Raw genomic sequence first — 56,817 nt, 5'->3', positions numbered from 1 at the left:
CCCGTCAGCGTTCGGATCCGTGTACTTCTTCCAGCTGGCGAACGTCGTCAGGGACTTCACATTCGCCTCCGAGTCCAGCGCTCCGGACGCTCTGTTGTCCTTGAGCATGGTGCCGCCGCCGGACCAGATGACGGGCCCCGCTGAACAGCAGGTGCCCCATTCGCCGGCGAAGCCGTACTGTTCCGAAAGATCCAGCGGTTTGCCTCCCGGAACGACGGCGGCGAGCTTGTCCAGGACTCCGGTGAACTCATCAGCAGTCCAGGCCTTTTCCGGGGTGGTCGGGTAGGCAACACCCGCAGAGTCCAGGAGCTTTTTGTTACCCCACAACGCGAGCCCGGCATTCATCATGCCCACGCCATACACGGCATCATCAACAGTGTTCTGCGCCTTGATGGAGTCCGTCTGGTTGGACAGCGTCGCGTCGGCAACAGAGCCCTTCAGCGGTGCCATCTTCCCGTTATAGACGAAGCTGGCCAGGGTAGGCCCATCGAAGTCCAGGACATCGGGCAAATCCGCCGGAGCCGCAGAATTCACGGCCTTGGTGTACTGGTCGGAGGGGAAGAGTTTGAGATCAACCTTGATTTTGGCCTGTGAGCTCTCGAAGTTCGAGATGATCTTTTTCAGGGCGTCGTTTTCGGCCGCCTGGCCGTCCACGGCCCAAACGCTGATGGTGCCCTCGCCGGAGCCCGGCTCAACAGCGTCTTCAGTGCCGCCTGTTCCCGGACCGCCACAGCCGGTGAGAGCCAGGGCTGCGATGGAGACGGCGGCTGCTGCAGTGAGGAACCGCGCCCCGCTGCGGAAGTTTAAATTGGTCATCATCTTTGATTCCTTCAGAAATGTGGAACTTCGTGAAAGCGTTTTGATGCCTGGATATCGTCAGGCGGGAACGTGAGGAGGGTCACTGCTCATCTGCTCAAGTTCGAGTCTACGCGGGTAGACTCGAACACGCAAGGGATGATCTTGGGGCTCAAATTTATGGCCTTTTGAGTGCTTGAGATGAATCCACCCGGGTAGACTGTAGCCAACAAGGGAGTGGAGGGTGGTCTTCGTGGCAAGTCCGCAGGCACAAGCAGGATCCGGGAGAGTAACGCGAACGGACGTTGCCCGCTACGCAGGGGTGAGCACCGCAGTGGTCAGTTATGTCATCAACGGTGGCCCCAAGCCGGTCGCCGCAGCCACTGCGGCAAAGGTGCGCGAAGCCATCAAGGCGCTCCAGTACCAGCCAAATGCGACCGCCCGGGCACTGACAATGGGTTCCGCGCGGCTGCTGGGAATGATTGTCCCTGACAGTACGAACCCCTACTTCGCGGAGCTCACGGACGCCATCGCACAGGCGGCCGCCGCACGAGGCTATGCGCTCCTCGCAGCAAACTCGCGCACGGACGCCGAAACCGAGCGACACAACACCCTTAATCTGGTGTCACGGCAGGTCGATGCGATCATCCTCGCCACGGTGCTCACCCCGAGCGAAGTCGCTGCCATGCCGGTTCATGGAATTCCCCGGGTGCTCATAGACCAGTCCAGCGCTGTACACGGGATACCCACCGTCAGTACCGACTTCCAACAGGGGGCCGCCATAGGCGTGGAGCACCTGATCGGCCATGGCCACCAGGACATTGCCATTCTGGTCGGAAAAGACATTGACCCGGTCCGCGTCGACCCGCGCCATAACGGCTGGAGGAAGGCACTCCGGGAGGCAGGCCTGCCCGAGGGCCCCGCAGAATTCACCGACTTCACCAGGCAAGGTGGCTACGAAGCCACGCGCCGGCTGCTTGCGTTGCCGAAGCCGCCCACGGCCATCTTCGCGAGCTCCGACCTGCTGGCAGTTGGCGCCCTTCGCGCCATCCACGAGGCCGACCTCTCCATACCCGAGGACATTGCCGTCGTTTCCTTCGACGGAACCTCCGAATCGGAGTTCAGCTGGCCCCAGCTCACAACCGTCCGGCAGCCCATCACCCAGATTGCCGAAGCTGCCGTCGATGCAGCACTCTCTTCCAACAGCTCAGGCGGCAAGGTCCAGCTCCTCCCCACAGAGCTCATCATTCGCCGGTCCTGCGGCTGCTGACCTCCCGGTCAGTCCTTGCCCAGGTTTTCCCTGAGCAGGGCGCGGTGTTCGACGGCGGCCTGCCGGTGGAGTGCGCGGCCGGCGTCCGTGAGTTCCAGGAACAGTGAGCGCCGGTCATCTTCGCAGGACTGGCGGGAAATGAGGCCGGCTTTGTCGAGCCGGTCCACCACCTTGGACATGGCGCTCTGGGTCATCGGGGTGCGCTCACCGAGTTGCTTCATGCGGCATGCCGCGTCGGCGCTTTCGGCCACGAGGTCCAGGATTTCAAACTCCGTCAGGCCAATGTTGAACTTCGCCTCCAGCGCACGCTCCAGCGCTCCCGCGGTTTGGAAGTACGTGGTCTGCATGCTGCGCCATTGCTCAACCAGCTGGCGGTCCTGCGGTTTTGCCATGCAGCGATTCTAGTCGATGGGCCATCAAAAAGTCCACGTCATAATATTCCTTGTCATTCAATGACGCGTCATATAAGTTGTTGCCATGACTTCAACTCCCACCCTTGAAAGATCAGCCGGAGACCGGCTAACAGCTGTGCGCTGGACCCGGGCACAATGGATGCTCCTCCTGGTCCTGTGCACCGTCCTGGCACTCGACGCGCTGGACGTATCAATGGTCGGCGTGGCCCTGCCCTCGATCGGCACCGAACTTCATCTCGGAACCGAATCCCTCCAGTGGATCGTCTCCGCCTACGTGCTCGGTTACGGAAGCCTGCTCCTGCTGGGCGGACGGATGGCGGACCTGCTGGGCCGGCGGCGCATCTTCCTGATTGCGCTCAGCGTCTTCGCCGCAGCATCCTTGCTTGGCGGACTGGTGGATGACCCGGCCCTGCTGATCGCCACGCGTTTCGTCAAGGGCCTGGCCGCCGCATTCACGGCTCCCACCGCCTTCTCGATCATCACCACCAACTTCGCCGAGGGGCGCGAACGCAACCGCGCCTTGTCCATCTTCACCACGTTCGGCGCCAGCGGATTCTCGCTCGGCCTGGTGGTGGGAGGCCTTATGACGTCACTGAGCTGGCGCTGGACCTTCCTGGTCTCCGTTCCGGTGGCAGTCGCCGTCGTGATCCTTGGCCTGAAGTACATCCCCCGGGACGGCGCCGCAGGGCGGACCGCCGATGGGGAGAAGGAGAGCGGGCATGACGTCTGGGGCGCCGTCACTCTCGCGGCCGGCATGCTGGGATTGGTGTACACGCTGGTAGCGGCACCGGGGAACGGCTGGGGATCTGTGGCAACTATCGCCGGATTCGTGGCTTCCGCCGGCGTGCTGGCAGCGTTCGCAGTGATTGAAAACCGCGTCAAACACCCGCTGATCCGGTTCAGCATCCTCAAGGAAGGCTGGGTTGCCCGGGCCAACCTCAGTGCCGTGGGGCTGTTCGGTTCCTACCTGAGTTTCCAGTTCATCCTGACGCTCTACCTGCAGTCCGTGCTGGGATGGAGCCCCCTTGGCATGGCCCTGGCACTGCTCCCGACCGGCCTGCTGGTTGCCTCGAGCGCACCTTTCGCGGACCGGCTGATCGAGAGGTTCGGCGCCCCGCGGCTGATCCTGACGGGACTGGCCGCGTTGACGCTCGGATACGTGCTGTTCCTCCGCGTGGGCACCTCGCCCAATTACGTGACCGACATTCTGCCGTCCGTCCTGCTGCTGGGCGTCGGTTTCGCCCTGGCCTTCCCGTCCATCAACGTCCAGGCCACGGCGGGCATCCGGGATTCCGAACAGGGCCTGGCCGCAGGCCTGATCCAGACCAGCACGCAGGTCGGTGCCGCTCTGGTACTCGCCGTCACCACGGCAATGGTGAGCGGCCACGGCAATGCGCCCGATTCAGGTGCCGCCGTCGACGCGGCCGCGATGCTGGAACAGTACCGGCCGGGCCTGATCCTCAGCGCCGCGGTGGCCGTGGCTGCCCTCCTGGTCGCCGCGACGCCGAAGTTACCGCAGCACACGCGGCGACAGCCTGTGTGACCTGGCTTCGAATCGTCAGCTGCCGTCGCGAAGGTTCTCCGGTGATTGCTCGGTGAATTGAATGCAGTCGAAGCGTGCCACGCAGCTCTGGCCCGTGGGTGCCTGCGACATGAAGCCAACGTTTACAGGTTTCTCCGTATCCAGACGGAACAGGCGGACAAAGCTCCAGTCCCGTCCGTCCCCCGGAGGAGTGGAACGCCCACGCGGGGCCAACCCGGCTGACGCGCAGATAGGTCCAGGGAGCCGTCACCCCGGGACCGTTCGAATCGTCGGAATGGGTGTTAGTCACCACGCTGACCACCATGGCTTCGCCCTGCGGAGAGTATTCGGCTCTCCTCCGAGTGGATCGTTGGTCCAGTCCACGCCCGCCGCGGCTGTCAGCGTCAGCGTACTGTCAGCCTGGTCGTAGGCGGCCTGGCTGCGGGCAGCCGTCCAGTCCACGGGCGGGAGCCCTGCTATCCGGGGGTGCATGTCCTGCTCCTTGGGGGTCCGCCCGTCAGATGTCCTGTTTCTCGTACGTGTAGCCGTAGGGCACTTCCGGGGATAGTTCCACCGTGACCCGCGCGTGGGCAACCCGGGTGACCAGGATTCCGCGGCGGCCTTCGTGACGGGCACGTTGCTCCGCTGCCCGGACTGCGGTGTTGAGGTTGTGTTCCATGCTGGTTTTGCTGGTAGCCGTGATGGTGGCCAGCAGTTCCGGCGCCTCGATCATGGTGCTCCTTCTGGGGATATGCGGTGTTGGGGTCCGCTAGAGGGTGGATGTTGCCTGGTTGCCGGCAGCCGCCCACGCACTGGAGATCATGTCCCGCAGTGAGTGGCGCGGCTCCCAGTCGATGTCGCGGCGCGCCAGTTCGCCGGAGGCCACGATCCGGGCCGGGTCACCCGGCCGGGCTGCGCAGATTTGCGGGCTGAACTCGATGCCCGTGGCCAAGGCCATTTCGGCCATGATCTCCCGGACGGAAACACCGGAACCGCTGCCCAGGTTGTACACCGACCCCAGTTCCACGCCGTCCTGAAGTTTCCGGGCGGCGGCAACGTGGGCCGCGGCGACGTCCGAGACATGGACGTAGTCCCGGACGCAGCTGCCGTCCGGCGTCGGGTACGTGGTGCCGAAGATCTTCGGAGTCGATCCTTCCGTCAGCGCACGGAAGACCAGCGGGAAGAGATTGTGCGGGCTGGTGTCACTGACGTCCGGCGTGCCGGAGCCAACCACGTTGAAGTACCGCAGGGATGTGTGGCGGAGGCCGGTTGCCCTTGCCTGGTCGGCAATCAGCCATTCCCCGATGAGCTTGGATTCCCCGTAGGGAGATTCAGGATTGGTGGGGGTTGATTCGGTGACCAGCCCGGCGGCCGTGTTTCCGTAGACGGCCGCGCTGGAGGAGAACACAATCGCAGGGACGGAGGCCGCTTCCATGGCTGCCAGCAAGTTAGCAGTCCCGGTCACGTTCTGGGAGTACGTGTGCAGCGGCCATTCAACCGAGACACCGGCGTATTTGAAACCCGCCAGATGGATCACGCCGGCCACGTCATGGTTGGCAAAGGCCTCCTTGAGGAAGGCGGGGTCAAGCAACGATCCTTCCTCGAAGATGGCCCCTGCCGGCACGAATTCGCGGCGGCCACTGGACAGGTCGTCGATGGCAACCACGTCGCGGCCGTCTTGCATCAGTGCCCGGGCCACGTGGGAGCCGATGTATCCGGCTCCTCCTGTTACAAGCCAGGTCATGGCTGGTTGTCTCCTCTGTCGTTGGTGCCCGGCTTGCGGGCAAATCCGTGGGTGATGCCCCAGGATGAGCGCCAGGTCTCCCCGGGGTTGAGCCAGCGGAGGCCTGCCCCCGAGTTGAAGGCATCCGGAAGTGCGGTCATGGGTTCCACCGCGACGGCGGTCCGGTGGCCGCCAGCCGGATAGTGGTTGGTTGTGTAGACCTGCGCGTAGCAGTAGTTTCTGTCGCCCCAGACCTCCACAGCGTCTCCGTTGGGCGCTTCAAGGGTGTGCCGGTAGGTCCCGTCCGGCGACGCGGCGAGGTCAAAATAGGCGGTATCGAGCTTAAGCCGGCCCACCTTGGGCCCTGCCGAAAGATCGAAGGGAGTTCCGGCCACCGGCCCGGACCCGACGGGGTTCAGGCGGTCGTCCACCATCACGCAGGAGGCCGCGGAGACCGTGAGAGCGACGTCCTCCGTGGGTGTTCCACCCACGCGGATGTAGGGATGCGCGCCGATGGCCGCGGGGGCCGGGCGTGCGGACTTGTTGGTCAGGGCGTGGACCACCGTCAGTCCCAGGGCGGACACGGCATACGTTGTCTCTACGCTCAGTGCGAACGGGTAGCCCTCGCTCGGGGCAACCTGGACACCGAGCGTGAGCTCGTCGGCGGCCTGTCGGACCATAGTGTGGGGCTGGTCCTTGACCAGCCCGTGAATGGCGTTGCCCCGCTCAGGCTCGTTGATGGCCAGCTGGAACACGTCCCCATGGTGCTCCCACCGTCCGTCGCGGACCCTGTTGGGCCAGGGGATCAGGATCTCCCCCTCGCAATGCAGGGGCAGCCCGTGTTCCGGGAACTCCTCGATCAGCGGCTGCCCGTCGACGGTGAGGCTGCGGATGGTGCCGCCGACTTCCGTAATGATGGCGGTCACGAGGTGGCCGTCCCCGGCGGACGAAATCCGGAACTGCCAGCCGGTTGGTACTTCGGCTGTGGTGGTCAGTCGCATGTCAGAACTCGGTATGGCCCAGGTGGTGGGCGGCGACGAAGGAAACGGCACGGCTGCTGGCTGCCTGGAGTTCAAGGACCATGATCTCGTTGCCCTGCTTCCGCAAGAGGGGGCCAGGGACATAGAGCGTGGCCTGCGGACCGCGCGACCAGTACCGGCCAAGGCAGAAACCGTTGATCCAGACGACGCCCTTGGTCCAGCCGTCGGTTGAGAGGAAGAGGTCTGCGGATCCGGTGGGGTCAGCAGGTTCGGGGAGGTCAAAGGTCCCGTGCGCAAAGGCCGGTCCTGCCACTGCGTGGTCCTGGCTCGGCGGAGCCTCCGCCAGGACCTCCGTGACGGGAGTGATGTCCTGCAGCCGAAGCGGGAGAAGGTCCCACTGCCGGAGGGTGTCGCCATTGATCCTGACCGCACCAATCAGGCCCTTCGGCTCCCCCAGCCTGGGTCCGTAATCCACGCGTCCCTGGTCCTCCACCAGGATCTCGAGGGTTCCGCTGGCATGGGAAGGCAGTGCCAGCGAGTTCTCGTGGTGGTCACGGGACAGGGTGCCAAGCGCTTGCCTGTTGAGGAAAACCTGGGCGCGGTCGCGCACCTCGCCGATGTCCAGGACTGCGGGACCGGAGACGTCGATTCTGGTGCGGTAGAGGGTGAAACCCGAGTAGTGGCCGACGTCGTCAGTGGTGCGCAGCCCGCCGTGGGATGTCCAGGAGCCCAGCCTGTCGAGGCAGTCCCACAGTGGAAGTGATTGGGTCAGAGGAACAGTCATTGCGGTCCCCGGACGCGGGGGTGCAGGCACGTCGGTATCGTCGAGTTCCGTGTACTTCGAGATGACCTCACGGAAGGCCCAGTACTTGGGTGTCGGGTTGCCGGCCTCATCCAGGGGCGCGTCGTAGTCGTAGCTCGTGACGATGGGCTGGTAGACGCCCTTGTCGTTCGCGCCGTTGGTGAGCCCGAAGTTGGTGCCGCCGTGGAACATGTAGATGTTCACGGATGCGCCGAGGCCCAGCAGCACGTCGAGGTCGCGGGCGGACTGCTCCACGGTGGTGGTGTGGTGGTGCGCGCCCCAGTGGTCGAACCATCCCACCCAGAATTCTGAACACATCAGCGGGCCGGTGGGCTGGTGGCGGCGGAGTGTTTCCAGCCGTTCGGCGGCGCGGGAACCGAAGGACCCGGTTTTGTGCAGCTCCGGAAGGCTGCCGTTGGCCAGCATGTCGTCCTGGGGCTGGTCCACCGTGGTGAAGGGCACGGTCAGGCCGATTTCGCGGTTGATTTTGACGAGCTTCTCCAGGTAGAAGCGGTCAGCGCCGTACGCGCCGTACTCGTTCTCGATCTGGATCAGGATGATCGGGCCTCCTCCGTCCACCTGGCGGGGAACAAGGATCGGTGCGAGCTGGTCAAAGTACTGGGTTACGGCCGCCATGTAGACGGGATCGTCGGCCCGGATCGCCGCAGCCCCGCGGTCGAACAGCCAGGCGGGCAGCCCGCCGTTGTCCCACTCCGCGCAGATGTAGGGCCCCGGACGCACGATCGCGTGCATTCCTTCCGCGGCGACCAGATCGAGGAACCGCCCCAGGTCGAGGCCGCCGGTGGCGTCGAAGGCTTCCGGGGATGGAGCGTGCGCGTTCCAGGGGATGTAGGTTTCGATCGTATTCAGCCCCATCTGCCTGGCCTTCCGGATCCGGTCCGCCCACTGATCCGGATGGACGCGGAAGTAGTGCAGGGCGCCGGAAAGAATACGGTGGGGCTGACCGTCAAGCATGAAGTCCTGCTCGCCGATGGTGAAGGTTGGCATGGGGGGAAATCCAATCTGAAATGGTGGAACGGGAGTCCAGGGCCGTGGGGTGCGGCCCCGGACCCGCGCCACGTACTACTTGGTGGAAACGGTGAAGCCTTGCTGCTGGCCGTACTTCGCGGTGGCGTCCTGCCAGGCCTGGAGCCCGCCGTTCAGGTCGCCCTTGGAGCCGTAAGCCTGGCCGACGGTGTCACTGAAGATGCTGTTGGCGTAGGCCTGGAACGGAAGGTAGCTCCATCCGGGGACAACGTCCTTGGACGCCTGGACCAGGACCTGGTTGATCTTCTGGCCGCCGAAGTAGGCGCTTTCGGCGTTGAGGAATGACTCGCTCTGCAGGTCGGCCGTGGTGGAGGGGAATCCGCCGTTGGCGGCATGGATCTTTGAGCCTTCGGGACCGTTGGCGAACTGCAGGAAGCCGTAGGCCGCCGCCTTGTTCTTGCTCTGCTTCAGCACTGCGTCGCCGCCGCCGCCGTTCTCCGCCGCGGCCGCCTTGCCCTGCTCGTACGTCGGCATCGGGGCCACGCGCCACTGCCCGCTGCCCGCCTCAGCACCCGATTCCAGGCTTGCAGGCATCCAGGCACCGATGATCAGCGTGGCAATGCTTCCGTCCGACAGGCCTTTGTACCATTCATCGCTCCAGCTGGTGACGGGTGCCAGGAGGTCGTCCTTCAGCAGCTGGTTCCAGGTGCCGGTCCACTTCTTGGCGCCTTCGTCCTGGAGATCCACGCTGACGTTGGTGCTTCCGTCCAGCGTGTACGGCTTTCCGCCGGCCTGCCAGATCATGCTGGTGGCAAAGCCCGCATCGCCGGTGTCGCTGGTGATGTAGGCCTTGGGGTCCGCAGCGTGGAGGGTCTTCGCCGCCGCGACGTACTCATCCCAGGTGGCCGGGACGCTGATGCCGTGCTTTTCGAACACATCGGCCCGGTAGAACATGGCCATCGGTCCGGAGTCCTGCGGGAGGGCATAGACGCCGCCGTTGAGGCTCACCGATCCCCACGTGGACTCCGTGTAGTTGTCCTTGAGCTCCTCGGCGCCGAAGTCCTTCAGGTCAACCAGGGCATCGGTCAGGGCGAACTGCGGCAGCGCGTTGTATTCGATCTGGGCCACGTCCGGTGCGCCGGTTCCGGCCTTAACGGCATTCTGCAGCTTGGTGTAGTGCGTGTTGCCTGTTCCGACGTTCTCCAGGTTGACGTGGACCTTGGGGTACTTCGCCTCGAAGGCCTCCACGATCGGCTCGAGCTGCGGGGCCCAACCCCAAACCGTGAGCGTCGTTTCGGTCTGCAGCGCCGTGGCGATGTCATCGGCGCTTGCGGCTTCGGCGCCGGCGTTTGTTCCGGAGCTGCTGCAGGCGGCGAGGCCGCCCACAAGGAGGCTTGCTGCCAAGGCAGCGCTGGCCGCCCGGCGGAAGCGATGGTTGTTCGTCATTGAATTGGTGCCTTTCAAGTCAGCGTCCCGGGGGACGGTTGTTGCGGTGGGAGAACGCCCGACGGCGGCAGGTCGCCGTCGTCGGGTCTGTTACTTCACGCTTCCGGCGGACAGTCCGGACTGCCAGAAGCGCTGGAGGAAGAGGAAGGCGCCCACGATGGGCACGATGGTCAGCAGGGATCCGGTGATAACCAGGTTGTAGATGGCCTCGCCGCCCGCCGTGGTCGCCTGGGCGTTCCAGCTGTTGAGCCCGACCGTGAGCGGGTACCAGGTGGACTGGCTCAGCATGATCAGGGGAAGGAAGTAGTTGTTCCACGTGGCCACCACGGTGAACAGCAGGACGGTGATGAAACCCGGAGCCAGCATCCTCAGCGAGATCGTGAAGAACGTCCGGAACTCCCCCGCCCCGTCCACGCGGGCCGCTTCCAGGACTTCCGTGGGCACAGCCTCGAGTGCGTAGATCCACACCAGGTAGAGCCCGAACGGGCTGATCAGGGACGGGATGATGACCGACCATGGGGTGTTGGTGAGCCCCATCTGGCTGAACATCAGGAATGTGGGGACCGCCAGGGCCGTTCCGGGAACCGCCACCGCACCGAGGACGACGGCAAAGACGCCGCGTTTGCCCGGGAAATCAAACTTGGCCAGCCCATAGCCCGCCAGGGTGGCGAGGAACGTTGCCCCGCCCGCGCCCACCACGACGTAGAGGACGGTGTTGGCCAGCCAGCGAAGGAATCCGCCGTCGTTGTAGGTCAGGGTCCCGGTGATGTTGTCCCACAGGGCGAAGTCGCCGGAGAACCACAGGCCGAAGGAGCTGAAGAGCGATGACTGGGTCTTTGTGGAATTGACCAGGAGCCAGAACAGCGGAAGGAGGGCGTAGACCGCCATGACACCCATCAGGACGGTGAGGAGGATCGACGTGCGCTTCCGGGTGGCGCCGCCGCGCCGCCGGGCGCTGAACTTCGGGGCCGGAAACTTTGGCGGCTTCGGCGCCGGTGAGGGTGCCGGTGCCGGTAACGTGGAGGCCGCTTCGGCCTGGGCGGGGCTCAGATGTACGGACATGGGCTAGGCATCCTTTCGTGAGCCGGAGATCTGGACGATGTAGGCAACGACCACCGTGAGGACGCCCATGATGATGGAGATCGCCGCGGCATAGTTGAACTGCTGGCCCGCAAACGAGAGGTTGAACGCGTACATGTTGGGCGTGAAGTAGGAGCTGATGGAGTTCGGGGCGAGGGCCTTGAGGATGTTCGGTTCGTTGAACAGCTGGAAGCTGCCGATGACCGAGAAGATGCCCGCAATGCCGATGGCTCCGCGGATGGATGGGAGCTTGATGCTCCGGACGACCCGGAACGTGCCCGCTCCGTCAAGGTTGGCAGCCTCGTAGAGTTCTGCGGGAATGACCTTGAGCGCCGAGTAGAAGATCAGCATGTTGTAGCCGGTGAATTCCCAGGTGTTGATGTTCCCGATCGCCGCGAGCACCCAGCTCGCGGAAAGGGGCTCCGGGAGGTCCAGCCCGAAGAAGTCGTTGAGGCTGCCGAACAGCCCGAACCGCGGGCCGTAGATGAATCCCCACATCAGCGTGGCCACAACGGCCGGCACCGCGTACGGGAGGAAGACCGAAATGCGGAAGAACGACGACGCGCGGAGCCGGCCGCTGTCCAGGGCCAGGGCAGCAAACAGCGCGAGGAACAGCATGATGGGAACCTGGACCGCCAGGAACACGGCCACCCTGGTCACGGCGTCCCAAAACTGCGGGTCGGCCAGTGCCTGGAGATAGTTGGCTCCGCCAACGAATTTGTCGCCGCCCACCATCTGGTTCTGGAAAAGACTCAGGTAGAAGGCGTAAAGGACCGGTGCGATGAATACCAGAACGAAGACGACCATGAACGGACCCACAAAGGCCCATCCCATCCATCGGCCGGCACGTTTCCTGGATTTCACCGCGGGTGGGGCGTAAGCCACCGACGACGTCGTTGTCATGATAATTTCGTCTCTTCTCGCTATGTTTACGCAAACATCTTGGAAAGAACAGTAGCATGTTTAGGTGAACATGCAAGAGGACAGTGGAAACAGGACAGCCCAGGCCACCGCGTCAAACGGGGCACGCAAACCGGCGTCGGGAACCAGCCGCGCGTCCCGGGGTCCGTCCATCGGGGACGTAGCCAAAGCCGCCGGTGTCTCGTCGCAAACCGTCTCGCGGGTCTCGAACGGCCTCACGAACGTCGAGGAGACAACTAAAAACCGCGTCCTGGACGCGATGAAACAGCTCGGCTACAGGCCCAACAGGGCAGCGAGGGCCCTGAAAAGCGGGCAGTTCAAATCCATCGGCGTCATCATGTTCACGCTTTCAAGCTTTGGCAACATGCGCACCCTGGACGCGATTGCCACCGCCGCCTCGCAGGCCGGCTACTCCGTCACGCTCATCCCCCTGCACGACCCCACCACCGGCACCGTGTCCGGGGCATACCACCGCCTGCGGGAGCAGGAGGTGGACGGCGTCGTCATCATCTTTGAGGCCCACTTGCTGGACCACGCGGACATCACGCTGCCGGAGGACCTCCCCGCCGTCGTGATCGACTCCAACCCCGGCTCCGGCTATCCGATGGTGGACACGGACCAGGCCGAAGGGGCCCGGTTCGCCACCAAGCATCTTCTTGACCTGGGCCATCAGCAGGTGTGGCACATCGGCGGCCCCCCGTCGTCGTTCTCCGCCCAGCACCGGGAGGAATCCTGGAAACGGACCCTGGAAGACGCAGGCATCGACGCACCCCCGGTTCTGCACGGCGACTGGTCGACCGAATCCGGGTACCAAATCGGCCTGGAGCTTGGCCGCAACCCCGACGTGACCGCCATTTTTGCCGCCAACGACCAAATGGCGCTGGGTGCGATGCGTGCCCTTCATGAGCTCGGCCGCGCCATTCCGGGCGAGGTCAGCATTGTGGGCTTCGACGACCTCGAGGAGTCCACCTCCTTCTGGCCGCCGCTGACCACCGTCCGTCAGGACTTCCATGCGGTAGGGCGCCTGAGCATCGAAAACCTGCTACAGCAGATGGCCGGGAACAGCCCTGTGAACGACGCCACCAAGGTTCCCACCCAACTCGTCGTGCGCAAAAGCACCGCCGCGCCGGCCAAGTAAAGGCCGGCGCGGCGGTGTCCGCGGCTACCCCTTGCTGGAACCCAGCGTGAGTCCGGCAACGAACTGCCGCTGCAGGACCAGGTAGATGATCAGGGTGGGGACCAGCGTGATCATGGCGCCGGCCGCGATCAGGTTGTAGTCGCTGAGGAACTGCCCCTGCAGGTTGTTGATGGCAGTGGTAATCGGCAGCCTGTCGCCGCTTTGAATAAACAGCAGCGGCCAGAAAAAGTCGTTATAGATGAAGATGACTTCCAACGTCCCCAAGGCAGCGAGGGCGGGGCGGCACAGGGGCAGGATGATGCTCCAGTACTGCCTCCAGATGCCGGCACCGTCCACCAGTGCAGCTTCGGTCAGGTCGGACGGGAGTGCCTTCATATAGTTCGACAACACAAACGTGCAGAAGCCGATCTGGAAGGCCGTGTCCGCGATGATGACCGCAATGTAGGTATTGAGCAGGTTTCCGGAATCGCTGAACCAGTACGGCAGCGAGACATGCTTGAACATTTCGAACAGCGGGGCGGCGAGGACCTGCGGGGGCAGCAGGTTGCCTGCGGTGAACATGATCAGCAGGGTGACATTGAATTTCCAGCTGACCCGGGACACAGCGAAGGCCATCATGGAGGCGAAGAGGAGCGTGAACAGGACAGCCGGGACGGTGATCAGGACGGCGTTCAGGAAGTACTTGGAAAATCCGCCCTGCGTCCACGCCTGGACGAAGTTATCGAAACCGAAGCCGCCTCCGAAACTGAAGTAGCCGTACTTGTCCGTGTCGGCTTTGGGCCGGAGCGCCGTGTACATGGACCAGACGAGCGGAATCAGCCACAAGGCTGCCACCGCGATCAGGAAGATGTGCGTGCCGTAGTGGCGTTTGCCGGAAGTGCCGGGTTTGACGGTCTGGACCGGAAGGGTGCGGGCGATGGTGCTCATGCCTCTTTCTCCTTGCCGAAGGTGCGGATGAGGTAAAAGACAATCGGTACCAAAGAGATCACCAGGAGCACGACGGCGAGGGCCGAACCAACGCCGATCACCTGGCCCTCGCCGATCAGGTTCTGGATCACCAGCGCGCTGAGCAATTCAAGCCCGTTGGTGCCACGGTTGATGACGTAGACGATGTCAAAGGCCCGCAGCGATTCGATGATGGTGATGACCACTATGACAATGTTCACCGGGCGCATGGCCGGGAAGACCACCCGGAAGAAGGTCTGGACGGCGTTGGCACCGTCTATCGATGCGGCTTCCTTGAGGGACGGATCCACGCCCTTGAGGCCTGCTAAATACAGGATCATGACGTAGCCCGCATGCCGCCACGTTGCTGCAATCATGGCGGCCCAGATATTGACGTTCGAGTCTCCGAACCAGTCCACTGCCTGGGGCGTTCCGGCGGTGCCGAGCAGGTAGTTCAGCAGTCCGCTGTCGCGGTTGTAGAACAGCTGCCAAATGATGCCGATCAGCGCCAGGGAGAGCATCACGGGCGTGAAGAAGATGCTCTGGTAGATCTTGCTTCCGCGGATCTTCTGGTCAAGCAGGACCGCCAGCAGCAGGCCCAGGGGCGTTGCGATCAACGCCAGGAAGGTAAGCCACAAAACGTTGTGCTGGATCGCCGGCCAGAACGGCGGGTAGTTCTGGCTGATGAACTCATAATTGTCCAGTCCTGCCTGCCTGATATCTGAAAGGTCCAGCCCATTCCAGCGGGTAAAGCTCAGCCCGATCGAGAACAGCGTGGGAAGCCAGACGAACATGAGCTGGATCAGGGTGGGAAGCCCCACCATGACGGCGAGGACGATCTTGTCGCGGCGGCTGAGCCGGCGGACCCGTCCCCGCTTCTTCGGTGCCGTTGCGGTGACGGCAGCCCGGGGGCCGTGCTGCCGTTCCCGGGCTCCCCCGGGTGGATCACTGCTGGGGGAGGCCGGTTTTTCGGCTGTGGCGCTCATGGAAATTCCTTTGGTCAACGCTATTGGGCCGCGTAGAGCGATTTTGCCTGGGCTTCCAGGTTCTTCACGTCGACGCTTCCGTCCTTGATGAAGGACTGCAGTGCGGGGATCATCACGTTGTTTGCCATGGCCGGCAGGGCATCGCGGTCCAGGAACTGGCTGATGTACTTGGCGTTGGCAATGGTGTCAGCGCACTTCTTGTTGAGCGGGGAGTACTTGGACGTGTCAGCGCCCTTGACCGTGGCGATGTTTGATGTGTCCACGGCCGCATAGGCGTTTTGGCCTTCCGCGGAGCCCATAAAGGCCAGGAAGTCGTGTGCCGCCTGGTTCTGGCCACCCTTCTTTGACAGCAGCAGTCCGTCGATGGGAGCTTCCACGGCGTCGGTCCCCTCCATCGCAATTTCCGGGAACGGGAAGAAGTCGATGTCGGCAAGCACTGCAGGATCCGTGAACTGCTGCGTGACGAACGAACCCAGGAGGTACATGCCGGTCTTCTTTGCCTCAAGGGCCTTGGCTGCGTCCTGCCACGTCTGCCCCAGGGCGGCCGGGTCCTGGAATGGCAGGAGCGCCTTCCAGGTGTCGAAGACGTCGCTGACCTTCTTTTGGTCCCAGCTCTCCTTGTGGGCGGTCAGGTCGATGTGGAACTGGTACCCGTTGAGGCGCATGTTGATGTAGTCGAAGGTGCCCATGGCCGGCCAGCCGTCCTTGTCGGCGAAGCCAATCGGAATGATGCCGTCAGCCTTCATCTTGGCCGCCAGGGTTGTCAGCTCGTCGAACGTGGCCGGGACTGCATAGCCCCGTTCAGCCCAGAGGCTCTTCCGGTAGAAGAAGCCCCAGGGGTAGTTGTAATTGGGGACCAGGTACATCTTGCCGTCGGGACCGGTGGAAGCTTTCTTCATGGCGTCGGAGAAGTTGCCGCCGATCTTCTCCCAGACGTCGTCGACGGGAGCCAGCAGGCCCTTCTCGGCGTAGTACTGCATGCGGTAGCCGGCAAACCAGGTGAAGGACTCATCCGGGCTGCCCTGCAGGTAGGAGTTGATTTTGTTCTGGAAGTCGTTGTGGGGCACCACATTGGTCACGACGTCGATGCCGGACTTCTTGGTGAAGGCGTCCGTTACGGCCTTGTAGGCGTTCCGGGGTACTTCATCGGAGGAGCCGGAACCAAACGTCAGGCTCTTCGACGTGGCACCTGGTGCCGGACCGGACCCTCCGGTGCAGGCCGTCAACAGTGGGAAGCCTGCCACGCCGACGGCGCCGATTCCGAGCGTCTTAAGGAAGGTTCGCCGGCCAGGGCCGGCCCCTTCGGCCGCCTGGAACGGGCCAAGATGTGTTGCCATGACTACTCCTTTGTGGATGGTGGTTCTGTGCGCCTCGTCGCGCACCTGCATCGTGTTTTTCGGGGAATTCAGTAGCTTCAGTTTGCGCCTCGGAGAGGCGGAAAGTCGGCCGTTTCTTTTAAGTCTTTTGCGTCCGGAACTTCTCAATGTTCACGTAAACATCAACTTGTAAGAAGTTTACGTAAACATAGGGGCGTTGGCAATAGGCTGCAATGCAAGATGGCCCGCCGGGTGGCGGGCCATCTTGCATTGAGTCAGTGGCAGGTCGCAGCGCTGTACGCGGCTTCCTTGGTCACAGTGACGGGCTGGCCATTTACGGTGCCCTTGGCCTCTACCGACACCACGCCGGCCTGGATGGACACGGCCCGGGTGGAGAAGGCATGCACCGCGTTCTTGCCGGGTTTGACGGCAGTGAAGGCCTTGGTCCCGAAGGCTGACGTGAACTTGACCTGGACCGAAGTCGCTTCATTGTTTGTCGCCTGGACGTTCACCACAGCCTTGCCCGAAACGCACTTGGTGGTTGCCACCGCTGTGACGTTCAGGGCCGGCGCCGGCGGCGGGGTCGACGCCGGAACCGGGTTGGCGATGATCAGCCAGCTGAGCTGCACGTCCGGTCCCCTGGTGGGGCTGAGCGCGAAGGTCAGCTTCCCGTCATTGCCCACGGTGACGTTCTGGTAGGCGGCGGACTGGTACTCGCCGCTGTAGTCGTGGTCGGCTTCGACAACCGCACCGTTGACGGTTACCTTGGCGCCGCGGTCGTCCCACTGGGCCCACGGGTCGTAGTAGCCGGCGTAGACCGTGTACGTCCCGGGGGCGAGGTCACCGAAGCGGTACGTCAGGTCCCGTCCGCCGGCCGCGTACCGGAGCGTCGTGAAGATGTTGCCGTCAGCGGTGCCTGTCACGGCACTGCCTTCACTTTCGTAGCCCCACGCTTTTCCAGTGACCGGGTCTGCCCCGTACGGCTGGTCGGCGACGCTGTTCAGGACGGAACCCTCCTGCGGCTCCGCGGCATTCATCAGCGCTGTCCAGTCTGCCGTTTGTTGCCCGCCGGCGTTCACTGCGTAGCGGACTCCTTCGGGGACCACCGGGATGGTCCGGGTGAAGGTCCGGTTGCCGAAACCTGGGAGCGTGCCGGTGGCGGTGATGATGCCCACGGTACTGGTGCTGCCGGTAACCTGCCAGGTCACGGGCTGGGACGAGCTCTGGCCGTTCTGTGCGACAGTCACGGTGTTGACGTTGAAGGCCGCACCGACAGCAAGGCTGCTGGGAACTCCGGTGACCTGCCACGCAGAGTTGGCATCGAGGTCTTCAAGGCGCCATTCGGACGGAGACTGGACGCTGATGGTCTTTCCGCCTTCGCCCATCTGGATGGGCAGCCAGACCATGGGCGCGGTTGCCAGCGCTTGGTCCGATCCGCCGTTCCAGCGGTCGCCCATGTAGATGAACTTGCCGTTCGCTGCATCGACCGGGATGACCGAAGACGGCTGCGAGTTGTTCGAGTTCCAGGCGACGTCGCTGCTGAACGGGTTCGGCATCTGTGTCCACTGGCCCAGGATGCTGGTTGCTGTGCCGTACTCTGACGGATTCGGCGACCAGCCGGTTGTTCCCGAGGTGATGATGAAGTAGCGGCCCTGGTACTTGAAGATGGCCGGTGATTCGCGGGATACGTTGACGAAGGCGCGCCGGAAGTCGACGCCCTCCACGGCCGTATCCGGCGAGGCGGACAGGTAGGTGTAGTCAGCGTTGAGTTTCGAGATGAACATGGTCTTGTTCTCTTCGCTGGAGTAGATGATGTAGCCGGTGCCGTCGTCATCAACGAAGAGGTTCATGTCCCTGGCCATGCCGGGGTTGTTCGGGGCGAGGTTGGTGGGATCGCCGGCAGCTGCCTTGTGCAGGCGGTAGCTGTCGATGTACCGGAACGGGCCGAACGGTGAATCGGAAACTGCGACACCGGCATTGGCCTTGGCGTACTGCGCGGTGGACCATTCCGAGGGACCATCGGCGTGGACCCACATGACCCATTTGTTGGTTACCGCGTTGTAGATGACCTTGGGCCGTTCCAGGATGGGCGGGGTTTCGCCGTTCGCCGGAACGGTTCCGAGGTCACGGTAGACGGCGTTCTTCTGCTCGGTGGTGTAGCCCGAGTACAGGTTCTGGAAGTAGGGATCATTGGTGAACTGGTCCGGGGAGGACATCGCCTTGAGGGCTACGCCTTCGTCCTTCCAGTTGTAGAGGTCGTAGGAGCTGTAGCCGTGCACGCCCGGCGACGAGTGGTAGCCGTTGGTGCGGTCTTCCCCGTACAGGTAGTAGATCGTCCGGCCTTCCGCGTCCTTGGACGTGACCACCTGGCCGCCGTGGGCCTGGATGAGATTGCCGTTGTTGTCCCGCCACTCCTGGCCGGGCCGGAAGCTCGTGTAGCCGGTGCCGTCACTCGCGGTGCGCAGCGTGAATGCCTGGTTCGCTCCTCCGTTCGAGGTCCACAGACCAATCCAGGAGCCGGAAGCCGTGGATTGGTTTGATACGTCCAGTACCTGTTCCCGTGCGGCGTTGAGGAGGCTGAACGACGTTCCGTCCGTGGTGTTGAAGAGCCACTGGGCCGAGGCGTCCGCAAGAGCTTCCTGGTCGGTGACGGTGCTCAGGACGGTTCCATTGGCATCGGCGGCCAAAGCGCGGCCGTCAGCGAGCCTCAGGACAAAACGGTCACGGGTGGTGCCGTCTTCGTCAGCGATGCGGGTGGCGGTCCACACCTGAGTGGGTGAGGCGACGGAATCGCCAAGAACCGTTGCGGGTGAGCCGTTGGAGGCTGTCACGGCACGGCCGCTCTGGACTCCGACGAAGCTGTAGGACTGTCCGTCCTGGACGGCCGGCGCATCGGCGGCGACGCCGGAAGCCCCGTTGACCACGAAGGTCGTGACTGACTTGGCGGGAACCGTGAGGGTTGCAGAACGCGTTCCGGCGTCGACTGCGACGGCGGTGCCGCTCACCAGCGCGTTGGCCGTGGGGCTGCCCGCGGGAGACTCAGTGGTGGTCACCGGGGTGACGGTGGCACCGGCACCGATCGTGGCGAACCTGGACAGGTCCAGCTTCACGGTCTTGGCCTGGTCGGAATCGTTCGTGTGCACCATAACAAGCCCGGAACCGTCGTTCTTCAGCGCAGACGTGGTTTTGCCGTCGCTGGTGGGGATGATCCGGTCGCCGGGTTCGATGTAGTGGGTGAAGTTGCGGATGGTGTTGTATTTGGAGTTCACCTCGGTGCGGCACGAGGGATCTGCTGCACCGTCAGCGATGCGGCGGACGGAGTCGCCGTCGGCATTGCAGTCGAAGTCGATGAAGACTGATCCCCAGTTCTTCTTCTCGCCCAGTTCCATGTTGTACAGGTCTTCAACCGGCTGCCACAGAACCCAGGATTCGGGGTCGAGCTCGCGCAGGTCGTCGGTGATGCGCGTCGCCATGCCCAAGCCGTTTTCGATGCTGTTGGGGTTCCAGGAGTCACCTCCCCAGTTACCTTCCACTTCGCTCATCGACAACGGCTTACCCGCGGCTTTGGCGATGTCACGGACCCGGATGCGGTCCCCTGTGGAGTAGGTGTGGACGTTGAGCTGGCTCACGGCCTGCTTGGTTTCGGGGGTCCAGCCGTTCCAGTCCTCGACAAAGCGGCCCGGGGACGTCTCATCGGGACCGGAAACCTTTGCTTCGGTGGTGGTCCCCTGTTCGGCGAGTTCGGCAGCCATGGCCGTCAGCACCTGCGACTGCAGGGCAGGGCCTGCGTGGGCGCCTTCCTGTCCGCCGCCGTTCGGCAGGCCATTGCCGCCGATGGTTGTCTTCCAGTAGTTGGTGTTGGGCTCGTTGAGCGGGTTGATGGTGTCGAAGCTGATGCCGCTCGACTGCTCCACCTGCTGGGCGGCTGTCTTGAGGTAGTTGACGAACTTGCCGATTGCTCCGGGTTTGATCTGGTCTGCGTTGGGGTCGAGCCCGCCGCTGACGTAACCGCTCTCCGTCATGAAGTATGGCGGCGAATTGCTGAACGCCTCCCACGTGGTCACTTTGTCCTTGATGGCGTCGATCCAGGCCCGCTGCGATGCGTCGGCTTCAAGGTTGTAGTCGGAGGCGTTGTCGCCGGTCCACGCGGCGAGGAACCGGTCCCGGTCGGCGTAGTTCGTTGTGATGGGTCCGGCCTGGTCCGTCAGCCCGACTGCCGGATTCCACCAGCCGGGAACGGCGCCGCCGGGGCGGAGGTAGTCCGGAATGTCAGTGGCGTTGCCACCACCGATGTTGTAGCGGGCAATGTTCAGGTTCAGGCCATCGTCGCCGAAGACCTTCTCTATCAGGTCGGTGCGGATGGCCTCCGGGTAGTTCCCGGTGGCATTGGCCATCCAGACGAGGCTGGTGCCCCATCCTTTGAAGGCCGGTCCGGCCTGGGCCGGGTTGGGCGTCAGGACGACGTCGGGCTCCGCAGCCGATGCCGTGGACGGTAATAGCGGGAGGCCGGTTAAAGCGAGGGTTGATGCGGCGATTGCCGCTGCGATGCGAAAACGCGACGATGCGTTCGAGGTCGACAACATTGTCTAAATCCAATCCGTTCATGTTTACGTGAACATAGATGAGTTTACGTAAACATAGCGCGGCGCCGAGGGTCCGTCAAGGGATACTTTTGGGCGTCTCCCCGCACATGTCAGGCGCCAAGGGGACGTTACGATGTGTGGGTTCCGTTGTTCTGCCTTGATCGGCGCTGGAGGATGAAGACCAAATGCTGACCTCACGGCTCATCCTGGCCAGCATGGCGTTCCTCGTGCCGGCCGCCGGGCTATCCGGGTTCGCTGTCATCATGGCCCGGAGGATCGTCAAGCGGGGCCCAAAGGACTACCGCCGGGCCGAGGTGACAGAAGACGGAGGACGAATCCGCATCGATTTGGATGACTACACCAAAGTCCCGGGCGACTTCGGCGTGTTCGACCCCGCGACAGGGAAGTACACAGTGGTCGGCGAGGTCACGCTGATCGATGAGGATCGAAAGTACGTAGAGCGCCGGATTGATCCGCCCGGCTCCGCGCCGGGACGTCTGGGGCCAATCGTCGATTGGACCCCGGATGTGTTCTTCGAGCCTGCGGCCGTCGGCGGACGCTACGAAGAGGTGGACGTCCCCACCGCCTACGGTGCGGCGCCTGCATGGCTGTTCGAGGGAACCACGGACGTATGGGTGGTCCACATCCATGGCAGCTGGACGGACCGCTCAATCATGTTCCGAGATGTCCACGCTTTCAGTTCATTGGGATTCACCTCCTTGGTTCCCACCTTTCGCAGCGACCCGGAGGTCAGCCCACCACAGGCCGAATCGAGTCACCTTGGGCAAACTGAATGGCGTGACGTGGAAAGCGCTGTGACCTACGCCGTAGCACATGGAGCCAGGCGCATCATCCTCTCCGGCTGGTCGATGGGTGGCACCATTGCCTTGCTCACAGCGGAGCGCAGCGCCCACCGGGACCGGATCGCAGGGATTGTCCTGGTAGGGCCCGTCACGAGCTGGCGTAAGACCATCACGGCAGGGGCGGCGCGGGCCGGCGTCCCGGCGATTGGTGCCGGCCTTGTTATGCGCCTACTGCAGACTCCCCCATTTGCGAAGATGCTCGGGCTGGAGGAACCAATCGATTTCAATGCACTTGACTGGGTCGATGTACCTAACCGGGTGGAAGTCCCCACCCTGGTCTTGCACTCCAGCGCAGATCAGGAGGTTCCCTGGGAGATTTCGGCCGCGTTCCAACGCGCGAATCCGGCCACCGTCACCCTGATTCCCCTACCCGAGGCGCACCATACCCAGGAGTGGAATGCCTCGCCTTCTACCTTCACCAACGAACTCACGAGTTGGATCAGCAAAACGATCTTGACCGAGCAAGGCTAGGTCCGAGTGTCCAGCTTGGCCCCAATGTGGCTGATCCTGCCCTGAACAGACTCCGGGAAGTCCAACAAGTTCACTCGCCCGTAAAGCATTACCCGGCTCAGTAAGCCTTCACGCGCTGTTCCACGATGAGATGGATGAGGGCGAAGACGCCGTCCTCATCGATGGCGGCCAGGGCGGCGTCCAGGGCGGCGGGAACATCCCTGTCTTCCGTGACGGTGATCCCGAAACCGCCGAAAGCCCGGGCCATCAGGCCGAAGTCCGGATTCTTCAGTTGGGTCCCGGATACCCGTGCGGGATAGTGCCGCTCCTGGTGCGTGCGGATGGTGCCGTATTCCTGGTTGTCCATGACGATCACCAGCGGCGTGGCCCCGTACTGGGCCGCCGTGGCCAGCTCCTGGCCGTTCATGAGGAACTCCCCGTCCCCCGCGATGGTGACCACCCGGCGCCCTGGGTCGGAAAGTGATGCCGCGATGGCCGAAGGCACCGAGTAGCCCATCGAGCCGTTGCGGGCACTGATCATGGAGGCGTAGCGGCGGGTAGGGAAGTAGCGGTGGGCCCAGTTGGTGTGCTCCCCCGCACCAAAGGTCACCATTGAGTCCTCCCTCAGCCTCGGCACCAGGTTGGCCATCAAAGTGTCCATCCTCGCCTGCCCCGCCGACGGCGCAGCCGCAGGCAGCGCGGCGAACCGCTCCTGCTCGCCCCGCATCCGGTCCGTCCACGCTTTCCACTCCTCCTTCACGGGCAGGTCGATACCCACCAGGTCGCGGACAAAGGCCTCGGGCTTGGCCAGGATCTGCCGTGAAACGGCCCCCGACCGGCCACGGAGCGAGGGATCTACGGTGACCAGGAAGTTCTTTTTGTTCCAGTCCTGCCGGCACACGAATCCGTCCGTAATCACGTCGCCCGGCACGGTCCCCACAAATACCAGGAGGTCGGTCTCCTCGAGCAGGTCGTACGTGGGGCGGGGGCGGCCATACCCAATGGGGCCCACATAGGAGGGGGAATCGAAGGAGACCGTTCCCTGCGTCCGCCATTCGGCTGCGGCCGGAATATGGTGCCGTTCCAGCCATCCGGTCAGCTGGTCCGCTGCGGCCTGCGTCCAGTCGTTCCCGCCGGTGACAAAAAGCGGCTTGCTGGCCTCTGCCAGGGCGGCCTGCAGGGCGGCGGCGTCGGTGCTGCTCATGCCGCCGGCCGCCACCGGGATGGCGGGGTGCAGCGTCGGGTCGACCTGCTGCCGGATGATGTCCTCCGGCAGGCCCACCACCACCGGGCCCGGCCGCCCGCTCATGGCCGCAAACATCGCTTCGGCCACGATCTCGGAGGCCCGCTCCGCGTGGTCCAGGACCATAACGCGCTTCGCGCCGGTGTCGAACCAGGCCTTGATGTCGAACTCCTGGAACGCCTCGCGGTCCCGGTGGGCGAACGGGATCAGGCCGACGAACAGCAGCATGGGGGTGGAATCCTGCCACGCGGTGTGCAGACCCACATGCGCGTTGGCTGCTCCGGGCCCCCGGGTCACCATCGCGATGCCCGGGCGCTGGTTCATTTTGCCGTCGGCCTCGGCCATGTAGGCGGCGCCGCCCTCATGCCGGCAGACGACCGTTTCAATCTCCGACTGGTGCAGCCCGTCCAGGACGTCCAGGAAGCTCTCCCCGGGAACCACGTAAGTGCGCTCGACCCCGTGCGCCACCAGCGAATCGACAATGACATGCCCGGCCGATTTCAGTGCCGGGCGGCCACCGGCTTTTGGCCCGTCCAGGTGGCTCGCCTGCGGGGAGCCTTGATCGGACATTACGACGGCGGCGGGCTGGGTCTCGGATGCGGTCAGGGTTGCTTCGGTTTCCGTTGTCATGGGCTTTCTTTGGCTGTTCGGACTGGTTGGCGTTCGTGGGGATGGTGCGGGGTTTATCTGATGGGCGTGGGGTTGGCGATGACGGGGGCGGTGCCGGTGAAGCCTTCGCGGGTTTCGGCGATGTCGCGGATGCGTTGGCGGCAGGCGTACCAGCCGGCGACCATGAGGGCGGAGGCGATGGCGGTGACGAGCATGGTCAGGGGTGAGTCGATGAAGACCATGATCAGCACGCTGGCCAGGAAGAGCAGGGAGAGGTAGCCGGTGTAGGGGGCGCCGAACATGCGGAAGGAGGGGCGGGTGAGCCAGCCTTTGTCGGCCCAGCGTTTGAGCTGGATCTGGCACAGGACGATGGTTGCCCAGGTCATGATGATGCCGACGGAGGCGATGTTCAGGACGATTTCGAAGGCCTGGGCGGGGACGAGGTAGTTCAGCGGGACACCGAGCAGGGAGACGCCGGCGGTGATGGCGATGCCGCCGTAGGGGACGCCGGCTTTGTTCATGCGGGAGGCGAATTTGGGGGCGGAGCCGTTCACGGACATGGAGCGCAGGATCCGGCCGGTGGAGTACAGGCCGGCGTTCAGGGAGGAGAGTGCGGCGGTGAGGACCACGAGGTTCATGATGACGTCCACGCCCTGGATGCCGATGGAGCCGAAGAACGTCACGAAGGGGCTGACGCCTTTTTCGTAGGAGGTGTAGGGCAGCAGCAGGGCCAGGAGGATGACGGAGCCGACGTAGAACACGGCGATGCGGAAGACCACGGAGTTGATGGCTTTGGGCATGATCTTTTCGGGGTTTTCGGTTTCGCCGGCGGCGGTGCCGACCAGTTCGATGGAGGCGTAGGCGAACAGGACGCCCTGCATGAGGATGATCATGGGCAGCAGGCCGTTGGGGAAGATCCCGCCGTTGTCAGAGAGCAGGCTGATGCCTACCGGCTGGCCGTCCACGGGGGTGCCGAAGATGACGAAGTAGGTGCCGACGATGAGGAAGACGACCAGGGCGGCGACCTTGATCAGGGCGAACCAGAATTCGAGTTCGCCGAAGACCTTGACCGAGACGAGGTTCAGGGCGAGGACCACGAGCAGGGCGATCAGGGCCCAGGCCCATTGCGGGACGGCCGCCATCCAGGGGATGTAGTGGCCGAAGAAGTTCATGTACAGGGCGGCGGCGGTGATGTCCACGATGGTGGTGGTGGCCCAGTTGATCCAGTAGAACCAGCCGGAGACGAACGCGGCTTTCTCGCCGAAGAATTCACGGGCGTAGGAGACGAACGAGCCCGACGAGGGCCGGTGCAGGACCAGTTCGCCCAGGGCCCGCAGGATCAGGAACGCGAAGAAACCGCAGACGGCGTACGCGATGACCAGGGACGGGCCCGCGGCGTTGAGCCGGCCGCCGGCGCCCAGGAACAGGCCGGTGCCGATCGCACCGCCGATCGCGATCATCTGGATCTGCCGCGGTTTGAGGTTCTTGTGATAGCCCTTGTCCTCCGCGTGCAGCGACGACTCGCTGGCATGCGCATGGCCGCCGTCGATTTGTGTCAGTACAACCTCGTCATTGGGGTTGATGGGCATAGTTGATCCTTTCGATACGGAGAAGATCCTGCTGGATGGGGGAAAGAAGTTGGGGGTGTCGACCCGGAGGGTCAGAAAGCGGGTTAGAAAACGGACCAGCCGGTGCGGTCGGAAAGGTCGGCGAGGGCGGCGGTGCCGGCAAGGGAATTTCCTTTGGCGTCCAGCCGCGGGCTCCAGACGCAGATGGCACACACGCCCGGAACGATGACCAGGATGCCGCCGCCCACACCGCTTTTTCCGGGCAGTCCCACGCGGTAGGCGAACTCGCCGGCGGCGTCGTACATCCCGCACGTCAGCATGATGGAGCCGATGCGTTTCGCATCGCTGGGAGACAGCACGGTTCCGCGCGCCCCCTGGCCGTCCCGGGCGAGGAAGAGCCCTGCCTTGGCGAGTTCCACGCAGGTCATCATGATGGAGCACTGGCGGACGTAGTTTTCCACCACTGATTCGGCCGTCTGCGTCAGGTTGCCGAAGTCCTTCAGGAAGTGCGCCAGGGCAAGGTTACGGCTGCTGCCGGCGAGCTCGCTGGCTGCGGCGGCCTCATCGATGAAGGGCCCTGTGCTGCCCGCCTCGGCGGTGAGGAACCGCAACAGCCGGGCGGCGGCGTCGGGCGTTTCTTTCATCAGGTGGTCCGTGACCACGAGGGCGCCGGCGTTGATGAAGGGGTTCCGCGGGATGCCGTGTTCCACTTCCAGCTGGACCAGGGAGTTGAACGCGGTGCCGGAGGGTTCGCGCAGCACGCGGGACCACAGCGTTCCTGAGCTGTCGCCTCGAAGGGCCATGGCCAGGGTGAAGACCTTGGAGACGCTCTGGATGGAGAACGGGACGTCGGCATCCCCGGAGCTGAAAACGTCGCCGGAAGCGGTGGCAACGGCGATCCCGAACCTGTCGAACGGGACGGCTGCCAGAAAAGCGATGTTGGCCGGCACAGACCCGGTTTCCGTACGTGGCCTGTGGCTGCGGACGATGTCGTCCAGTATCGGGTCCAACGGCGGCGCCTTGAGTGCTGTGGTCATTTCCTGCCCAGTTGTTCTTTGTGTGTGCCGGCCCATTCCTGGATGTGGAGCAGGGCCACCAGCGAGTCACGGGGGTTGCCGAAGTCCAGGCCAGTGGCCCGGGATGCCTTGCTGATCCGGTAGTAGACGGTGTTCTTGTGCAGCTTCATCCTGCTGGCGCACTCGGCGACATCGAGTGAGGCTTCGAAGAACGCGTACAGGGTTTCCGCGAGTTCCCCGTCCTGCCGCAACAGTGCAGACAGGCTGCGGTGGCGGAACGGGGAGGACGTGAAGTTCTGGACTGCCTCGCGGAAGAGGATCTCCGGCTCGAAGTCGTCCACAGTGGCAACCGCCGTGTCCGGAGACGCGCCGACGCAGCTCAACAGGGCCCCGGTGATACGGGTGGTTGAGTGCAGGGACAGCAGGTCCGGGACGACCGGACCGACGGCGGCGAACGGACTGATGCCGAGGTGCTTTCCGGCATCCCGGACGATGGACTCGGCCAGGCTCCGCAGCCCGGGCTCCGCGGCAGTTGACTGCAGGCCCGGGACTATCACGGCGGTGTCGCCCTTGAACTGGCCCACGACGGCGGACGCCTTGAAGGCGGCGGCGTGGATGGACGCAAGGTTGGCGAGTTCGCCGTGCTTCAGTGCTGCGTCGTCGGCCTGGGCTTCGGCATCGGACATTCCTATCAGGATCAGCGCCGCCGGACGCTCGGCAGGGATCTTCTCACTGTGGGCACTGGCCGCGGCTTCCGCCGAACCTGACAGGATCCGCACAATGCGGTCTTCGCGCATGTGTACGGACTGCTGGTTGCGGTAACGGATCAGCTCGGCGGAGGCCCGTGCAGCTGATCCGTTGAGCACGTAGTCAACGTCCGCGCCGAAGCCCGCCCCGGTTTCCTGGAGCCAGATGTAGCCCATGATCCGGTCCCCGGCGAACAGCGTGATGGCAACCCGTTCCCGCAGACCGTCCTGGGGCCTGGCTGGTACCCGCACCGGCAGCCGCGTCCGGTGCAGTTCACGGTAGGCGCCCAGGTCCTTGAGCAGCAGCTCGTATTTACGCGGACCGCGCCGGGCCAGGATGGAGGCCTTGCGCAGCTCGTCGATGTCGTTCGAAACGGTGGAGTATGCCAGCACCTTGTTGGCGGCGTCCTCGATGAGCACGTGGCTGGAGGTGAGCCGGGCGGTTGTCTGGGCGATGGCAAACAGGTCCTCTTCCAGCAGCGTCAGCACTTCGCTCTGGTAGGTGCGCGGCTGGATGCGGTCCTTCGCGATGGACAGCAGCCGGTCCCAGTCCGCCGCCGGATCCAGCAGGAGCAGGCCCGTGCCGGCATCGCGGAGCAGCTCTTCGGCTTCGGCGAGCTCTTCGCGCTTTCCCTTGACGGCCACCACCGGCGGAGGGTTCTTCATCAGCCGCCGCAGGGCGGGCAAAGCCGAGCGGCCGCGGACGCCGATCAGCAGGACAAAGGCGGCGCCGCCGTCGGACGTTTCATCATCCGCGTCCAGGATCAGGAACCGTTCGATCGCTGCGCCGGCCGGGGCAGGCCGGAGGATGAGGCTGGCGAAACCCACAGGGAGGTCCGAGAGGATATCGTCCACCGTAACCGCTGCCATGGGCTTCCTTCTGCGTCGAACCGGCCGGACGGCTCTGTCCGGACACCTCATGCTATCGAGGCAGGCTCCCGCAAAATATGTAAGCGGACCCAAAGGCAGGGGCAGCTTTTCGGTTGGCTGCCCAAGTTCGGAAGGTCCCTGGCCCTGTATGGCCACCGAAGGCCCGAAGCGGCTGTCAGCGCAGCCTCCCCGGCGGCAGCCCTCCGGAAGGGTGTACTGACAGAGCCTCCCGCCGGTCTTCGCGCGCAGTTAGCGTTGCTGGGACGGGGGCAGCCCGGCCTTTGCCTGGGCGTGCGGGCGGCTCCCTCCCTACGACGACACAGGAGCATGACACATGGACAAGCGCACCCTGGGCACCGGCGGCCTGGAGGTCTCCGCCATCGGACTCGGCTGCATGAGCATGAGCGGCGGCTACAGCGACAGGCCGGACCGGCAGGAAATGATCTCGCTGATCCGCACCGCCGTGGACCGCGGCGTCACCTTCTTCGACACCGCCGAGATCTACGGCCCCTACGCCAACGAGGAGCTGGTGGGAGAGGCCCTCGCACCGTACCGGGACGAGGTGGTGATTGCCACCAAGTTCGGCTGGGACATCGATCCAGCCGAACGCAGGGCGAGTGGGAAGGTCACCAGCCGCCCCGACGTCATCAAACACGTTGTCGACGGCTCGCTCCAGCGGCTCGGCGTGGACGCCCTGGACCTGTACTACCAGCACCGGGTGGACCCCGCCGTCCCCATCGAGGACGTGGCAGGGGCGGTGAAGGAACTGATCGACGCCGGAAAGGTGAAGCACTTCGGGATGTCCGAGGCCGCCGCGGAGACCATCCGCCGGGCGCACGCGGTCCAGCCCGTGACCGCCGTCCAGAGCGAATACTCGCTGTGGTGGCGGCGCCCCGAAGAAGACGTGCTGGCCACGTGCGAGGAACTCGGCATCGGCTTTGTGCCGTTCAGCCCCCTCGGCAAGGGCTTCCTCACCGGCACCATCGGCACCTCCACCACATTCGAGGCCGGCAACGACATCCGCGCCACCATCCCCCGTTTCACCCCGGAGGCGATGGAAACCAACCGGGCCGTGGTGGACCTGCTCACGGGAATCGCAGAGCGTAAGGGCGCCACCCCGGCCCAAGTGGCCCTGGCGTGGCTCCTGGCGCAGAAGCCATGGATCGTCCCGATTCCCGGCACCCGCAAGCTGCACCGGCTGGACGAAAACCTCGGCGCCGCGGACGTGACCCTTTCCACGGACGAGCTCACCGAGATCCAGGACGCCGCATCACGGATCCAGGTGCAGGGCGGCAGGTACAACGACGCCGGAGAACGGATGACCAACCTCTAGGCAGTGCGGACTGCCGGGCAGCCCAGGCGGCATTCCTTCCGTCGGACATCCGCCTGATCGGAAGCCCCCACGCGAGTTGAACTCCAGCGCGGGGGCTTCCAGGCTTCGGGTTTGGGGAACAATCGAAGCCGAATTCAATGTACTGGCCCCCAAGGAGCGCCCTGACCAATCCGGGCCGGTTCCGGGAAATCTTGAGTGAACCTTGAGCCGCGCGTCATCCAGGCCGGGCCGCCAAACCGCCCTTGCCATTCCCCCGATCAAACCGGCCGCAGTGACGTGATCATCCGCCGGATGTCCCGGTACTCCGCGGTCTCCATGTATTTCTTGGCCTGCTCCAGGTACGGCAGGGACGCGGCGCCTGGCGTCACGTTGTTCTCCGGATTGTAGAACGCGCCGAACATGGCAGCAGTGGGCGGCCAGTTGAAGAAGTGGAAGATGCACGACGCAGAGTCCCCCGTGGGTGCCGGGACAGAGGTGATGCCGTACGCCGCGGCGGGAGTGTCGGCCGGACCCGAGGCCGTATCGTTCCCGCGGGTCTCGTAGACGAACCGAGGTGCCGCACCACCCTGCGCCAGCAGGGGCAAGTCCTCAGAATCCAGCACCGAGTACGGGTACCGGTCCAGGCACGTGGACCCGACGGCCATGTTGGTCCGAAGAGTCGCCAGCGGCTTGCCGGCCTGGTTGATCACCTCAGCGAAGGCGCCGCCGCCCTCGGGAAGCTCCCCCGCAGGATCCTTCACGCTCCACGCCGCCGGGTGGTCAAACGTCAACTGCCCGTCCACCGTTGTGTAGCCGGTCCAGGAGGCCGACGCCGGTGTGCTGGCACTCGGCGAGCCGGTCGCCGTCGGCATCGCAGTTGTTGTTCCCGTCGCGGAGGTGACGGCGGCGCTGGGACCCGACGTCGTCGGCCCCGCCTGCGGGCCGCAGCCCGTGAAAAGCAAAGCCAGCAGAATGGCTGTGGGAAAAACCGCGCCTGACGCGGCCGGACTGCGCATCACACCCTCCTTGGGGTCTGGGTTAGGTCCTTAAATTGTGGATCCGGCGAGCGCGCCAGGATCCACCCGCGGGCCGATTGGCGCCGAACTGTTGCGGCGATAACAAAACACTCGCGCCCTCCGGCAGCCCTTCCGCCACATGAAGTTCCGATGAAGCCGCATTGCGAAACATGGCGCAGGGTTGCCCGGCTTGGCCTTTTACTGCGCGTTCCGTGGCGTCATAAGTAGCCCGGTTTCGTCCCGTTTAGCTTCCGTTGCGGGGTGCTGGCCAAGGCGGTGCAGGCCGTGTTTAGGTGGTTCCACAGCGCAGGCCAGGCCGGTCCCGCGACAAACGCAGCACGAACAGGAGGACTCCGATGCCGTATACATCCACCCGCATTACTGGCACCCACACCTTATGTTCTTGCTGTCGCCCCCGGCACTGATCCACCTCCGCTGACCGGCGTCAGCGTCCCAGATTCCCCTTCATCCCGCTCCGTGGCATCGCCCGGGGCCTGCCTCGCTGCGCCCTCCTCCCCATGCCGCTCCCCCCAACACCGAAGAAAGGCCACCATGTCCTTCGCTGCATCGTCCGTGCCTCCCTCCACCCAAGGGCCTTCCACTTTTTCCCGGCGCCGCGCCCTGGGCGCCCTGCTGGCGCTGCCCGCACTCGGCGTCCTGACTGCCTGCGGCGGAAGCGCCACCGCCGGCAATGCCCAGCCAACCCAGGCAACATCCCCGCTCGCCACCACGGTTCCCGCCGGCACCACCATCACCGTGGGTGACCCCACCGTCAAGGTTGCCCTGGAGCTGTCCGGCCTGATCAAGGAACTGGACTTCAACGTTGAGTTCGCCAACATTTCCGGCGGCCCGCAGACCACCGAAGCGTTCCGGGCCAACGCCCTTGACGTCGGCTCCGTCGCTGACATCCCGCCGATCCACGCCACCTGGACCGGCCTGGACGTGCGGATCATCGCCAGCGTCTTCCGGCAGGACGCCGTAAACCACCCGCTCTACGAACTGGGCATCGCCCCCGGGGCTGAAATCACCTCGCTGCAGGACCTGCGCGGCAAGAAGGTCGCCTACAGCCCGGGCCAGGCCCAGGGCGCCCTGGTCCTGCGGATCCTGGAGAAGGCTGGCCTCAACCAAGGCGACGTGAAGCTGGTGGAGCTGCCCAGCACCGGCGACACCTACTCCACGGCGCTGTCCAGCAAGCAGGTGGACGCTGCACCGCTGGGCGGAGTCCAGATCAAGCGCTACCTCTCCAAGTACGGGTCCGACGGCGGCTCCACCCTCCGGCACGGCCTGCGCGACGATCCGGGCCACCTGTACTCCCCCGCCAAGGTCCTGGACGACCCCGCAAAGGCCGCCGCGCTCGCCGCGTACGTCGAGGTGTGGGGCAAAGCCAAGCGCTGGATCGAGGACCACCCCCAGGAATGGCTCGAAGGCTACTACGTCAAGGACCAGGGCCTCTCCCGCGAGGACGGCCAGTACCTCATCGACGCCGCGGGCAAGGCGGACCTTCCGCTGTCCTGGACCGAAGCCATCGAACGCCACCAGAAAACCATCGACCTGCTGGCCAAGGAACAGAAGAAACCGGAACTCGTGGCCAAGGACCTCTACGACACCCGCTACGAAGCCATTGCGGGCACGGCCTTCGCCGCGGCCGGAAAGGGCGGTACCGCATGAGCGCCGCAACCGTGGAGCGCACCGCCGTCGCACCCCACCAGGACCCGGCACTCGCCGGCCGTGACGACGTTCGGCCCACCGGCCGCCGGCTGGGACCCGGACGACGACGGCGGCTCGCCTGGCTGCTGGGCCCCTCGGCTCTGCTGCTGCTCTGGACAGCCGCCTCGGCGACAGGGCTGCTGGACCCCCGCATCCTCTCCGAACCCTGGACCGTGGTGGCCACCGCCGGCGAACTGATCGCCGACGGCAGGCTGCAGGAGAATCTCGCGATCTCCGCCCAGCGCGCGGGCCTGGGCCTTTTCTTCGGCATCGTCGTCGGAGCACTGCTGGCCCTCGTCTCCGGTCTCAGCCGCACGGGCGAAGCACTCATCGACGGGCCGGTGCAGATCAAACGCGCCATCCCGGGCCTGGCCCTGATCCCGCTCCTCATTCTGTGGTTCGGGATCGACGAGACCATGAAGGTCCTCACCATCACCCTTGGCGTCTTCGTCCCCATCTACCTGCAGACCCACGCAGGCCTGCGCGGAATCGACCTGCGCTACGTCGAACTGGCACAGACCGTGGGGCTGGGCCGGGCCGGCTTCATCCGCAAAGTGGTCCTCCCCGGCGCCCTGCCCGGCTTCTTCCTGGGCCTGCGGTTCGCGGTCACCGGGGCCTGGGTCTCCCTGGTGGTGGTGGAACAGATCAACTCCACCAGCGGCATCGGCTACATGATGGAGCTCGCCCGCACCTACGGCCAGACCAACATCATCGTCCTCGGGCTCGCCGTCTACGGCATTCTCGGCCTGCTCTCCGACGGCATTGTCCGCTTCATCGAACGAAAGGCTCTCTCATGGCAGCGCACCCTGGCGGGCTGACCGCCGTCGCACCGTCCTCCCGTACACATGCCCGCGCCCGCACCACGGCTCCCGCGGCGGTCCCCACGGTTTCCGTACGCGACCTGATCCGCGGCTTCGGCCCCAAGGGCGTCCTGAACGGCGTGGACCTGGACATCGCCCCCGGCGAGTTCGTGGCCTTGCTCGGACCCAGCGGCTGCGGCAAGTCCACGCTGCTGAGGGCGCTCGCCGGGCTGGACCACGACGTCAAAGGCAGCGGCGTCATCAACGTCCCGGACCGCGTCTCGGTGGTCTTCCAGGACTCCCGGCTCCTGCCGTGGGACACCGTCCTGGGCAACGTCACCCTGGGGCTTCGGGATCACGACGCCGACACCAAGGCCCGCAGGGCACTCGCCGAAGTGGGGCTCGCGGGCCGGGAAAAGTCCTGGCCGCACGAGCTGTCCGGCGGCGAGCAGCAGCGCGTCGCGCTGGCCCGCTCCCTGGTCCGCGAACCGCAGCTGCTGCTGGCCGACGAACCGTTCGGTGCCCTCGACGCGCTGACCCGGATCAAGATGCACGGCCTGCTCCGCGAGCTCGTGGCCGCGCACCGCCCCGCCGTCCTGCTGGTCACCCACGACGTGGACGAGGCCATCGCCCTGGCCGACCGGATTGTGGTCCTGGACAGCGGCCGCGTGGCCACCGTCCGGACCGTGGCCCCGGAAATTGGCACCGCGGTGGACGCCGCCGGGCACGAAGCCCTGCGCCGCGACCTGCTCACAGCCCTCGGCGTCGACGTCAACGTCGCCAGCCACTAAATCACTTCACCCTCACCCCCTTAGGAGCACCATGAGTTCCCAGAATCCCGATTCCGCCCAGCGCACCCTCCACCTCAACGCCTTCCTGATGAGCACCGGGCACCACGAGGCCTCGTGGCGGCTGCCCGAAAGCGACCCGCATTCCAGCACCAAGGTGGAGCACTACAAGCAGCTGGCCCGCACCGCTGAACGCGGCAAGCTTGACTCCATTTTCTTCGCCGATTCTCCGGTCCTTTTCGGCGAGGTGGGCCGCCGCCCGGCCGGGAAACTTGAGCCCACCGTGCTGCTGACCGCCATCGCCGGCGCCACGGAACACATCGGGCTGATCGCCACCGCCTCCACCACCTACAACGAGCCATTTAACCTGGCCCGCCGCTTCGCGTCCGTGGACTGGGTCAGCGGCGGCCGCGCCGGCTGGAACGTGGTCACCACGGCCGGTCCCGATGCCGCCCGCAACTTCGGCGTGGACGACCAGCCCGCCCACGCGGTCCGGTACGAGCGTGCCGCCGAGTTCATCGAGGTGGCCCAGAAGCTCTGGGACAGCTGGGAGGACAACGCCGTACTCGCGGACAAGGCCGACGGCGTGTGGGGCGACTCGGAGAAAATCCGCACCATCGACCACGAAGGAAAGCACTTCAAGGTCCGCGGCCCGCTCAACGTCCCCCGCTCGCCGCAGGGGCACCCGCTGATCGTCCAGGCCGGCTCCTCGGAGGACGGCAAGGACCTTGCCGCCCGGTACGCGGACGCCGTCTTCACCGCGCACCAGACCCTCGCCGACGCGCAGGAGTTCTACCGGGACCTCAAAGCCCGGACCGCCGCCGTCGGACGTGATCCGGAGACCATCAAGATCCTTCCCGGCATCGTTCCGGTCATCGGGGCCACGGAGGAAGAGGCCCAGGCGCTGGAACGTGAACTGGACCGGCTGATCAAGCCCGAATACGCGCGGATCCAGCTGGCCAAGACCCTGCGCGTTGCCCCCGAGGACCTGCCCCTGGACCGCCAGCTGCCGGACAACCTGCCCAGCGAGGACGAGATCGAGGGCGCCAAGAGCCGCTACACCCTGATCGTCCAGCTGGCACGCCGCGAGAAGCTCACCGTCCGGGAACTGATCGGGCGCCTCGGCGGCGGACGCGGCCACCGGACGTTCACCGGCACCCCCGTCCAGGTTGCTGACGCCATCCAGGAATGGTTCGACGGCGGCGCAGCGGACGGCTTCAACATCATGGCACCCGTGCTGCCCTCAGGGCTCGAGACGTTTGTGGACCAGGTGGTGCCCATCCTGCAGGAGCGCGGACTGTTCCGCACCGAGTACACGGGCCGGACGCTGCGTGAGCACTACGGCCTGGAGCGTCCGGACAACCGTTTTGCCGGCGCGACCGCGGCGGAACTGGCCTCGATCGGATCGGCGTTCTAGTGGGGCGGCAGCTAAAGCTCAATCTGTTCATCTACCCCGGCGGCCACCACGAAGCCGCCTGGCGGCACCCGAAGTCACAGCCGGAACGGCTGCTGGACATCCGCTTCTACCAGGAGCTGGCGCAGCGCGCGGAGCAGGCCAAGCTGGACGCCGTCTTCTTCGCGGACGGGCCGGCGCTGGAGAGCAACGTGCAGTACGCCACCAGGTTCCGGCTGGAACCCTTCACCTGGCTGTCCGCCATCGCCGTGGCCACCGAACGGATTGGCCTGATCGGCACCGCCAGCACAACGTACCTGGAGCCGTACAACGCGGCCCGGCTGTTCGCGTCGCTGGACCATCTCAGCGGCGGCCGGGCGGGCTGGAACATCGTCACCACCGGCGCCGAACGGGCCGCCCGGAACTTCGGCCTGGACGAGCACCCGCCGCACGCTGAGCGTTACTCCCGGGCGGACGAATTCGTCCAGGTGGTGGGCAAGCTCTGGGACAGCTGGGAGGACGGGGCGGTGGTGTCCGACGCCGGCACGGGGGTTTTCGCCGACACCTCACGGATCCATCCGATCGGGCATGCGGGCGAACACTTCCGCGTGGAAGGTCCGCTGAACACCCCGCGGTCCCCGCAGGGCCGTCCGGTCTACGTGCAGGCAGGCTCCTCTGCCGACGGCAAGGCGTTCGCGGCCCAGCACGCGGAAGCCGTGTTCACCGCGCACCAGACCCTGCAGAGCGCGCAGGACTTCTACGCCGACATCAAGGCCCGGGCATCAGCGGCCGGCCGGGACCCGGAGAAGCTCCTGGTACTCCCCGGCATCAGCCCCTACCTGGGTTCCACGGAGGCCGAAGCCCGAGCACTGCGGCAGGAATTCGACGAGCTGACGCAGCCCGAATACGGGCTTGGCATCCTGCGCAAGCTGCTGGGCGTGGACCTCGACGGGCTCAAGCTGGATGGGACGTTCCCGGAGGAGCTGCTGGCCGCCGCGGGCCGGGAGGGCAGCCGCAGCCAACTGCTCCTGGACACCATCCGCCGGGAACGGCTCACCGTGCGCCAGGTGCTGCACCGCTTTGCCGGTGCCCGCGGCCACTACGCCGTGGCGGGAACCCCAGTGCAGGTGGCCGACGAGATCCAGCAGTGGTTCGAAAACGGCGCCGCCGACGGCTTCAACATCATGCCGCCCTGGCTGCCCGGCGGCTTCGAGGCCTTCGCCGACGAGGTGGTCCCCATCCTGCAGTCCCGCGGCCTGTTCCGCACCGAATACACAGGCCGGACGCTGCGCGAACACTTCGGGCTGGAACGGCCCGATAGCCAATACAGCCAGCAGCTTCAACACACTCTGCAACTTCAAGGAGCATCCGTATGACCGACTACCGCATCCTCGGCGCCACCGGCCTCAAGGTCAGCCCCCTGACCCTGGGCACCATGATGTTCGGGGCCATCGGCAACCCGGACCACGACGACTCCATCCGCGTCATCCACCGGGCCCTCGACTCCGGCATCAACGTGGTGGACACCGCGGACGTCTACTCCCAGGGCGAGTCCGAAACCATCGTGGGCAAGGCTTTGAAGGGCCGCCGCGACGACGTCGTGCTGGCCACCAAGGTCCACGGCCGGCTCGGCGAGGACGTGAACCAGGCCGGCAATTCGCGCCGCTGGATCATCCGCGCCGTGGAGGACAGCCTGCGCCGGCTGCAGACCGACTGGATCGACCTCTACCAGGTGCACCGGCCGGAGCCGGACACCGACATTGACGAGACGCTCGGGGCGCTGTCCGACCTCGTCCGGCAGGGCAAGATCCGGTACATCGGAACGTCCACGTTCGAGCCGGGACAGATCGTGGAGGCCCAGTACGTGGCCCGCGACCGCCACCGGGAACGCCCGGTGGCGGAGCAGCCGCCGTACTCCATCCTGGCGCGCGGTGTGGAACGTGAAGTCCTGCCGCTTGCCCAGCGGCACAGGCTGGGTGTGCTGCCGTGGAGCCCGCTGGCCGGCGGCTGGCTGTCGGGCCGGATCAGGCCCGACGGCGGCCACGTCACCTCGAGCCGGGCCGCCCGGCAGCCTGCGCGGCATGATCCGTCCACCGCCGAGAACGCCCGCAAGACCCAGGCGGTGCTGGAGCTGACCGAACTCGCGGACCAGGCCGGGCTGTCCCTGATCCACCTCGCGCTGGGCTTCGTCCTGGAACACCCGGCCGTCAGCTCGGCGATCATCGGCCCGCGGACCCTGGAGCAGCTGGAGGGTGCCCTTGGCGCGGACAAGGTGAGCCTGTCCCCCGATGTGCTGGACCGGATCGACGAAATCGTCCCTCCCGGCACCACGCTGAACGCCGCGGACAGCGGCTACCAGCCGCCGTCGCTCATTGATCCGTTGCTGCGGCGCCGCAGCCGCTGAGGCGGCCGGGACTGCCGCTCCAAGTACGCATCGATTGCTCCGTAAGTGCCGTTCTGAGCCACTAAAAGGGCGCTTATGGAGCAGTCGATGAGAGGTGGGACCGACTCCGGGGCTTGTTCGCGCAACAGAACCTTGAACGTCCTGAACCGCGGACAAGCCCCGGATGTGTGGTCAATCACACGATCAAGCGGGCGAAGCAGGCAGAATACATGGTGAGAAAGCCTTTTCTGGACGTCCCACCCGAAGGAACCCCCACCATGGAATACCGCACCCTGGGCCGTACCGGCCTGTCCGTCTCCGCCGTCTGCGTGGGCACCAGCTCGCTGGGCAGCCACCCGGCACCGCACGGTACCGACACCGCCGTCGCCACCATCCGCCGGGTCCTCGAAGGCCCCTTCAACTTCATCGACACGTCCAACGAGTACGGGCTGACGAACAGTGAGCGCCGCATCGGCCAGGCCCTCGCGGCAGCCGGCGGCCTGCCCGAGGGCGTTGTGGTGGCCACGAAGGTGGACCCCATCCGAGGCGTCAGCGACTTCTCAGGGGACAGGGTCCGCCGCTCCGTGGAGGAATCCCTCGAGCGGCTCGGCCTGGACCGGCTCCAGCTGGTGTATCTCCACGATCCCGAGAAGATCACCTTCGAGGAGGGCACCGCGGCCGGCGGCCCGCTCGAGGCGCTGATCGAGCTGCGCGACCAGGGCGTCATCGGGCACCTCGGTGTGGCCGGCGGACCGATCGACCTGGAACTGAAGTATCTGGCCACGGATGCGTTCGACGTCGTCATCAGCCACAACCGGTACACCCTGGTGGACCAGACCGCCGAGCCCCTCATCCAGGACGCGACGGAGCGCGGGGTGGCCTATGTCAATGCGGCGCCGTTCGGCGGCGGCATGCTGGTGAAAGGCCCGGACGCTGCGCCCAACTACTGCTACCGGCCGGCCAGCGAAGCCATCATTCAGCGGGTCAAGAAAATGGAAGCGATCTGTAACGAGTACGACGTGCCGCTGGCCGCCGCGGCCCTGCAGTTCTCCACCCGGGATCCAAGGGTCAGCTCCACCATCGTGGGCATGTCCGAACCCGGCCGCGTCGAGGAAACCGTCCGGCTCGCCGAATGGGACATCCCGGAGGACTTCTGGACCCGGATCCTGCCGCTCGCGGCAGCGGGGACGGGCGAGCTGGGCTAAACCGGTACGATGCCGGCTCCTGGCCCGACTCGGGCCGGAGAGCCCGGCCACGGCTTTCCCACAGGGCTCTTTACTTCAAGGCGTGTCGGAGGCCAATATAGGTCGCACCACAGCCTCCACTGGCTCAGCAGCGCGCTGCCCGTCCGGCTGCCGCCCCACGGCTGCCCAATACAGGAGTGGTGACATGGACCATCCGACAGCCACCTCAGAGGTATCTGCCCGCGCTGCGAAGCTGGCATCGATCCCGTCCTTCCAGCGGATTGACGCCTTCCTCAACGAATCCGACTACGCCCGCCGCCACCTCTTGCCGGGCGCCTGTGACTTCACCCTCGGCAACCCGCACCAGATGCCGGCCGGGCGCTACGTCAATACGCTGCGGGACGCGCTGACGCCGCAGAATGATCAGTGGTTCGCCTACCAGACCAACGGCCAGGCCGCCCGGGAGGCAGCCGCGGAATCACTTCAGCGACTGCTGGGGGTGCCGTTCCGGACCGAGGATATCTACCTCACCACCGGCGGCTTCGCCGCCATCGCCCTGGCGCTGAAGACCGTGGCCGATCCGGGCGATGAGGTCATCTACAGCCTGCCGCCGTGGTTCCTGTACGAGCCGCTGGTCCTTGAAGCCGGGCTGGTCCCGGTGAAGGTGAGAATCAACACCACCACGTTCGACCTGGACCTCGACGCCATCGAGGCTGCCATCACGGAGCGCACCAGGGTTGTGATCGTCAATTCGCCCAATAACCCCACCGGCCGGATCTACCCGCCAGAATTGCTGGTCCGGCTGGCGGAACTGCTGGCGTCGGCCTCGGAGAGGATCGGGCGGCGGATCTACGTCGTCTCGGATGAGCCCTATAACCGGATCGTGTTCGACGGCCTGCGCTTCCACAGCCCGGCGGAGTTCTATCCATACACGTTGCTGGCCTACTCCTACGGCAAGACCCATCTCTCACCCGGCGAGCGGGTGGGTTATCTGGCGCTGCCACCCACCATGCCCCGCGGGGAGGGGATGAGCCACGCCATCACCAGCCTGCAGGTGGCCATGGGCTGGGTGTACCCGAACGCCCTGCTGCAGCACGCGCTTCCCGAACTGGAGAAGTTTTCCATCGACGTCGGACAGCTGCAGCGGCGCCGGGACCGCCTCGTCGATGCGCTCGTCGGCATGGGCTATCGCGTCCGGCCTCCGGAAGGCACCTTTTACCTGTACGTCAGGTCCCCGATTCCGGACGACGAGGCGTTCACCAACTCACTGGCCCGCAGGGATGTCTTCGTTCTGCCGGGGGTGCTGTTCGAGACGCCGGGCTTCTTCCGGATCTCCCTGACCGCCAACGAGGACATGATCGAACGCAGCCTGCCCGCATTCGAAGCGGCCATCAAGAGCAGCTAAGGGTCCCGAGAACTGGGCTAACAGCCAGGGGTACAGGCGCTATGCCACCAGGTTGTCGGCGGCGGTGTCCATGTGCTGGCGGATGGTCTTGCGCGCCAGCGAGGCGTCGCCGGTCTCGATGGCGGCGACGATGTCGTGGTGGCGGTCCACACTCATGTTGCTGACGCCCTTTTCCAGGCCGGCGAACATGATGGACATCCGGATGGACCCCTCCAGGGACTCCCAGGTGTGCAGCAGCGTTTCGTTGCCCGTGAGCCGGCAGAGCGTGCGGTGGAACTCAAGGTCCGATTCGACGCGCTTCTGCAAGCTTTCCTGTTCGGCGGCCTTCATCGCGTCGATGGCGGCACGCAGGGTGGTGATCACGGTCTGCCGGTCGGCCAGTTCGCACAGGGTCCTTGCAGCGAGGGACTCGATCGCGGCCCGGACGGCGTAGATGTCGCGGATTTCCTTCTCATCCAGGTGCCGCACCGAGAGGCGTCCGCGGGGGCCTGCCGAGAGGAGGCCTTCCTGCTCCAGCTGGCGCAGGGCCTCGCGCAGGGTGCCGCGGCTGATCCGCAACATCTCGGACAACTCCGTTTCCACCAGATGCCTGCCGGGTTCCAGTTCACCGCTGGTGATCGCGGTGCGCAGCGCGGCGAGCGCCTGCTCGCGGAGGCTTTTCTTCTCGAGCCCCAAAAGGGATGCTGCAGGTTCGGTCATCGGAGGGTCCTCAGTGTCAGGGGTTGACTGTCTACAGTGGCGTGTTAACAGTCGATTCTACGTCAGAAGCGCGGAGCAGCACCGCTGCTCCGCGCTTCTGCTGGCGGCGTCAGCCGAGTTCTGCCAGCACCTTTGCCACGATCTTCTGGACTGAGAGTCCGTAGCGGTCGTGGAGGGTGGGGAGGGCGCCGGCGTCGAGGAATTCATCCGGCAGTGCAACGGGCACCACCCGCTGGCCAAGGCCCGCGGTGACCACTGCCGAAGCGACGGTTTCGAAGAGGCCGCCGATGACGCTGTGGTTCTCCAGCGTGACGGCGAGGCGGTCGGTGTTGATTTCGGCCAGGACGGTGGCGGCGTCGAACGGTTTGATGGTGGGGGTGTGCACGACGGCGACGTCCACGTTGTGCTCGGCCAGGGCGGTGGCGGCCTGCAGCGCGCGCATGGTCATCAGCCCGGAGGAGATGAACACCACGTCGTTGCCGCCGCGCAGGACTTTGGCCTTGCCGAGTTCGAACGTGTAGCCGTATTCGTCCAGCACCGTTGGCACGTTGCCGCGCAGCAGCCGGAGGTAGGTGGGCCCCTCCGACGCGGCGAGCTGCGGAACGGCCTGTTCGATGTCGATCGAGTCGCACGGGTCCACGATGGTCAGGTTGGGCATGCCGCGGAAAATTGCCATGTCCTCGGTGGCCTGGTGGCTGGGGCCGTATCCGGTGGTCAGGCCCGGCAGGCCGCCGACGATGTTGACGTTGAGGTTGGGTTCGGCGGAGTCCAGGCAGAGGAAGTCGTAGGCACGGCGGGCTGCGAACACGGAGTAGGTGGATGCGAACGGAACCAGGCCGGTTTCGGCCAGCCCTGCGGCGGCGCCGAAGAGCAGCTGCTCGGCCATGCCCATCTGGAAGAACCGCTCTGGGAACGCTTTGGCGAAGATGTGCATGTCGGTGTACTTGCCCAGGTCAGCGGTGAGACCCACGATCTTGTCGTTCTCCTGGGCTGCCTTGACCAGTGCGTGCCCGAACGGGGCGGACGCCGTCTTCTGGCCGGGGTCAGCGAAGGAGGCGATCATGGCCGAGGTCTTCAGCTTGGGTTTCGGAGCGGCAACTGCCGCTGTGTTGATGCTCATCGTCCGGTGGTCCCTTCGAATCCTGCGGTCAGTTGTTCGCGGCAGGTCTGCCATTCGTGCTCTTCGATGCGCATGAAGTGCGCCTTCTCGCGTTCCTCCAGCAGCGGGACGCCGCGGCCGACCTTGGTGTCGCACAGGATCACGGAAGGACGTCCGACGGCGGCGGCCTGGGCAGCTGCGTTGTCGAGCGCTGCGAGCAGCGCACCGACGTCGTTTCCGTCCACCCGCTGGGTGTACCAGCCGAAGGACTCCCACTTTTCAGTGACGGGTTCGGTGCGGAGCACGGTGTCGGTCTTGCCGTCCGCCTGCAGGGCGTTGATGTCCACCATGGCGGTGAGGTTGCCCAGCTGATGGTGGTGCGCACCCATGGCGGCCTCCCAGGTCGAGCCCTCGTCCAGTTCGCCGTCGGAGAGGAAGTTATAGATCCTGGCCGTGGAGCCCTGGTAGCGCAGGCCCAGGGCCATGCCGACGGCGATGGTGAGGCCGTGGCCCAGGGAACCGCCGGAGATTTCCATGCCCGGCGTGTAGGTGGACATGCCGGACATCGGCAGCCGGGAGTCGTCCGAGCCGTAGGTCTCGAGTTCCTCCACCGGCACGATGCCGGCTTCGGCCAGGGCGGCATAGTGACCGATGGCGTAATGGCCGGTGGAGAGCAGGAACCGGTCCCGGCCTTCCCACTCCGGGTCCTCGGCGCGGTAGCGGAGCTGGTCGGAGTAGACGGTGGCCAGCATGTCAGCGGCACCGAGGGCCTGGCCGACGTAGCCCTGGCCCTGGACCTCGCCCATGTTCAGGGCGTGGTGGCGGATCCGGTAGGCGGCGGCAGCAACACTGTCAACGCGTTCGGTGGTGGGAGACATGGTTTCCTGGGTGGCAGTCATGTGAGCTTCTTCTGTGGTGGTGGTCATCAGGCGTCTACGGATTGCGGGGTGCTTTTGGTGGCCTCATCTGCCAGCTGCCGTTCGCGCTTGCCCCAGGTTTCCCGGGTGACAAGGGCGGCCCAGAGTCCGATCGCGGCGTAAGTGCTGAAGAGCAGTGCGGGGCCCATCCATCCCAAGGTGACGAACAGCAGGGTGGTGACGAAGGGGGTAAAGCCGGAGACCATGGCGGAGATCTGGTAGGCCAGCGAGGCGCCGGAGGAGCGGGTCTTGGCCTGGAACAGTTCCGGGAACCACGGGCCCTGAGCGCCGGCCAGGGAGTTCTGGCACACAGCGTAGGAGATGACGATCGTGGCGATGACGAAGATGAACAGGCCGGTGTTGACCAATAGGAACATGGGGATGCCGAACAGTGCGGCGAAGGCGCAGGACCAGACGTAGAGAGGCCGGCGGCCGATCCTGTCCGTGAGGCGCGCCCAGGCCATGGTGGCGAAAATGCCGATGGCCGAGGCGATGCAGAGGGCCACGAGTGTTTGGGTTTTGTCAGCCAGGTGCTGGGTGTGGAGGTAGGAGATCATGTACGTGATGGACACGGCGTAGCCGGCGGTCTCTGCGACGCGAAGGCCGATGCCGCGGACGATGCTGCGCCAGTCGGTCTTGATGACCTCGATGATCGGGTTCTTGACGATGGAGCCGCTTTCCTTGACCTCGTCGAAGACCGGGGATTCGGGGACCTTGGAGCGGATGATCAGGCCGACGGCGACCAGGACGATGCTTGCCAGGAACGGGACGCGCCAGGCGAGTTCGCCGCCGAGGTTCACGCTGACGAGGAAGACGAGGTTGGCCAACAGGAGGCCGACGGGGAAGCCTGCCTGGACGATGCCGGTGTATTTGCCCTTGGACTTCCAGGGTGCGTGCTCGTAGCTCATGAGGATGGCGCCGCCCCATTCAGCCCCGAAGGCCAGGCCCTGGACAACACGGACGAAGACCAGCAGGGCGGGGGCGAGCAGACCAACCTGCTCGTATGTGGGAAGCAGGCCGATCAGGAACGTGGCCACGCCCATCAGGATCAGGGAAGCAACGAGGACCGGTTTGCGGCCCACCTTGTCGCCGAGATGCCCGCCGATGATGCCGCCGATCGGGCGGGCCGCGAAGCCAACACCGAGGGTGGCGAAAGCGGCCAGGGTTCCGGTGACGGGATCACCGGTTGGGAAAAATGCCGTGCCGAAGTACAAGGCCGCAGCAGTGCCGAAGCCGATGAAGTCGTATGTCTCAATGACGGCGCCGACGCCGGAGCCGATGGCGACGCGCTTTGCGTCCTTGGTGCCGTGGACGTGGCCCCGCATTTTCAGAGCTTCATTGCTCATGGAGTGGATCCCTTTCGAAGAGCGGGAGTGCTTCCGCACCACCGCTGTCGACTGTTAACACATGATATGCCCAGTGTGACCCGCGTCATGCATCAATGTCAACAGTCAATGTTGGAGGTTGACTGTTAACACTGTCTCATCATACAGTGATTCATGTCACCACCGCTCATCAGAGGATCAACAACGATGTTCAACTCCAGGATTGGTTGCTCGTCCATCAGCTTCCGGCACCAGGACCTGCCCACGGCGCTGCGGACCATTACCGGCCTGGGCTTCCGGGAGATCGATCTTGGCGCCCTTCCGGGTGTCTGCAACCACGTTCCCTATGAGCTGGATGCTGAGGCCGTCAAGGCGGTCACTGCCGACGTTGCTGTTTCCGGACTGCGCGTCCGTTCGGTCAACGGCGATGTGGGTGACCTCAATGCAGTGCTCGACGCCGGGTCCCGCGCCGCTCGCGAACGTCACCTGGACGCGCTCCTCACGTTGACCGCCAATACTGGTGCGAAGGCCCTGGTCCTGCCGTGCGGCGCCCTTAGCCATGATCCCGTCCGGAGCCTCGAGGAGGACCTTGACCTGGTTGCGGCCCAGCTCGACCAGGCCGGACAGCGCGCGGCGGAGTTCGGCGTCGAACTCTGGACCGAGTCCCTGCACTTCCTGCGGTTCTGCTGGAATCTGGAGCGTGCGGAACTGCTGGCCGAGCGCCTGGCGGGTACCGGCGTCGGGATTGTCATGGATTTCAGCCACATCGTCGCTGCCGGGGAAGATCCCCTGGAGTACATCGGCCGGCACCAGGGCCGCATCACCCACGTCCACCTGCGCGACGCTGTGCCCGGCAATATCAACCTCAGCGTCGGCAACGGCGACGCTGACTTCACCGCCGGCCTGTCTGCCCTCGCCGCCGGCGGCTACACCGGCCATTTCTCCCTCGAACTCGAAACCCGGGACGTCACGCACGACGAACGCCCGGCGGCAGCGGCCAAGGCGGCCAGCTTCATTACCGACCTCCTCTGAACCACCAAAACCAACCACACCCCGCAAAAGCAACCAAGGAGCATCATGAGCAACACCATCCAGCGCACCGCCGTCCTCACCGGAGCAACCTCGGAGCGCGGCATCGGCATCACCACCGCCCGCCGCTACGCCAGCCAGGGCTGGGCAGTGGCCATCCTTGACCTCGACGGCGAGAAATCGGCGAAGGTCGCCGCCGAGATCGGCAACGAGTTCAACGTCCCGGCCTTCGGCTACGAAATCGACGTCGCCAACGAGGGCTCCGTCAACGCCGCCTACGAGGCGGTGAAGGCCGAAATCACCGCCGGAACCCTTCCCGCCGTCGGCGCCCTCGCCAACATCGCAGGCATCACCTCCCCCGTACCGTTCCTCGAAACCACCCTGGACCTCTGGAACAAGGTCATGGCCGTCAACGCCACCGGCACCTACCTCGTCACCAAGGCCTTCCTGCCGGACATGATCGACAACGGATGGGGCCGCATCGTGAACATGTCCTCCGTATCCGCCCAGCGCGGCGGCGGCGTATTCGGAAAGGTCCCCTACTCCGCGGCCAAGGCGGCCATCCTCGGCTTCACGAAGGCCCTGGCCCGCGAAATCGGCGCCACCGGCGTCACCGTCAACGCCATCACCCCCGGCGCCGTGGACACCAACATCCGCGTGGGCAGCACCGAGGAGCAGGAGGCAGCCATCAACGCCGGCATCCCGCTGGGCCGCAACGCCACCACCGAGGAAATCGCCGCCGTCATCACCTTCCTGTCCTCCGACGATTCCGCGTACCTCACCGGCACCACCATCGACATCAACGGCGGAAGCCACATCCACTAAGGGCGGTCCACGACAGCCCAGTCCAGACCTGATGAGCCCGAACCAGCCAGAAAGTCAACGATGACCAGGATTTTCAACGACCCCTCAGAATTCGCCGAAGAAGCCCTTGCCGGGTTCTGCGACATCCACGCGGAGCACGTGCGGCAGGTCCCCGGCGGTGCTGTCCGCCGCCGCCGTCCGGCCAAGCCCAAAGTGGCAGTGCTTGTGGGAGGCGGTTCGGGCCACTACCCCGCGTTCGCCGGCCTCATCGGAAGCGGCTTCGCGGACGGGGCGGTGGTGGGAAACATCTTCACCTCGCCGTCGGCGCAGCAGGCTTATTCGGTGGCCAAAGCCGCCGACTCCGGAGCTGGCGTGGTGTTCACATACGGCAACTATGCCGGGGATGTGATGAACTTCGGCATGGCCGGCGAGCGACTCGCCGCCGAAGGGATCCAGGTTGAAAATGTGCTGGTCACCGACGACATCGCCAGCGCACCGCCAGCGGAAGCGGAGAAGCGCCGTGGCATCGCGGGTGATTTCACCGTTTTCAAGATCATGGGAGCCGCGGCGGAAGCGGGAGCCGGCCTGGCCGACGTCGTACGTTTGGGCCGGAAGGCAAACAGCATGACGCGGACCCTGGGGAGCGCCTTTGGCGGCTGCACCTTCCCGGGAGCCGATGCTCCCCTGTTCTTGCTGAAGGACGGGCAAATGGGGCTCGGGCTGGGCATCCACGGCGAGCCAGGGCTGTTCGACACTGACCTGCCGTCCGCAAAGGACCTCGGGCAGGAACTCGTTGCACGCGTACTAGCAGAGGCGCCGCCCGGAGCCGGAGACCGCGTCGCTGTGATCCTGAACGGCCTGGGCTCCACCAAGCACGAGGAGCTCTTTGTCCTCTGGCTCACGGTGGCGCCGCTGCTGCGGGCTGCCGGCTACACGCTGGTGCTCCCGGAGGTCGGCGAGCTGGTCACCAGCCTGGACATGTCCGGCGTCTCGCTCACCGTGACCTGGCTGGACGAGGAGCTTGAGCAGCTGTGGACTGCTCCCGCCGAAGCTCCGGCCTACCGCCGGGGCAGTGCGGATTCTGACACCACTGAATTTCGTGCTGACATGTCCGACGGCGGGTCCTCACGCGTTCACTATGAGGCCGACGGCGGCTCCCGGGCTTTCGCGGTGAACTGCGTCGCGGCCCTGGAGGCGGCCCGGGATTCGTTGCATTCCGCCGAGGCAGAGCTTGGCGCCATGGACGCCATCGCAGGCGACGGGGACCACGGCCGAGGCATGGTGCGCGGCGTTGACGCGGCAACAGCCGCTGGTTCAGCCGCCGCGGCCGAGGGGGCGGGCGCCGGCTCGGTCCTGGTCGCGGCCGGAGACGCCTGGGCCGACAGGGCCGGAGGGACCTCGGGAGTCCTGTGGGGCGCCGGGCTGAGGGCTTTCGGGGAAACCCTGGGCAACAGCGGTTCACCCGACGCCGGCGAACTGGCGGCGGCGGTTACGGCTTTCGCGGCGAGGATCACGGAGCTTGGCAAGGCTGACCTGGGTGACAAGACCATGGTGGACGCCCTGCTCCCCTTCGCCGAGACCCTGCGCAGGCTGGTCGCGGAAGGATCCCAGGCGCCCGACGCCTGGGCGGCAGCGGCCCGGGTGGCAGTCAAAGCGGCCGAGGACACCGCTGCCCTGCGGCCGCTGAAGGGGCGGGCAAGACCACTTGCGGAGAAGAGCGTGGGGACCGCCGATCCCGGCGCCACCTCGCTGGCAATGATCTTCACGGTGATGGGTCACCACCTGGCCGGAACCAAGGCACTCGCCGGCTCCGGGCCCCACTGACCACGGAGGAACCATGGCATTACACCTGCAGCATGACTGGCTTCCCGTGCTGGGCCGCACCGTGGAGATCAGGCAATGGAACGCCACCGTCCGCGCGGGCAGGGTGGACGCCGTCACTGACGATGGGGACATCCTCTGGCTCGCGCCGGACGGCCACCACCCGCGCTGCCTGTTCGAGCGGTCCCTGGGCTACCAGGTGTGGATCCAGTACGCCTGGGAAAGGCAGGATCGCCAGTGACGGCCGCTAGGGTGCCAGCCGGTACCCCACGCCGCGCACCGTTTCAATCCAGTGCGGCGACCGGGAGCTGTCACCCAGGCGCTTGCGCAGGTTGCCCAGGTGGACCTCGACGGCGCGCTCCTCGCCCGCGGTGACGAATGAGCCGGTGTTGTACGGCTCGTTGCGCAGCCGGCGGACGAGGTCGGCCTTGGTCTGCACCACCCGGCCGTTCTCCATCAGGACCAGGAGAAGGTCAAACTGGGTGCGCGTCAAATCCAGCGGCAGGCCATGGATGGCGGCGGAGCGGGACCCCTCGTGCAGCGTCAGTCCTTTGTGTTCAAAGTCGCACAGCACGGCGGCCCCGGCGTTCCTGGGCGGAACCTCGCCGGCGTCCAGGGCAGCAGGAAGCACAATATGCTGGCCGGCCCGCGGTCGGGGCGGAGACTGCGTCCTTTCCCCTGAACCGGAATTCAGGGACCGCGGACGCCGCAGCATGGCGGCGATCCGGGCACGCAGTTCCCGGGGCCGGAACGGCTTGGTCATGTAGTCGTCCGCGCCGGCTTCGAAGCCCATCAGCGCATCGGCCTCTTCCACCCGGCCCGTGACAATGATGAGGTAGGCGTCGCTGAACGTCCGGATCCTGCGCGATGCCTCGATGCCGTCAAAGTCCGGCAGGCCCACGTCCATGGTCACAATGACGGGGTTGTGTTCCCGTACGGCCTGCACGCCTTCCACCCCTGATGCCGTCTCAAACACGGCAAAGCCGGACTGCTGGAGCACCTCCTTCAGAGATGTCCTGATGTCGTCGTCGTCTTCAACAACAACAGCAACGCCCCGCTCCACCATGTATGCCCCCAATAAGTCTTAAGTGCCTGCTGCCGCAAGCCCGCCATCCAAGCTATTTCATCTTGTATTCGGCGGCATAAACCACGCGGATGGGTTTTTCAAGGGCTCGGAGGCAAAACTTCTAATTATTGAGCCTACACACCCATTCTGCCTTCGATTCCAAATTGGCAGTAAGTTGAGTAATTCTTGAGGTTGGGAAAATATTGCGTATCTCTTGAGGTTTTGCCCCGCTCAAATTAATCGCATTTAGGCTATTGCGTTCTGTGACTGCTGGGGCTGATGATCATCGTGTGCTCAATGGGGGCGCAAAGCTGCTCACTGGGGAGCAAGACATAAGGGGCGTTGCATGGCTTCCTTTCGGTTATCTGTCTCACATTCCACCCGCCCGCTAAGACCCTTGGCCATGCTGGCGGCGGCGGGCCTGGCTATGCTGGCCTGCATGCCATCCGCACAAGCCGCCGAACCCGCTCCGCCGGACCCCGGCCCTGCCGGAAGCTTCGCGTGGAAGGGCTTCAACTGGGAAAAGCGCTTCTGGGGCGGAGCCCCGCAGTACAACAGGCTCTTTGACGCAGCCAACGTCAGCAACCCCGACACGAGCGGCCACGTCGCCCTGAAGCTGACCAACCCCACCGGCGAGGCCCCCGTGGGCGCGGAATTCCAGTCCACCCGGCAGGGCTTCGGCTACGGAACCTACAGCACCACGGTGGAGAAGAACCTCAGCATCCTGCAGAAAGAAGTGGTCTGGGGCTGCCTGTTCACCTATGACCCCCTGGCCGAGCCCGGCTACAACGAGATTGACCTTTGCGAGGCTTCAGCCTGGGGCGGTGGCGCAGCCTACGGTGAGTCGTGGCCCGTCAGCCAGGGCCACGGGTACTGGTTCGACGCCACCAAACCTCCCGGCCAGGGCAACAACACAGTCAATTTCGATGTCACTGCCAGCCCCGTCACCACCCACCGGATGGTGTGGGAGCCGGGCAAGCTGACCTTCGAAACGTTCGCCGGCGAGGGCTTCACCGGCACGCTCCTGAAGCGCACCGTCCTGCAGGGAACCACCGTTCCCGTGCCGGCCAGAGAGCAGGTCCACTTCAACCTGTGGGTCACCGGCGGCGGAGGCGGGGATCCCGCGCACGTGAAGCCTGAATCCGTGGTGGTCCGGGACTTCTCGTTCGTCCCCGCAGCCGCCACACCGCCGCCCGCACCGGCGACGGCCATCAAACTGTCCGCCACCACCACCAAGGCCAAGGGCGTGAACTCCACCACGCTGAAATGGACCGGCGCCACCGGCACCAGCGTGACGCTGTGGATCAACGGGATCCAGAAGACCGTGCCCAACACGGGCTCATACGTGAACAAACTAAAAGGCAGTGCCACCACCGCCTACAAGGTGTGCGACACCGCCGGATGCTCCAGCGTCCTCAGTGTGGTCACCTGACGCCGCCGGGCCCGCATACGAGTGCAGGGCGTCCGGATCCCCGGGCGCCCTGCACTTCCGTACTCTGATCAGCTTTGGCGGCGGAACCGCTTAGGACTTGTCGCCCCGGACCGGAACGATCCGCTTGACGGCAAGGCCCAGCGCCAGGAGCGCGAAGGCGGCAAGGGCCAGCCAGAACAGGTCACCCGCACCCGTCATGGCGAGTGTTCCGGACCCGATTCCGGCGGCGGCGGGGGCTGCTGGGTTGTCATACATAGTTGTTACCAGGCTTTCTTCTTGTTGAGGGCTGCGTCCAGGTACGCCTTGCCATGGACCACCTGCAGAAACAGGTCAATCACGAGCTCGTACATGGTGGCTGCCGCGAGCATGTATTTCCATCCCCGCAGCCGCACCGTGACCACACGTTCGATCACGAAGACACCGGTCACGGCCAGCCAGAAAGGCTGAATGTTCAGCCCGGCCCCCGTGCCCAGTGCAAACGCCACCGTGCCGAAGTACGCCAGCGTCACGAGGACACCCAGCATGGCCAGGACCTGGCGGCCCCAGTACGGGCGCGTGACCCGGGTCCACCCGTACTGCACGCAGTTCTCCACGGCTCCGCGCTTCCAGCGGAGCCGTTGCGCCCACAGTTCCCGCCACGTCGGCATCACCTCGGTCACCAGGGTGCAGTCCGCCGGAGATTTGATGCGGTAACGCAAGGTCAGCAGGGCAAACGACAGCTCGTTGTCCTCTGTCAGGACGGAGGTGTCGTAGACCCCGCCGTGGCCATTTCCCGGCGGCAGCGACCCGTCCAGCCGCGCCGCGATGACATCGCGGAGCGTCCGTGTCCGGAACAGTGCCGCGGTGCCCGTGACCACCAGGCACTTGCCCTTGAGCCGCTTCACATCGCGGGCATACCTCGCATACTCATTGCGCTGCAGGTGCCCCACAAACCCGCCGCCGTGGCCGCCGCGGAAAACGCCGCCGACGGCGCCGAGCCGGGTATCGCGCTGCAGGTGCGCCACGGCCCGCTCGATGAAGTCGTGGGACAGCTGGGAGTCGGCATCCTGGATGAGGATCATGTCCTCGGGCTCGGCGTCAGGCAGGAGACCGCTGAGGGCGAAATTCAGCGCGCCGGCCTTCTTATCTGAATTGCCCTCGGTTCGGAGGACTTCCGCGCCCTCCGACCGGGCGATTTCTTCGGTGGTGTCCGTGCAATTGTCGGCCACCACAATCACCCGGTCCGGGCGGCGGCTCTGCGCTTTCAGGGACTTCAGGGTTTCGCCAATGCCCGCAGCCTCATTATGTGCCGGAATAAGGACTGTGATCACAGGAACGCGGGTGCGGTGGGAGCCGCAGCAGATGCCGGAAGTTTCCGGCCCAACGCGTGAATAATTACATGAAATTGTGACGCAGCGCGCATTAACTAAAAAGTCCCCACAGAAATAGTCATCGAATTCTTATTTCCTTTGAGCCTTCCAGCGGCAACTCAATCCATCGGCAGGGAACTGGCAGCGAAGGCACAAGCTTTCATAAAGATGAACTCAACGCAGCCCCGACTCAATCAGCGTGCTGCTGAGATGCCGCAGGCCGCACTGAGGTACCGCGCCGACGTCGCATTCCATCGAAAACGCAACATTGCGCATCAAAACCGCACAGAAAACTACCAAAAATGCTTGACCATGTGAGTTGCGCGCTGTTACAAATGTTGTAACGCAGTCGGACCGGCCTTCGAGGCCATAAACCCCTCACCCCAACGGCCTTCGCCGCGGCCTGTTTTTTGAAACGATACAAACCACGACGCCGTGGCCACAGTTCCACGCGTCATCAAAGGAGATGAACGTGATTGCCAGTCCCATGTCGCCCAGCACGTCCCGCAAACGCCCCCAGCCCCTGGCCGCAGGCCTCGCAGCCGCCGTGCTGGTGAGCTGCGCGGGGGTGAGCCTGGCAGCCCCCGCGGCCAATGCGGAACCCAGCAGCTACCGCTTCGATTTCGGCAGCGGGCCAGTGGAGCAGGGCTTCATCGGCGTGACCGCCGCCGACGCGTACAGCCCGGAAACCCGCTACGGCTTCAACACTCCGGAGAACATGGCCAACGTGGGCGCCTCCGGCAGCGGCGTTGCCAGCGACGCGGTGCGCTTCCTGCAGTTCGGCACCAAGAGCCCCAACACCTTCAACGTGGACCTGAAGGAGGGCCTGTACAAGGTATCTGTCACCCTGGGCGACACCGCGCGGGCCAGCATCGCCGCCGAAGGCGTCTTCCAGGCCATGAATCTCACAGGCAACAGCGCCAGGGACTCCTTCGAGATCCCCGTGACCGACGGGCAGCTGAACCTGCTGGTGACCGAAGGGAAGGCTGGAACCGCGTTCACACTCAGCGCGCTCGAGATCGAGAAGGTGGACCGCGATCCGGCGATGGACCCCACGATCTGGGTGGGTGGGGACTCCACCGTGGCAAGCTACTACCCGCTCGAGTCCAGCGTCCAGGGCGGCTGGGGCCAGATGCTGCCGCAGTACGTGGATGCGGAAGCGTTCGACGTACGCAACATGGCCACCGGCGGGCAGATCGCCCGCGGCTTCCGCAACGACGGCCAGCTGGAGGCCATCCTGCAGTACATCAAGCCCGGGGATCTGTTCCTGCTGGAAATGGGCATCAACGACACCGCCGCCAAGAACGCGACCACGGAGGCCGAGTTCAAGGAGATCATGCGGGACATGGTCCGGCAGGTCGCGGCCACCGGCGCCACGCCCGTGCTCGTCACGCCGCAGGGCCGTGCCACGGACTTCGTGGACGGCGTGCACAGCTCGGTGAACCGCTGGTACCGGAACTCCACCGTGGCCCTGGCCGCCGAGGAGAACGTTCCGCTGGTGGACCTGAACGTCCTGGCGTCCGCCTATTTCACCGAAATCGGCCCGGAAGCCACCCTGGCGCTCTTTATGACGGGCGACACGCTGCATCCCAACCGTGCCGGCGCGGGCGAACTGGCCCGGCTGGTGTCAGAAGACCTGGGCCGCCAAGGCCTCTGACCACGGCGGAAAGGCCCCGAATCTTCCGCGAAATTTGAGCCTATCTTGAGGCATCCCTTCGGATCCCCTGCAGTTGACGGTCCACGCTATAAGCATCAGACCACCATCTGCAGGGGAAGCAGGAAGAGTCATGGGGAACGAATCAGCTCTGGACGAGGTCACGGCCGTGGGAGGCGTGATCACGGACCTGCATCCGCTCGACTTCCACACCCTGGGGCTTGCCGGCTGCATCGACCGGCTCACCGCGCCCCTCCGGCAGCAAGGGACAGCAGTCCACTGGGATACTCCGCACTGGGGCATCGAGATCCCGGCGGACTGCGCGTCCCTGCTGTACCAGTCGGCCCGCGAAGCGCTGAGCAACGCCCTCAAATACTCGGACGCGTCCGAGCTCACGGTCCAGCTCGCCGCCGTGGACCACGGCATCCGCCTGGTGGTGTCCGACGACGGCGCGGGCTTTGACAGCAAACTCGCCATCAGCGGCCGTCACCACGGCTACGGCCTGCGGCTGATGTCCGTGGCAGTCCACGAGGCCGGCGGTTCCGTGGACATCTGCTCAAGCCCGGGCCGCGGCACCTGCGTGACGGTCACCCTGCCACTGGACTAGGACGGAAGCCCGCCGCGCATTGGGGGGCGGCGGACCTCCGTCCCTGTCCGGCGTCGTACCTGCTCCGGCTGGCGGCCCGGCCGGCGCCGGCCCAGTGCCCCGCTCTGCGGCCCCGCTAGCGCGACAGCTTCTCGGCGTCAGGTTCGAGATCGCCGATGTGGCCGGGCGCGTTGGCCGCCGTGACCCGCTGGACGAACGCGCAGTACTCCTCCATGTAGTGGCGCAGGAACTTGGCTGTGGCTTCGTCCGTCACCTCGCCGTCCGCCCCGAACGCCGCCGGATTGAACTTGACGTAGGCCTCCGGTGCGTTGAGCTGGGGAGCATCGAGGAAGCTCAGCACGCTGCGCATGGAGGACTGCATCACCGCCGTACCGATGCTGCCGGGCGAGGCGCCGATGATTCCGGTGGGCTTGCGCGCAAACGAGTTGGTCCCCCACGGCCGCGACCCCCAGTCGATGGCGTTCTTCAGGGCACCGGGAATGGAACGGTTGTATTCGGGGGACACAAAGAGGATGCCGTCCGAGGCCTCCACGGCCTCCTTCAAGGCCCGGCCGGCCGGCGGGAAATCGGCGTCGTAATCGTAGCTGTAGAGAGGCAGGTCCCTGATGGGGATTTCCGTGAACTCCAGGTCCGCCGGCGCCAGGCTGATCAGGGCTTTGGCGAGTGTGCGGTTGATGGAGCCGCGGGCCAGGCTGCCAACGAAGTAGCCGATCTTGTGGGTTGCCATAACAAACATCCTTCCTAACAGCCGGCGGGGACCGGCTGGCCGACGGTGCTGCGGTTGGTCAAACACGTTCTGAAAGCACAGTGCGTCCCCCAGTCCAGCACAGAACAACCACCGCGGCCAGAGCTTCCGGAAGGTTCTTGACAGCCCGTCCGGGCAGGCGCTGAATGATGAATAAGGGCGGATCCACAGCAGGAAAACGGCAGCACAGGAAGCAGCGGTCATGAACGACAAACTGGTAGGGGCGCAGCGCATCCACAGTGAAGCACCGGCCGAAGGGGACGAATTGGCGGACCCCACGGACATCCGGATGCATTCCCAGGAGCCCGCCGAGGGCGCGGACACCGAGCCTGAGGCCGGCGCGTAGGGACGCACTACTCACACCCCGGCCAACTCCGCCCACACCTTAAATTCCGGGGCGGGTCTTGCGGTACCGCATTCAGTCCGGCTAGGTTGAATCGATACAAGAAACCGCTTTCCCGCGCCGCATAGACGCGCGCCCGGCAGCGGTTCACAGCGGAATTGGACACGATGACTGTAAACACCACTGTCAGGTGGATCGACGGCGAAGCACCTTCGGAACTCAGCGGCGGAACCACCTGGGGCATGCCGTTCGCCCGCGGCACGGTGGCCGGCACGGATGCCGTGGCCGTCTGCGACTCCGCCGGGCAACGGGTGGCCAGCCAGGCCTGGCCGCTGGCCACGTGGCCCGACGGCTCACTGAAGTGGGCAGGCATCGCCCTGCCGGCCACGGATGTCCCTTCCTCTGAGTACCAGGTGACGTCCGACGGCGGCGCGGCACCTGCCGGAGACACCCCGCCGGGAGTGACGGCCACGGAGGACGCCCACAGCGTCACGGTGTCCACGGGCACGCTGGAGATGGTCATCAGCCGCAGCGGTTCCACACTGTTCAGCACCTTCTCCCGGGAAGGCACCATTGTGGCCCGCGACGGCCACCTGGTCAGCCTGCTCCAGGACGGCATGGCTGACGGCGCCGGCACCGTCAGCCGGGAGGCCTTCACCGGCGAGGTGGCCGCCGTCGTCCTTGAACAAAACGGTCCCGTCCGCGCCGTGGTGCGCCTGGAAGGCACCCACCGGCCGGATTCACCCACGAGCAGTAAGCGGAACTGGCTGCCCTTTGTGGTCCGCTTCTACTTCTACGCGGGCGCCCGCAGCGTGCGGATGGTCCACTCCTTTATCTGGGACGGCGACGCCGGGAAGGATTTCCTGGCCGGGCTGGGCGTCCGCTTCACCGTGCCCCTCGAAAGCGGGCTGCACGACCGGCACATCCGGATCGCGGGGGCGGACGGCGGCTTCCTGGCCGAAGCGGTGCGCGGGCTGACCGGGCTCCGCCGCGATCCGGGCGCGGAAGTCCGCGGGGCGCAGTTGGCCGGTGAACCCACCCCTCCGCTGGAGGCCTGGAATGAGGAGGTTTCCCGCCGCCTGCACCTCATCCCATCGTGGAACGACTACTCCCTGAGCCAGCTGAGCGCCGACGGATTCGAACTGCGCAAACGCACCGCGGCAGGGCACGCCTGGGTGGGCATTTCGGGCGGGACCAGGGCTGCCGGATTCTGTTCCGTGAGCGATACACGCGGCGGGCTGGGCGTGGGCATCAAGGACTTCTGGCAGTCGCACCCCGGCCAGCTGGACATCCGGGATGCGGCCACGGATGAGGCTTCCCTGACGGCGTGGCTGTACTCGCCGGAGGCCCAGCCCATGGACCTGCGGTTCTATCACGACGGCCTGGGCCAGGACACGTTCGAGGAGCAGCTCGAAGGCCTGGAGATCACCTACGAGGACTATGAGCCCGGGTTCGGCAATCCCACGGGCATTGCCCGCACACATGAGTTAACTCTTTTCGCCTACGGTTCCACCCCCGCCACGGAAAGCCTCGCCGCCGATGCGCAGGCCGCGTCCGTTCCGGCGATGCTGCAGGCTTCCCCGGAGTACCTCCACTCAGCCGGGGTGTTCGGCGACTGGGCACCGGTGGACCGCAGCACCCCCGCGCGTGCCGAACTCGAAGACAGG

50 protein-coding genes (2 of these 50 only partly in view) are annotated in these 56,817 nt (G+C 65.4%); 22 read left to right on the top strand and 28 right to left on the bottom strand.

What is annotated here, in order from left to right; all coding sequences use genetic code 11:
- Nucleotides 1-819: the 5' portion of an extracellular solute-binding protein gene (locus J2X42_RS11695; RefSeq protein ID WP_310165265.1), read on the bottom strand. 537 nt of this gene lie to the left of the window's left edge; 819 of the gene's 1,356 nt are visible here — the first part of the coding sequence; it begins with the start codon at nt 817-819; its stop codon lies off the left edge, out of view.
- A gap of 220 nt (nt 820-1,039) precedes the next feature.
- On the opposite strand from J2X42_RS11695, the gene J2X42_RS11690 reads away from it, so the two are divergent.
- Entirely contained in the window at nt 1,040-2,065 is a 1,026-nt protein-coding gene (locus J2X42_RS11690) for a LacI family DNA-binding transcriptional regulator (protein WP_310165263.1), read from the top strand.
- 8 nt (nt 2,066-2,073) lie between these two features.
- On the opposite strand, the gene J2X42_RS11685 is transcribed toward J2X42_RS11690, so the two are convergent.
- The gene (locus J2X42_RS11685; RefSeq protein WP_310165262.1) at nt 2,074-2,457 is read right to left on the bottom strand and encodes a MarR family transcriptional regulator; all 384 of its coding nucleotides are present in this window, start codon (nt 2,455-2,457) and stop codon (nt 2,074-2,076) included.
- An 85-nt stretch (nt 2,458-2,542) separates the two neighbouring features.
- Here J2X42_RS11685 and J2X42_RS11680 point away from each other — a divergent pair, with 85 nt between their 5' ends.
- Nucleotides 2,543-4,021 (top strand): MFS transporter, encoded by a 1,479-nt coding sequence (locus tag J2X42_RS11680; protein WP_310165260.1) that lies wholly within the window; start codon nt 2,543-2,545, stop codon nt 4,019-4,021.
- Nucleotides 4,022-4,036: 15 nt separating this feature from the next.
- Here J2X42_RS11680 and J2X42_RS11675 read toward each other — a convergent pair whose 3' ends face one another.
- From J2X42_RS11675 to J2X42_RS11635, 9 genes are all read right to left on the bottom strand, one after another.
- Complete coding sequence (locus J2X42_RS11675) at nt 4,037-4,234, bottom strand: DUF1349 domain-containing protein (protein ID WP_310165259.1); 198 nt, start codon at nt 4,232-4,234, stop codon at nt 4,037-4,039.
- A 72-nt stretch (nt 4,235-4,306) separates the two neighbouring features.
- Complete coding sequence (locus J2X42_RS11670) at nt 4,307-4,492, bottom strand: hypothetical protein (RefSeq protein WP_310165258.1); 186 nt, start codon at nt 4,490-4,492, stop codon at nt 4,307-4,309.
- A 25-nt stretch (nt 4,493-4,517) separates the two neighbouring features.
- A complete protein-coding gene (locus J2X42_RS11665; RefSeq protein ID WP_310165257.1) occupies nt 4,518-4,733 on the bottom strand; it encodes a hypothetical protein in 216 nt (71 codons plus the stop codon).
- Nucleotides 4,734-4,769: 36 nt separating this feature from the next.
- Entirely contained in the window at nt 4,770-5,744 is a 975-nt protein-coding gene (gene galE, locus J2X42_RS11660; protein ID WP_310165256.1) for a UDP-glucose 4-epimerase GalE, read from the bottom strand.
- Nucleotides 5,741-6,724: an aldose 1-epimerase family protein gene (locus J2X42_RS11655; protein WP_310165255.1), complete on the bottom strand. Its 984-nt coding sequence runs from the start codon at nt 6,722-6,724 to the stop codon at nt 5,741-5,743. Before J2X42_RS11655 ends, galE begins: the two co-directional genes overlap by 4 nt.
- A 1-nt stretch (nt 6,725) precedes the next feature.
- Complete coding sequence (locus tag J2X42_RS11650) at nt 6,726-8,513, bottom strand: beta-galactosidase (RefSeq protein ID WP_310165254.1); 1,788 nt, start codon at nt 8,511-8,513, stop codon at nt 6,726-6,728.
- Nucleotides 8,514-8,588: 75 nt separating this feature from the next.
- Nucleotides 8,589-9,938, bottom strand: a complete 1,350-nt coding sequence (locus J2X42_RS11645) for a sugar ABC transporter substrate-binding protein (RefSeq protein ID WP_310165253.1) — start codon at nt 9,936-9,938, stop codon at nt 8,589-8,591.
- Between the two features lie 90 nt (nt 9,939-10,028).
- Nucleotides 10,029-11,000 carry a carbohydrate ABC transporter permease gene (locus tag J2X42_RS11640; protein ID WP_396134066.1) on the bottom strand — a complete coding sequence of 324 codons (972 nt, stop codon included), beginning with the start codon at nt 10,998-11,000 and terminating at the stop codon, nt 10,029-10,031.
- A gap of 3 nt (nt 11,001-11,003) precedes the next feature.
- The gene (locus J2X42_RS11635) at nt 11,004-11,921 is read right to left on the bottom strand and encodes a carbohydrate ABC transporter permease (protein ID WP_396134065.1); all 918 of its coding nucleotides are present in this window, start codon (nt 11,919-11,921) and stop codon (nt 11,004-11,006) included.
- Between the two features lie 70 nt (nt 11,922-11,991).
- Between J2X42_RS11635 and J2X42_RS11630 the strand changes: the two genes are divergently transcribed.
- Nucleotides 11,992-13,077 (top strand): LacI family DNA-binding transcriptional regulator, encoded by a 1,086-nt coding sequence (locus J2X42_RS11630; RefSeq protein WP_310165393.1) that lies wholly within the window; start codon nt 11,992-11,994, stop codon nt 13,075-13,077.
- A gap of 24 nt (nt 13,078-13,101) precedes the next feature.
- Here J2X42_RS11630 and J2X42_RS11625 read toward each other — a convergent pair whose 3' ends face one another.
- From J2X42_RS11625 to J2X42_RS11610, 4 genes are all read right to left on the bottom strand, one after another.
- Nucleotides 13,102-14,004 (bottom strand): carbohydrate ABC transporter permease, encoded by a 903-nt coding sequence (locus tag J2X42_RS11625; RefSeq protein WP_310165251.1) that lies wholly within the window; start codon nt 14,002-14,004, stop codon nt 13,102-13,104.
- A complete protein-coding gene (locus tag J2X42_RS11620; protein ID WP_310165249.1) occupies nt 14,001-15,008 on the bottom strand; it encodes a sugar ABC transporter permease in 1,008 nt (335 codons plus the stop codon). Before J2X42_RS11620 ends, J2X42_RS11625 begins: the two co-directional genes overlap by 4 nt.
- Nucleotides 15,009-15,028: 20 nt before the next feature.
- Nucleotides 15,029-16,345, bottom strand: coding sequence for an extracellular solute-binding protein (locus J2X42_RS11615; RefSeq protein ID WP_310165247.1), 1,317 nt, complete (start codon nt 16,343-16,345; stop codon nt 15,029-15,031).
- Between the two features lie 254 nt (nt 16,346-16,599).
- Nucleotides 16,600-20,907, bottom strand: a complete 4,308-nt coding sequence (locus J2X42_RS11610) for a family 43 glycosylhydrolase (RefSeq protein ID WP_310165244.1) — start codon at nt 20,905-20,907, stop codon at nt 16,600-16,602.
- A 215-nt stretch (nt 20,908-21,122) separates the two neighbouring features.
- Between J2X42_RS11610 and J2X42_RS11605 the strand changes: the two genes are divergently transcribed.
- Nucleotides 21,123-22,241, top strand: a complete 1,119-nt coding sequence (locus J2X42_RS11605) for an alpha/beta fold hydrolase (RefSeq protein ID WP_310165242.1) — start codon at nt 21,123-21,125, stop codon at nt 22,239-22,241.
- A gap of 97 nt (nt 22,242-22,338) precedes the next feature.
- Here the strand turns inward: J2X42_RS11605 and J2X42_RS11600 are convergent, their stop codons facing one another.
- The 4 genes from J2X42_RS11600 to J2X42_RS11585 form a co-directional block, all read right to left on the bottom strand.
- Nucleotides 22,339-24,093 (bottom strand): thiamine pyrophosphate-dependent enzyme, encoded by a 1,755-nt coding sequence (locus J2X42_RS11600; protein ID WP_310165241.1) that lies wholly within the window; start codon nt 24,091-24,093, stop codon nt 22,339-22,341.
- A gap of 53 nt (nt 24,094-24,146) precedes the next feature.
- Entirely contained in the window at nt 24,147-25,661 is a 1,515-nt protein-coding gene (locus tag J2X42_RS11595) for an amino acid permease (RefSeq protein ID WP_310165238.1), read from the bottom strand.
- Nucleotides 25,662-25,744: 83 nt separating this feature from the next.
- The gene (locus J2X42_RS11590; RefSeq protein ID WP_310165236.1) at nt 25,745-26,677 is read right to left on the bottom strand and encodes a glutaminase; all 933 of its coding nucleotides are present in this window, start codon (nt 26,675-26,677) and stop codon (nt 25,745-25,747) included.
- Nucleotides 26,674-28,272 carry a helix-turn-helix domain-containing protein gene (locus tag J2X42_RS11585; RefSeq protein WP_310165234.1) on the bottom strand — a complete coding sequence of 533 codons (1,599 nt, stop codon included), beginning with the start codon at nt 28,270-28,272 and terminating at the stop codon, nt 26,674-26,676. Before J2X42_RS11585 ends, J2X42_RS11590 begins: the two co-directional genes overlap by 4 nt.
- Nucleotides 28,273-28,606: 334 nt before the next feature.
- Here J2X42_RS11585 and J2X42_RS11580 point away from each other — a divergent pair, with 334 nt between their 5' ends.
- Nucleotides 28,607-29,605, top strand: coding sequence for an aldo/keto reductase (locus J2X42_RS11580; protein ID WP_310165232.1), 999 nt, complete (start codon nt 28,607-28,609; stop codon nt 29,603-29,605).
- 257 nt (nt 29,606-29,862) lie between these two features.
- On the opposite strand, the gene J2X42_RS11575 is transcribed toward J2X42_RS11580, so the two are convergent.
- The gene (locus J2X42_RS11575) at nt 29,863-30,600 is read right to left on the bottom strand and encodes a hypothetical protein (protein WP_310165230.1); all 738 of its coding nucleotides are present in this window, start codon (nt 30,598-30,600) and stop codon (nt 29,863-29,865) included.
- Between the two features lie 552 nt (nt 30,601-31,152).
- Between J2X42_RS11575 and J2X42_RS11570 the strand changes: the two genes are divergently transcribed.
- The 8 genes from J2X42_RS11570 to J2X42_RS11535 all read left to right on the top strand — a co-directional run bounded on the left by J2X42_RS11570 (nt 31,153) and on the right by J2X42_RS11535 (nt 40,260).
- The gene (locus tag J2X42_RS11570; RefSeq protein ID WP_310165229.1) at nt 31,153-32,268 is read left to right on the top strand and encodes an ABC transporter substrate-binding protein; all 1,116 of its coding nucleotides are present in this window, start codon (nt 31,153-31,155) and stop codon (nt 32,266-32,268) included.
- Nucleotides 32,265-33,125: an ABC transporter permease gene (locus tag J2X42_RS11565; protein WP_310165227.1), complete on the top strand. Its 861-nt coding sequence runs from the start codon at nt 32,265-32,267 to the stop codon at nt 33,123-33,125. Before J2X42_RS11570 ends, J2X42_RS11565 begins: the two co-directional genes overlap by 4 nt.
- Nucleotides 33,101-33,898 (top strand): ABC transporter ATP-binding protein, encoded by a 798-nt coding sequence (locus tag J2X42_RS11560; protein ID WP_310165226.1) that lies wholly within the window; start codon nt 33,101-33,103, stop codon nt 33,896-33,898. Before J2X42_RS11565 ends, J2X42_RS11560 begins: the two co-directional genes overlap by 25 nt.
- Before the next feature lie 31 nt (nt 33,899-33,929).
- Nucleotides 33,930-35,312, top strand: a complete 1,383-nt coding sequence (locus J2X42_RS11555; RefSeq protein ID WP_310165225.1) for an LLM class flavin-dependent oxidoreductase — start codon at nt 33,930-33,932, stop codon at nt 35,310-35,312.
- Entirely contained in the window at nt 35,312-36,664 is a 1,353-nt protein-coding gene (locus J2X42_RS11550; protein WP_310165223.1) for an LLM class flavin-dependent oxidoreductase, read from the top strand. The genes J2X42_RS11555 and J2X42_RS11550 overlap by 1 nt, the downstream gene beginning before the upstream one ends.
- A complete protein-coding gene (locus J2X42_RS11545) occupies nt 36,661-37,692 on the top strand; it encodes an aldo/keto reductase (RefSeq protein WP_310165222.1) in 1,032 nt (343 codons plus the stop codon). The genes J2X42_RS11550 and J2X42_RS11545 overlap by 4 nt, the downstream gene beginning before the upstream one ends.
- Nucleotides 37,693-37,949: 257 nt before the next feature.
- Nucleotides 37,950-38,876, top strand: coding sequence for an aldo/keto reductase (locus tag J2X42_RS11540; RefSeq protein ID WP_310165220.1), 927 nt, complete (start codon nt 37,950-37,952; stop codon nt 38,874-38,876).
- A gap of 184 nt (nt 38,877-39,060) precedes the next feature.
- Nucleotides 39,061-40,260 (top strand): aminotransferase class I/II-fold pyridoxal phosphate-dependent enzyme, encoded by a 1,200-nt coding sequence (locus J2X42_RS11535; RefSeq protein ID WP_310165219.1) that lies wholly within the window; start codon nt 39,061-39,063, stop codon nt 40,258-40,260.
- Nucleotides 40,261-40,299: 39 nt separating this feature from the next.
- Here J2X42_RS11535 and J2X42_RS11530 read toward each other — a convergent pair whose 3' ends face one another.
- The 4 genes from J2X42_RS11530 to J2X42_RS11515 all read right to left on the bottom strand — a co-directional run bounded on the left by J2X42_RS11530 (nt 40,300) and on the right by J2X42_RS11515 (nt 44,321).
- Nucleotides 40,300-40,959, bottom strand: coding sequence for a GntR family transcriptional regulator (locus tag J2X42_RS11530; protein ID WP_310165218.1), 660 nt, complete (start codon nt 40,957-40,959; stop codon nt 40,300-40,302).
- Nucleotides 40,960-41,068: 109 nt separating this feature from the next.
- Nucleotides 41,069-42,079: a transketolase C-terminal domain-containing protein gene (locus tag J2X42_RS11525; RefSeq protein ID WP_310165217.1), complete on the bottom strand. Its 1,011-nt coding sequence runs from the start codon at nt 42,077-42,079 to the stop codon at nt 41,069-41,071.
- Nucleotides 42,076-42,957: a transketolase gene (locus J2X42_RS11520; RefSeq protein ID WP_310165216.1), complete on the bottom strand. Its 882-nt coding sequence runs from the start codon at nt 42,955-42,957 to the stop codon at nt 42,076-42,078. Before J2X42_RS11520 ends, J2X42_RS11525 begins: the two co-directional genes overlap by 4 nt.
- Nucleotides 42,958-42,983: 26 nt before the next feature.
- On the bottom strand, nt 42,984-44,321 hold the full coding sequence (locus J2X42_RS11515) for an MFS transporter (RefSeq protein ID WP_310165214.1): 1,338 nt from the start codon (nt 44,319-44,321) through the stop codon (nt 42,984-42,986).
- 186 nt (nt 44,322-44,507) lie between these two features.
- Between J2X42_RS11515 and J2X42_RS11510 the strand changes: the two genes are divergently transcribed.
- Genes J2X42_RS11510 through J2X42_RS11495 form a run of 4 tightly spaced genes read left to right on the top strand, consistent with a single transcriptional unit; the run spans nt 44,508 to nt 48,195 of the window.
- The gene (locus tag J2X42_RS11510) at nt 44,508-45,332 is read left to right on the top strand and encodes a sugar phosphate isomerase/epimerase (RefSeq protein WP_310165212.1); all 825 of its coding nucleotides are present in this window, start codon (nt 44,508-44,510) and stop codon (nt 45,330-45,332) included.
- 45 nt (nt 45,333-45,377) lie between these two features.
- The gene (locus tag J2X42_RS11505; protein WP_310165210.1) at nt 45,378-46,154 is read left to right on the top strand and encodes an SDR family NAD(P)-dependent oxidoreductase; all 777 of its coding nucleotides are present in this window, start codon (nt 45,378-45,380) and stop codon (nt 46,152-46,154) included.
- Between the two features lie 60 nt (nt 46,155-46,214).
- Nucleotides 46,215-47,957, top strand: a complete 1,743-nt coding sequence (locus tag J2X42_RS11500; protein ID WP_310165207.1) for a dihydroxyacetone kinase family protein — start codon at nt 46,215-46,217, stop codon at nt 47,955-47,957.
- Between the two features lie 13 nt (nt 47,958-47,970).
- A complete protein-coding gene (locus J2X42_RS11495) occupies nt 47,971-48,195 on the top strand; it encodes a hypothetical protein (protein WP_310165205.1) in 225 nt (74 codons plus the stop codon).
- A gap of 6 nt (nt 48,196-48,201) precedes the next feature.
- Here the strand turns inward: J2X42_RS11495 and J2X42_RS11490 are convergent, their stop codons facing one another.
- Nucleotides 48,202-49,020 (bottom strand): response regulator transcription factor, encoded by an 819-nt coding sequence (locus J2X42_RS11490; RefSeq protein ID WP_310165203.1) that lies wholly within the window; start codon nt 49,018-49,020, stop codon nt 48,202-48,204.
- A 439-nt stretch (nt 49,021-49,459) separates the two neighbouring features.
- Between J2X42_RS11490 and J2X42_RS11485 the strand changes: the two genes are divergently transcribed.
- Entirely contained in the window at nt 49,460-50,452 is a 993-nt protein-coding gene (locus J2X42_RS11485) for a hypothetical protein (protein ID WP_310165202.1), read from the top strand.
- 90 nt (nt 50,453-50,542) lie between these two features.
- Here the strand turns inward: J2X42_RS11485 and J2X42_RS11480 are convergent, their stop codons facing one another.
- Together J2X42_RS11480 and J2X42_RS11475 are read right to left on the bottom strand one after the other, a co-directional pair.
- Entirely contained in the window at nt 50,543-50,707 is a 165-nt protein-coding gene (locus tag J2X42_RS11480; RefSeq protein ID WP_165478344.1) for a hypothetical protein, read from the bottom strand.
- A 5-nt stretch (nt 50,708-50,712) separates the two neighbouring features.
- The gene (locus J2X42_RS11475) at nt 50,713-51,762 is read right to left on the bottom strand and encodes a glycosyltransferase family 2 protein (RefSeq protein ID WP_310165200.1); all 1,050 of its coding nucleotides are present in this window, start codon (nt 51,760-51,762) and stop codon (nt 50,713-50,715) included.
- 511 nt (nt 51,763-52,273) lie between these two features.
- Between J2X42_RS11475 and J2X42_RS11470 the strand changes: the two genes are divergently transcribed.
- Together J2X42_RS11470 and J2X42_RS11465 are read left to right on the top strand one after the other, a co-directional pair.
- The gene (locus J2X42_RS11470; RefSeq protein ID WP_310165198.1) at nt 52,274-53,458 is read left to right on the top strand and encodes a GDSL-type esterase/lipase family protein; all 1,185 of its coding nucleotides are present in this window, start codon (nt 52,274-52,276) and stop codon (nt 53,456-53,458) included.
- A 130-nt stretch (nt 53,459-53,588) separates the two neighbouring features.
- Nucleotides 53,589-54,062 carry an ATP-binding protein gene (locus tag J2X42_RS11465; RefSeq protein WP_310165196.1) on the top strand — a complete coding sequence of 158 codons (474 nt, stop codon included), beginning with the start codon at nt 53,589-53,591 and terminating at the stop codon, nt 54,060-54,062.
- Nucleotides 54,063-54,177: 115 nt separating this feature from the next.
- On the opposite strand, the gene J2X42_RS11460 is transcribed toward J2X42_RS11465, so the two are convergent.
- Nucleotides 54,178-54,789 carry an NADPH-dependent FMN reductase gene (locus J2X42_RS11460; protein WP_310165194.1) on the bottom strand — a complete coding sequence of 204 codons (612 nt, stop codon included), beginning with the start codon at nt 54,787-54,789 and terminating at the stop codon, nt 54,178-54,180.
- Nucleotides 54,790-55,009: 220 nt separating this feature from the next.
- Between J2X42_RS11460 and J2X42_RS11455 the strand changes: the two genes are divergently transcribed.
- Together J2X42_RS11455 and J2X42_RS11450 are read left to right on the top strand one after the other, a co-directional pair.
- Complete coding sequence (locus tag J2X42_RS11455) at nt 55,010-55,153, top strand: hypothetical protein (protein WP_310165192.1); 144 nt, start codon at nt 55,010-55,012, stop codon at nt 55,151-55,153.
- 164 nt (nt 55,154-55,317) lie between these two features.
- On the top strand, nt 55,318-56,817 hold the 5' portion of the coding sequence (locus tag J2X42_RS11450; protein WP_310165190.1) for a Tat pathway signal sequence domain protein. Its footprint extends 1,134 nt past the window's final position; 1,500 of the gene's 2,634 nt are visible here — the first part of the coding sequence; its start codon is at nt 55,318-55,320; the stop codon falls past the right edge of the window.

Source organism: Arthrobacter sp. BE255 (genome assembly GCF_031457335.1).
In the GTDB taxonomy this organism is placed as follows: domain Bacteria; phylum Actinomycetota; class Actinomycetes; order Actinomycetales; family Micrococcaceae; genus Arthrobacter.
This window is presented reverse-complemented; position numbering and strand designations above follow the sequence as displayed.

Bases quoted from the DNA above. Each gene is read 5' to 3' on its own strand.
- J2X42_RS11685 (WP_310165262.1), bottom strand. From the start codon at position 2,457: ATGGCAAAACCGCAGGACCGCCAGCTGGTTGAGCAATGGCGCAGCATG.
- J2X42_RS11680 (WP_310165260.1), top strand. From the start codon at position 2,543: ATGACTTCAACTCCCACCCTTGAAAGATCAGCCGGAGACCGGCTAACA.
- J2X42_RS11670 (WP_310165258.1), bottom strand. From the start codon at position 4,492: ATGCACCCCCGGATAGCAGGGCTCCCGCCCGTGGACTGGACGGCTGCC.
- J2X42_RS11665 (WP_310165257.1), bottom strand. From the start codon at position 4,733: ATGATCGAGGCGCCGGAACTGCTGGCCACCATCACGGCTACCAGCAAA.
- galE (WP_310165256.1), bottom strand. From the start codon at position 5,744: ATGACCTGGCTTGTAACAGGAGGAGCCGGATACATCGGCTCCCACGTG.
- J2X42_RS11655 (WP_310165255.1), bottom strand. From the start codon at position 6,724: ATGCGACTGACCACCACAGCCGAAGTACCAACCGGCTGGCAGTTCCGG.
- J2X42_RS11650 (WP_310165254.1), bottom strand. From the start codon at position 8,513: ATGCCAACCTTCACCATCGGCGAGCAGGACTTCATGCTTGACGGTCAG.
- J2X42_RS11645 (WP_310165253.1), bottom strand. From the start codon at position 9,938: ATGACGAACAACCATCGCTTCCGCCGGGCGGCCAGCGCTGCCTTGGCA.
- J2X42_RS11640 (WP_396134066.1), bottom strand. From the start codon at position 11,000: ATGTCCGTACATCTGAGCCCCGCCCAGGCCGAAGCGGCCTCCACGTTA.
- J2X42_RS11635 (WP_396134065.1), bottom strand. From the start codon at position 11,921: ATGACAACGACGTCGTCGGTGGCTTACGCCCCACCCGCGGTGAAATCC.
- J2X42_RS11630 (WP_310165393.1), top strand. From the start codon at position 11,992: ATGCAAGAGGACAGTGGAAACAGGACAGCCCAGGCCACCGCGTCAAAC.
- J2X42_RS11625 (WP_310165251.1), bottom strand. From the start codon at position 14,004: ATGAGCACCATCGCCCGCACCCTTCCGGTCCAGACCGTCAAACCCGGC.
- J2X42_RS11620 (WP_310165249.1), bottom strand. From the start codon at position 15,008: ATGAGCGCCACAGCCGAAAAACCGGCCTCCCCCAGCAGTGATCCACCC.
- J2X42_RS11615 (WP_310165247.1), bottom strand. From the start codon at position 16,345: ATGGCAACACATCTTGGCCCGTTCCAGGCGGCCGAAGGGGCCGGCCCT.
- J2X42_RS11610 (WP_310165244.1), bottom strand. From the start codon at position 20,907: ATGTTGTCGACCTCGAACGCATCGTCGCGTTTTCGCATCGCAGCGGCA.
- J2X42_RS11605 (WP_310165242.1), top strand. From the start codon at position 21,123: ATGGCGTTCCTCGTGCCGGCCGCCGGGCTATCCGGGTTCGCTGTCATC.
- J2X42_RS11600 (WP_310165241.1), bottom strand. From the start codon at position 24,093: ATGACAACGGAAACCGAAGCAACCCTGACCGCATCCGAGACCCAGCCC.
- J2X42_RS11595 (WP_310165238.1), bottom strand. From the start codon at position 25,661: ATGCCCATCAACCCCAATGACGAGGTTGTACTGACACAAATCGACGGC.
- J2X42_RS11590 (WP_310165236.1), bottom strand. From the start codon at position 26,677: ATGACCACAGCACTCAAGGCGCCGCCGTTGGACCCGATACTGGACGAC.
- J2X42_RS11585 (WP_310165234.1), bottom strand. From the start codon at position 28,272: ATGGCAGCGGTTACGGTGGACGATATCCTCTCGGACCTCCCTGTGGGT.
- J2X42_RS11580 (WP_310165232.1), top strand. From the start codon at position 28,607: ATGGACAAGCGCACCCTGGGCACCGGCGGCCTGGAGGTCTCCGCCATC.
- J2X42_RS11575 (WP_310165230.1), bottom strand. From the start codon at position 30,600: ATGCGCAGTCCGGCCGCGTCAGGCGCGGTTTTTCCCACAGCCATTCTG.
- J2X42_RS11570 (WP_310165229.1), top strand. From the start codon at position 31,153: ATGTCCTTCGCTGCATCGTCCGTGCCTCCCTCCACCCAAGGGCCTTCC.
- J2X42_RS11565 (WP_310165227.1), top strand. From the start codon at position 32,265: ATGAGCGCCGCAACCGTGGAGCGCACCGCCGTCGCACCCCACCAGGAC.
- J2X42_RS11560 (WP_310165226.1), top strand. From the start codon at position 33,101: ATGGCAGCGCACCCTGGCGGGCTGACCGCCGTCGCACCGTCCTCCCGT.
- J2X42_RS11555 (WP_310165225.1), top strand. From the start codon at position 33,930: ATGAGTTCCCAGAATCCCGATTCCGCCCAGCGCACCCTCCACCTCAAC.
- J2X42_RS11545 (WP_310165222.1), top strand. From the start codon at position 36,661: ATGACCGACTACCGCATCCTCGGCGCCACCGGCCTCAAGGTCAGCCCC.
- J2X42_RS11540 (WP_310165220.1), top strand. From the start codon at position 37,950: ATGGAATACCGCACCCTGGGCCGTACCGGCCTGTCCGTCTCCGCCGTC.
- J2X42_RS11535 (WP_310165219.1), top strand. From the start codon at position 39,061: ATGGACCATCCGACAGCCACCTCAGAGGTATCTGCCCGCGCTGCGAAG.
- J2X42_RS11530 (WP_310165218.1), bottom strand. From the start codon at position 40,959: ATGACCGAACCTGCAGCATCCCTTTTGGGGCTCGAGAAGAAAAGCCTC.
- J2X42_RS11525 (WP_310165217.1), bottom strand. From the start codon at position 42,079: ATGAGCATCAACACAGCGGCAGTTGCCGCTCCGAAACCCAAGCTGAAG.
- J2X42_RS11520 (WP_310165216.1), bottom strand. From the start codon at position 42,957: ATGACTGCCACCCAGGAAACCATGTCTCCCACCACCGAACGCGTTGAC.
- J2X42_RS11515 (WP_310165214.1), bottom strand. From the start codon at position 44,321: ATGAGCAATGAAGCTCTGAAAATGCGGGGCCACGTCCACGGCACCAAG.
- J2X42_RS11510 (WP_310165212.1), top strand. From the start codon at position 44,508: ATGTTCAACTCCAGGATTGGTTGCTCGTCCATCAGCTTCCGGCACCAG.
- J2X42_RS11505 (WP_310165210.1), top strand. From the start codon at position 45,378: ATGAGCAACACCATCCAGCGCACCGCCGTCCTCACCGGAGCAACCTCG.
- J2X42_RS11500 (WP_310165207.1), top strand. From the start codon at position 46,215: ATGACCAGGATTTTCAACGACCCCTCAGAATTCGCCGAAGAAGCCCTT.
- J2X42_RS11495 (WP_310165205.1), top strand. From the start codon at position 47,971: ATGGCATTACACCTGCAGCATGACTGGCTTCCCGTGCTGGGCCGCACC.
- J2X42_RS11490 (WP_310165203.1), bottom strand. From the start codon at position 49,020: ATGGTGGAGCGGGGCGTTGCTGTTGTTGTTGAAGACGACGACGACATC.
- J2X42_RS11485 (WP_310165202.1), top strand. From the start codon at position 49,460: ATGCCATCCGCACAAGCCGCCGAACCCGCTCCGCCGGACCCCGGCCCT.
- J2X42_RS11480 (WP_165478344.1), bottom strand. From the start codon at position 50,707: ATGTATGACAACCCAGCAGCCCCCGCCGCCGCCGGAATCGGGTCCGGA.
- J2X42_RS11465 (WP_310165196.1), top strand. From the start codon at position 53,589: ATGGGGAACGAATCAGCTCTGGACGAGGTCACGGCCGTGGGAGGCGTG.
- J2X42_RS11460 (WP_310165194.1), bottom strand. From the start codon at position 54,789: ATGGCAACCCACAAGATCGGCTACTTCGTTGGCAGCCTGGCCCGCGGC.
- J2X42_RS11455 (WP_310165192.1), top strand. From the start codon at position 55,010: ATGAACGACAAACTGGTAGGGGCGCAGCGCATCCACAGTGAAGCACCG.